Source organism: Phenylobacterium sp. (assembly GCF_037189685.1).
GTDB lineage: Bacteria > Pseudomonadota > Alphaproteobacteria > Caulobacterales > Caulobacteraceae > Phenylobacterium.
Window position 1 is genome coordinate 109,984 of sequence record NZ_JBBCIT010000001.1, and the last position, 56,938, is coordinate 166,921.

Sequence of the window (56,938 nt, forward strand, 5' to 3'; positions counted from 1 at the left end):
TCTCCCCGTCGGAGTTCGAGACCAGCACGCCCTTGCGGCCGGCGTCGATCGGGCCCTTGTAGGCCTCGTAGTGGCTGAAGACGCGGTTCAGCACGCCCGAGCCGCGGGTGTCGGTCAGGAACTCGCCCTGGTAGCCGATCAGCGAGCGCGACGGGCTCATCAGGCTGATCCGGGTCTTGCCGGCGCCCGACGGCCCCATGTCCTTCAGCTCGGCCTTACGCGCCGACAGCTTCTCGATGACGATGCCGGTGAACTCGTCGTCCACGTCGATCATGACGTCCTCGATCGGCTCCATCCGTTCGCCGGTCTCCTCGTCGGCCTGGTAGACCACGCGCGGGCGGCTGATGGAGACCTCGAAGCCTTCGCGGCGCATGCTCTCGATCAGCACGCCGAGCTGCAACTCGCCGCGGCCGGCCACCTCGTAGGCGTCCTTCTCGGACGTCTCGGTGACGCGGATGGCGACGTTGGATTCCGCCTCCTTCTGCAGGCGCGCGGCGATGACCCGGCTCTGCACCTTGTCGCCCTCGCGCCCGGCCAGCGGGCTGTCGTTGACGCTGACCGTCATCGAGATGGTCGGCGGGTCGATGGGCTGGGCCGGCAGGGCCTCGGTGACGTCCAGGGCGCACAGGGTGTCCGCCACGGTCGCCTTCGACAGCCCCGCGATGGCGACGATGTCGCCGGCCTCGGCGCCGCCGTCGATCGGCTGGCGCTTCAGGCCGCGGAACGCCAGCACCTTGGTGATGCGGCCGCGCTCGATCTCCTTGCCGTCGCGCGACAGCGCCTTGATCGGCATGCCGGGCACGGCCTTGCCGGCCTCGATGCGGCCGGTCAGCAGGCGGCCCAGGAATGGGTCGCTCTCGATCAGCACCGACAGGATCTGGAAAGGTTCGTCCTTGCGCGCCTCGGCCTTGGGCGCCGGCACATGGTCGACGATCAGGTCGAACAACGGCGACAGGTCGTCGTTCGGCTTGGCCAGGTCCAGCGTCGCCCAGCCGTTCTTGCCCGAGGCGTAGATGTGCGGGAAGTCGAGCTGCTCGTCCGTCGCGCCCATGGCCGCGAACAGGTCGAAGGCGTCGTTCAGCACCCGGTCGGGATCGGCGTGCGGGCGGTCCACCTTGTTGAGGCAGAGGATCGGGCGCAGGCCCATCTTCAGCGCCTTGCCCAGCACGAACTTGGTCTGGGGCATGACGCCTTCCTCGGCGTCCACCAGCAGGACGCAGCCGTCCACCATGCCCAGGATCCGCTCCACCTCGCCGCCGAAGTCGGCGTGGCCGGGCGTGTCGATGATGTTGATGCGCGTCTCGCCCGCCTTTCCGTTCCATAGCACCGAGGTGCACTTGGCCAGGATGGTGATGCCGCGCTCGCGCTCCTGGTCGTTGGAATCCATCGCGCGCTCGACCGTCGCCTCGTTGGCTCGGAAGACGCCGGACTGGGCCAGAAGCTGGTCGACCAGCGTGGTCTTGCCGTGGTCGACGTGGGCGATGATGGCGATGTTTCGGAGCGACATGGGGCGGCGGGCTTCTTTCGAGGGCGGGCGCTTGTACGGGAAGGCGGCCTCGACCGCCAGAGTGTTGTGCGCCGCATATAACGCAACGTCAGCGTCGCGTAAGGTGATTGACTGAATCTATTGATAAAACCCGTCAGCGGCTGAGGATGCGACAGAATATTTCCGCTTTTCGGCTTGCCGGATTGTGCGCCGCACACTAGATTAAGTCTGTGGGGCGTCGCTGACGCCTCGGCCCTTCATGGGCGTTTCCTCCCTAATGAACTGCCGCGCCGCTGGCGCGGCTTTTTTTTGGGCCTCCGGCCATCGGGCACGTCGCGCCGTCATTCGGACACGAAGATCACGAAGAGCACGAAGACCACCCAGGAAGGGGCCAGCGCGGCGCTGAATCGGTGTGCATCACCACTTCGCCGGACTGCCCGAAATGCGCAGCGTTTAGTGGTGTGTATCCTTGCTTTTGCCTTGATCGCTCAGCATTTCTGGAATGTGCGGACCCAGCGCGTCCGCTCCCAGCGAGAGATTTCGCCCGCCATGCAGCGGCGCTCGCCCTCGGTCGGCGCGACCTGTCCATGGGCAGGTGGCTGCGCGCCGGACGCCGCCTGCTGCGCCACGCCTCCATCGGTGCACTTCTGGAACGTGTGGACCCAGCTGTTCCCGTCCCAGCGGTAGATCTCGCCGGCCATGCAACGACGCTCTTGCCGCGTCGGCGCAGCCGGGGCGTAGGAGCCGCTTTGCCAGGAATAGCCATCGGCGCCGCCATCACCGCCGGATGACCGGGTATCGCCAAGGGCGGCGGCGGGCGGCGGCGCCACGGGCCGGCCGGCGATGATAGTGGCCATTCCCTGGACCATCGCCGCGTTCATTGCCCGCTGGTGGGCGCGCTCCTCGGCCTCCTCGCGCTCGCGCCGCGCGTCGTCAGCGGCCCAGCGCGCCTCGTTCGCGGCGCGCGCTGTAGCCTGCTGTTGCGCCACCTGCTGCTGCGCGTCCTGCGCGGCAGTGCGGACCTGCTCGTCGGCCAGCATCCGCACCGAAGGCTCCCGAAAACCCGCCTCGGTCAGCAACAGTCTGCCGTTCATCATCCGGCAGTATCCTGGGATGTTGCAATCGAGCGTCGACACCGGCCCGCCGTCATCGGGCATCCAGTAGATCGAGCCCTTTTCGACCTTGAACGCGCCGGCGCAGGGCTTCTGCCGGTTCGCGCATTCGTAGCGCCCGGCTCCCGCCCCTTCGAAGGTGTGGTTCCAACCATTCCAATAGAATCGTCCGTCTTCCCTGACGAAGGCCCTGTCGAAATGGGTCTTCCCGTCGAGCGTGCGCAACGACGAACTCAGATGCTCGCCGACCCCGCCGGCCATCAGCCGAAAACGCTGCTGCCGCTCGGCCAGTCTGGCGGTGACGTCCGCACGCCATTGCTGCGCCACCAAAGCGGACAGTCGGGAGTGCGATTGCGTGGTCGACTGTTCCTTGCCGTCGGAGCCCCTGGTCATCGTCGCTTCGACCAGCAGCCCGTCCTTGTCGAGACCTATCGACCAGTTCCGGGAGCGATCCTCGTCCCAATTGACGACCGCGCCGCCTTCGACGCGGTACCTGGCCCTGCCCACCGAGCCGTTCCAATAGCTGCGCGCCACGTCGATCATGCCGTCCGGCGCCAAGGTCCAGCGCGCAATGGTCGACGAGTCAGGGTCAGTGCTCCGCAATACGAGAACTTCGCCGGGCCGCTCCCATTCGAAGCTGTCGACATGGCTTATCGTCCCGTCGCGGCTTGCCGCCCAATGCGAGCCGGCGAGTTGGGCCAGGACTCCCCATTGCGAATAGGTCGATGGCGGCGGGGCGCTGGACACGACGTCCTGCGCCCGAGGTGCGGTGCCGACCAGCGCCATCGCCACGCCAGCCGCGCCGGGCAGCAGCAGTCGCACGGCGAGGCTGACGGACATGGCGAACGTCTTACGAATGCTCACGCTTCACCCCCTTCGCGCGAAGGGAAAAAAGTCGTCGTTGGCGATGCGTGAGTCAAGCGGGCCTGGACGACCGAGGCTCGTCAGGGCGCGGGCGACAGAAGGTAGGGGACACACATTACTTGAGCCGCAGGGTCCACCTGCCCTCAAGCCGCCTTCAGCGCGCTCCAGTCGGCCTCGGCCAGGGCGCGGGTCAGGGCCTCGACGTCGGCCTTCAGCGTCTCGAAGCCCGAGGTGGGCGACAGCGTCGCCTCGTCCAGATAGAGGGCGCGGTTGATCTCGATCTGCAGGGCGTGCGCGCGCCGCCGCGGCTGGCCGTAGTGCTCCGTCGTGTAGCCGCCGGCGTAGGGCGCGTTACGGGCCACGCGGTAGCCGCGCGCCTCCAGTGTCCGCTCGACCCGCGTGGGCAGCACGCCCGCGCAGGCGGCGCCGTAGCGGTCCCCCAGCACGAAGTCGCACGGCCGGTCGCGGCCCGTCGCGCGGGCGGCGGCGGCCGGCATCGAATGCCAGTCGATCAGGATGGCGTAGCCGTGCGCCGCCTGGGCCTCGGCGATCAGGCCGGCCAGCGCCTCGTGGTAAGGCCGGTGGGCCCCATCGATCCGCACGCGCGCCTCGGCGAAGGTCAACTTGCGCCGGTAGATCTCCTGGCCCTCCGAGACCACGCGGGCGATCGCGCCCAGGCCGGCGGCCACCCGCGCGGTGCGGGCGCGGGCGAAGGGCGGCAGCTCGTCGGCGAACATGGCCGGGTCCAGTTCGAACGGCTCGCGGTTCAGGTCGATGTAGGCGCGGGCGTAGCGGGCGGCGATCACCGCCGCGCCCAAGGCCGGCCCGCACGCGATCAGGTCGTCCACGAAGGCGTCCTCGGACCGGCGGATCGACACCGCGTCCAGGGCGGCGGCGGCCATCATGTCGTCGGGATAGTCGCGCCCCGAATGCGGCGAGGCGAACACCAGCGGCGTGGGCGGCGCGTCCGGAGGCCCGGCCCGCCGCAGGGTGAACGCCGGGCCCGACGGCGGGTCTGCGGCCTGCGGCCGGTTCAGCGGGTCCATGGCGTTCATCGCGCGCATAGAAGGCCGCCTCGCCCCCAGCGTCAAAGCCTTATGCCGCACGGCACGGAACGGCAGGGCCGAGCGCGAACCGGCTTGGGGCCTGCACGACGCTTCATGGCGCCTTTACCCTTCGCCCGCTATTATGCCCGATCAAGTTCAGGCCCGACCATGACCCGCATCCTGCTCGCCGAAGACGACGATTCCCTCCGCGGCTTCCTGGCCCGCGCGCTCGAACGCGCCGGCCATGAGGTCACCGCCTGCGCCGACGGCGAGGAGGCGGTGACCTTCCTGGACGAGCCGTGGGACCTCCTCCTCACCGACATCGTCATGCCCGGCCTCGACGGCATCGAGGTGGCCCGCCAGGCCGCCGCCCGGCACCCGGGCCTGAGGATCATGTTCATCACGGGGTTCGCCGCCGTCGCGCTGGCCGCCGGAGAGAAGGCGCCGGCCGGCGCCAAGGTCCTGTCCAAGCCGATCCACCTGCGGGAGATCGTCTCGGAAGTCGAGCGGATGATCGCCGCCTGAGGCCGACCCAGGCGCCGCACGCTGCGGCGCCTTGCTAAGGCCATGTGGCCTCTGTATATCCCCGCCTTCCCGAAAGGGTCCGCCAATGGCTCGGACGCGTAGCTCAGCGGGAGAGCACTACGTTGACATCGTAGGGGTCGCTGGTTCAATCCCAGCCGCGTCCACCATTCCTTCTCTCAGAGATCGCTGAACCTCGCCGATCTTCGGCGGGACGCAACGGCATTGCGTTCGCCAGTGCGGCGAAGGACCCGGGCGGCCTCAGTCCGGCAGCACAGGCAGGCGGATCCGGAAGGTGCTCCCGACCCCGGGGTCGCTGCAGGCGAGCGAAATGGTCCCCGAATGCAGCTCCACGAGCTGCTTGCCGAGCGCGAGGCCGATGCCGAGGCCTTCCTGCGCCCTCTCGGTCGGGCTCTTCACCTGGGCGAACAGCTCGAAGATCTTCGACTGCATCTCGGGCGGGATCCCGATGCCCGTGTCCGAGACGTCGATTTCCGCGAAGCCGTCGGCGATCCGGGCCTCGAGCACGATGCGGCCGCCGGCTGGCGTATAGCGCGCGGCGTTGTTGAGCAGATTGCTGACCACCTGCGCCAGGCGGGTGGGATCGGCGTGCAGACGCACCGCTTCGACCGGGATATCGGCCGAGAACGTGTGCCCCGCAGCGTCGATCTGGGGCTTGCTGGCCTCGATCGCGAACTGGAGCACGGTCCCGAGGGTGACGCGTTCCTTGGCCAGCGAGATCTTGCCCTGATCGATCCGCGAGATGTCGAGCATGTCGTCGACCAGCCGGGTCAGGTGGGCGACCTGGCGCTCCATCTGACCGTGGATCTCCTCGGTCGTCTGCGGATCCTTGCGCCGACGCAGGAAATGCAGGCCCGCGCCCAGCGCCATGACGGGATTGCGGATCTCGTGGCCGAGCACCGCCAGGAATTCGTTCTTGTGGCGATCGACCGTCTTCAGCGCCTCGGCCAGGACTTCGAGCTCGTCGCGCTGGACCATGATCTGCCGGCGCTGCTGGTACAGGTCGAAGAACACATTGGCCTTGCTGCGCAGGATGTCGGCCTCGATCGGCTTCTGGAGGAAGTCGACGGCGCCGGCCTCATAGCCGCGGAAGCGGCGCTGGCGGTCCGCCGTGCCGGCGGTCAGGAAGATGATGGGGACGTGGCGCGAGACCTCGGCCCCCCGCATGAACTCGGCGAGTTGAAAACCGTCCATGCCGGGCATCTGGACGTCCAGCAGCGCCAGGGCCACATCGTGCGCCAGGAGCAGTTCGAGCGCCTCGTCGCCGGACCGCGCCTTCAGGCATTCCAGCCCCTCGCGCTGAAGCAGCGCCTCCAACGCCAGGAGGTTTTCCTGCAGGTCGTCCACCAGGAGAAATCGGATCGGTTCCTTGAGACGCTTCATGCCGCCTCCAGGCGCGCCAGGTATGCGGCGATCGAATCCAGGGACATGATCGTGGCCTCGGGGCAGGCCTCGATGGCGGCGGCCGGCATGGCGGCCGCATAGGCGCCGGCCGGATCCTGCACGAGCGCAACGCCGCCCGCGGCCGCCACGGCCTTCAGGCCCTGGGCGCCGTCGTGGTTGGCGCCGGTCAGCACGATGCACGTCAGCGACGGACCGAAGGCGTCGGCCGCAGCCTCGAACAGGACGTCGATCGAGGGTCTTGAATGGTTCACAAGCTCATCGGACGATAGCGACAGCGTTCCGTCCGCCTCGACCAGCAGATGGTAGTCGGACGGCGCGAAGTAGGCCACGCCCGGCGTCGCCGGCTCCTTGTCCTCGGCCTCCTTGACGGCAAGTCGACATTTGCCCTGGAAGAGCGGGACGAGCGCATTCTCCCGGTCCGGGGGGACGTGGACCACGATGAGGACGGGCGCCGGAAAATCGGCCGACAGGGTCGGCAGGAGGCGCAACAGGGCCTGCACCGCGCCCGCGGACCCCCCGATGGCGATCGCTCCGGTCGAGGCGTCGGTCATGCGTCCTGCCTCTGGTAGATCTTGTCCTCACGGGAGAATTCGAGGAACGCGGCGGCGTGGGCGGAGAAGCGGAGGCTCTCCTTCGAGCCCAGCCCCAGGAAACCCTTGCGCGCCAGCGAGTCCCGAAGGAGCCCGATGGCGCGATCCTGCAAGGCGCGGTCGAAATAGATCAGGACGTTGCGGCACGAGATGAGGTGCATCTCCCCGAACACGGCGTCCGTCACCAGGCTGTGATCCGAGAACACCACGCGGCTGCGCAGCGACTTGTCGAAGATCGCCCGCCCGTAGTCCGCCGTATAGTAGTCGGACAACGATGACCGGCCGCCGGACTTCTGGTGGTTCGCCGTGAATTTCTTGACCTGATCGAGCGGATAGACGCCCGCCTCCGCGGCCTGCAACGCTGCGGGGTTGATGTCGGTGGCGTAGAAGATGGTCCGCTCCTCCAACCCCTCCTCCCGGAAGAGGATGGCGAGCGAATAGAGCTCCTCCCCATGGCTGCACCCCGCGACCCAGACCTTGAGCGAGGGATAGGTCCGAAGGTGGGGCAGCACCTTCTCGCGCAGGGCGCGGAAGTACGAGGGGTCTCGGAACATCTCACTGACCTGGACGGTCAGGTAGCCGAGGAGCCGCCCCAGGGTCGTCGGCTCGTGCAGGAGGCTGTCCTGCAGGGCCGATATGCTGGAGAAACCCAGCTGGTCGCGCGCCTGCACCAGGCGGCGCTTGATCGAGGCGCGCGCATAGCTGCGGAAGTCGTAGTGGTAGCGCCGGAAGAGCGCCTCCAGAAGCAGGCCGATCTCGAGGTCCTCGACCCCGTCCCGCATGATCGCGCTCATCGGGGCATCCAGACGCGTACGAGCGACAGCAGCCGGTCGACGTCGATCGGCTTGGCCATGTAGTCGTTTGCCCCGGCCTCGAGGCAGCGCTCCTGGTCGTCGGGCATCGCCTTCGCGGTCAGCATGATGATGGGGAGGTCGGTCCAGCGGGAGTCGGCGCGAATCCGGCGGGTCGCCTCCAGCCCGTCCATCACCGGCATCATCACGTCCATGAGCACGAGGTCGACGGCCGCCGAGCCGCCGTCGGCCGACTGGGCCAGCGCCACGATCGCCTCCTGGCCATTGCGCGCGATCTGCACCGACGCGCCCCGAGGTTCAAGCACGCTGGTCAGGGAGTAGACGTTCCGCACGTCGTCCTCGACCACGAGGATGCGACGCCCCTCGAGCACGGCGTCCCGGTTCCGCGCCTTGCGGATCATCCGCTGCTGCTCCGGCGGAAGATCGGCGACCACCTGGTGCAGGAACAGCGAGACCTCGTCGAGCAGCCGCTCGGGCGACTTGGCCCCCTTGATGATGATCGAGTGCGAATATCGGCGGAGGCGCTGCTCGTCGTCGGCCGAGAGGTCGTGGCCCGTATAGACGATCACCGGCGGGAAGGCGTGGTCGCCCTGGCTCAGGCTCTCCAGGAGCGAGAACCCCGAAGCGTCGGGAAGGGAAAGGTCCAGGACCATGCAGTCGAACGTCTGCGACCTGAGCGCCTCGAGGCACTCGGCGGCCGTCCCGACGCCGACCGTCTCCACGTCGCCCGAGGCCAGCAGGCGGCTCACCGCGTCCCGCTGGACGTCGTCGTCCTCGACGATCAGCACCCTGCGCATGGTGCGGGTGAGCTGCGACTCGAGATTCTGCAGCACCTCGGAGAGCTGCTCGCGCTGCACCGGCTTGATGAGATAGCCCACCGCACCCAGCGACAGCGCGGTCTGGCTGTGATCGGTTCCCGAGACCACGTGGATCGGGATGTGCCGGGTGGCGTCGTCGCGCTTCAGCCGGTCCAGCACCGTGAGGCCGGACTGGTCCGGCAATCCGACATCCAGGACGATGGCGTGGGGCCTGTACTGTGCGGCGAGGCTGAGGGCCTCCTCGGCGGTGCCGGCCACCAGGCACTGGAAGCCCAGCTCGCGGGAAAGATCGCAGACGATGCCCGCAAATCCGGGGTCGTCCTCGATCACGAGGAGCAAGCGACGCGTGTCGGTCAACGTGTCGCGGTCATCCTCCACCCTTGCGACCGAGGCCTTCCGGCGGACCCGGGGCGGTGCGGGGACCTTCGTCTCGTCGGAAGGCGCCGGCGGCGCCTCGCGGGGGTTGATGTCGCCGGGCGCGTAGACGAACGGGATCGTCACGGTGAAGGTGCTGCCCTCGCCGGGCGTGCTCTCGAGGGCGATGACGCCGCCCAGCAGTCGCGCCAGCTCCCGCGAGATCGAGAGTCCGAGTCCCGTACCGCCATAGCGGCGACTGATCGTGCCGTCCGCCTGGCGGAAGGCCTCGAAGACGCCCTGCTGCTGCTCGGGCGAAATCCCGATGCCGGTGTCGCTGACGGCCAGCGCGAGCCGGCCGGCGCCGGCCGGCGCGACCGCGAGCCGCACGACGCCCCGCTCGGTGAACTTGAAGGCGTTCGAAAGCAGGTTCTTGAGGATCTGCTCCAGCCGCTGGCGATCGGTCTCGATCACGGCGGGCGCGTCCTTGGCGATCACGATCTCGAAGGTCAGGCCGCGCTCGTCGGCGACCGGCTGGAACAGCGAGCGGAGATCGTTCGAGAGCCGCGTCAGGGCCACGTTCTCGGGCCGGATCTGCAGCTGGCCGGCCTCGATCTTCGACAGGTCCAGGATATCGTTGATCAGGGTGAGAAGATCGTCGCCCGACGAGTGAATGGTCCGGGCGTACTTGACCTGATCGTCCGAGAGGTTGCCGTCGGGATTGTCGCTCAACAGCTTCGACAGGATCAGCAGCGAGTTGAGCGGCGTGCGCAGCTCATGGGACATGTTGGCGAGGAAGTCGGACTTGTACTGGCTGGCCTGTTCCAGTTCGCGGGCCTTCAGCTCGATCGCGGCGGCGGTCCGCTCCAGTTCGTCGCGCTGGGTTTCGAGGGTCTGCGCCTGTTCCTCGAGCTGGCTGTTGGTCTGCTCCAGCTCGACCTGCTGCTGTTCCAGGCGGACCTGGGACTCCTTCAGCGCGCGGCCCTGCTCCTCGAGTTCCTCGTTGGAGACCCGGAGCTCCTCAGCCTGCACCTGCAGCTCCTCCGACTGCCGCTGGGTTTCCTCGAGCGCATCCTGCAACTGGGTGCGGTAGCGGGCGGAGCGCAGCGCGACGCCCATGGCCGCCTCGCCCTGCCGCAGCAGTTCGAGCACCTGCTCGTCGACGGGCCGGAGGAAGCCCAGTTCGATCACGGCGTTGACGAATCCATCCGCCGTCGTCGGAACGATCACCAGATGTCGGGGCTTGTCTCGGCCGAACGCGGACCCGAGGGTGAGATAGCCTTCGGGGACGTCGTCGATGACGATCACCCGGCCCTCGGAGGCCGCCTGGCCGAGCAGGCCCTCCTTGATCCCGAAGCGCAGGGGCAGCTCCGCATCGGCGGGAACCCCCAGCGTCGCGGCCAGCCGGTACTCGGTGGATTCCCCCTTGAACAGTGCGCCCGCGTGACTGCCGACGTACCGGGCGAAGAACCCGAGGATGCCCTCCGCGAGCTGTTCGACCGACTTCTCGCCCATCATGGCCGCCGCCAGTTCCACCTGACCCGCCTGGAGCCACGCCTGCCGCTCCCGCGTACGCGCGTTGTTGCGGATCAGTCCGAAGACGATCAACGTCAGGACCGCTCCGAGGAGGCCGGAAAGCACCCCGCTCAGCACGGCCGTTCGCTGTGCGGCCTTCATCTCGGCGACACGAACTTCGCGGACGCGCTGCTCCTCCTGCCGCATGGCTTGGTGGCGGGCCCGGATGGCGTCCATCTCGGCCTTGCCGCGATCCGTGTTCACGACCGCCAGCGCGGCGTCGGGGCCGTCCCTCGTCCGCAGGTCGATCGTCTCTCTCAACTCGGTCAGCTTGGCGTCGAGACTGCGGCGCAGTTGGGCGATGTTGTTCTGCTGAACAGGATTGTCGCGAGTCAGGGCGGCGACGGAATCCAGACGCGGGGCCGCAGCCGAGACCGCATGCTGATAGGGCTCCAGATAGCGGTCGTTGCCTGTGAGCAGATAACCTCTCTGGCCGGTTTCAGCGTCCTGGATGGCCGACAGGAGATCGTCGAGGGCGACGATCACGGAGTGGGAGTGCCGGATACGGGCGTTGTTCTCCTGCAGCGCGGCGATGTTCAGGTAGGAGATCGCGCCGCTGACGAGGAAGAAGAGCAGGACGGCGGCCAACCCGAGATGGGTCCACACCTCCCTCCGCGACCCGGACCGTGAAGCGACGCTGCGAAGGGGTTTCGGCATGGATATCCTGAACGAGGCGGGCGCCTCTCGCTGGCCTAGCGGGTCCATGCCCCCACGGGCAAGACTTCCGGAGCGCCAAGGTGCGCGCGATCGATTCCCGTGGAGCTCGCGGTCGTCGATACGCCATACGTCAGAATGAATGCGGCCGGGATCCGGCCATACGCCCCGTCAACACAACGGCCCGGCTTCACTATGGTTCCACGTGGGTTTGAGCGCCCGATCCGAGGCGGCCCCCGGTGAGCACCTCGATCACGGGTCAGCCTATGTAGCGGTGCTCGAAGGGAGCTAGCGCCCGCGTAGGGTGAGCGTGACACGGCCAGGCTTTCGCGCGGCGACCACCACCTCCTGGGCCTCGAAGGTCGCCTCGGCATCGCCCGTCACCGAGAGGTGGAAGCCTTCCGGAAACTGGACCGCGGGCGCATAGATCTCGGTCGGGGCCGAGATGGCCGGGTCGGCGTCCCACACGGCCTCGAACACCCGGGTTTCCCGGTCGAAGCGGACCTGTTCGAGCCGCCCCTGCACCGCCCGCGGATAGGGGCGGCAGAATCCCTCGATCGCCCGGCCCCCCGAGTCGGGGCCGGATGCCGCGTCCGCCTGGTCAGCCGAGTAGATCGACAGGTCTTCCTGGTTCCAGCCGTCGCCGATCATGAGATCGTTGCGGTTCGAGGCGGTATAGTTCCACTGGGCCGAGTGGATCTGCAGGGCGTCGATGGCGTCGTACATCAGGCTGAGCGCTGCGACGTGGGCGTCCCACATCGCCGGCTCGCGCCGGCCTTCGGCCCACAGGTCGTAGGCTCGGCCGTCGTCCAGGTCGAACGGGATACCGAATTCGCCCAGCAGCGACGGCGCGCCGCCGCCCGGGAACGTCGCCGCAGGCCGTGTGCTGCGGAACGCGATCTGTCGCGTGAAGCGTTCACGCACCTGGGCGGCCGAGGTGGCTTCCTCACCGGTGGCGAGATCGAACGAGGCGTTCGGGTCAAACGCCTTGAGATAGAGCGTCGCCGAGTCGTACCAGTGGCTGGCGTTGACCGTGCGCTCGGGCAGGCTGGCGGGGAAGGGCCGGCCAGCCGCCGCGCCATAGGGATCGATCTCGGCGAACACCGACCATTCAGGGTTCTCGGCCCGGGTGACGTCGGCCACCTGGCGGAACAGCGGGCCGAAGCCGTCCTCGGAGATGGTGATCCGCCGGCCGCCTCGGGTGCGGAAGAATTCCTCGTCCAGCGCTTCCGCACGGCCACTCGTGACGCGGTAGGCGCCGGCGCGTTCGAACGGGCAGTCCCCCGTCCAGATCCGAACGCCGTCGGGGTTGAGCACTGCCGTCTCGCCCACGTCGCGCGAGCGGCCCGTCCGCGGATCGCGGACCAGGCGCGGGACCTGGACCGTCAGGCCCTGGGCGGCGGCGAGGGAATCCAGCGCCGACAGCGCCGGGCCGGGCGCCGCACGGCCGGGGTTGTCCTCGCTGGGGCCGAGGTGGCGGTAGCTCAGCCGCTCGCCGACCCAGCCGGGGGCCGGCTCGTTCAGGGTGTCGAAGCCCAGAACGTTGGGCAGGCCCTTCACGCGGCGCGCGACCTCGCGCATCGCGCCGAGGTAGGCCTGTTGCAGCACGTCCTGGATGTTGCGGCCGTCGACCTTGAAATCGGGGGTGAAGGTCCGCCCGCCCCAGAACAGGGTCCACATGATGGCCGCGGCCGGCAGGCGGTTGTTCCCGCCCCAGCTCATCTGGGGATAGGCGTCCTGGCGGCCGCCCAGGGCGTAGTCGTACTTGGCCTGCATGACGTGGGCCGCGCCGGCGCGGTGGAACCGGGTGAAGTCCAGGCCGGCCGCCTCGAAGGTCCAGCCGGGGGCGCCGTCGCCGCCGGTCATCCGGCTCCAGGCGTCCTGGTGGAAATCGATGAAGACGTGGAAGCCGTGCTCACCGGCGCGGCATGTCACCTCGGCGAGGTAGTCGAGATAGGCCTCGTCATAGCGGCCCGGCCCCGCATGCTCGACCGCCTCCCAGGTGGTGAGCAGGCGCAGCAGGTTGAACCCCCAGTGGCGCAGCCGGCCCAGGTGCTCGTCGGCCTCTTCCAGCGGGAACGGGCGGCCGATGAACGACACCTCCCGATGGTCCGAGAAGTCGGAGGGGAAGTTCGTGCCACCGCAGGGGAACGGGACCTTGCAGTCACCGCCCAGGTTGACCCCGCGCAGGATCACCTGGCGGCCGGCGGCGTCGAGGAACAGCCGCCCGGACTGGCGAACCGGCGAGATATCCATGCTTCCTCCGCGCGCCGCAGCGACTGGCAATTTATCCATCTAATATTGCCTACTGGACGATTTCAGATCGAAAATCTAGACAAGGCGCATGGAACGGCGAGCTTTCGGATCGACAGGCCTGGACGTCGGCGTCCTCACCTATGGCGCCATGACGATCTCGACCGATCCAGGGCTGAGGGACGGGATCGCCCCCTCGCTGCTGGCCGCGCTCGAGGCGGGGGTGAACCTGGTCGACACGGCGCGGGTCTATCCGGGCTCGGAAGAGATCGTGGGCGCGACGATCCGCGCCTGGAGCGGCCCGGCCCCCCATGTCTCCACCAAGGTGCGGTCGCGGGCGCGGGACGCCTACCGCTTCGCCTGCCCCGTCTCCGAAGCCTATCCGCCCGCAGCCATCCGCGAGTCGGTGGAAGACAGCCTGAAGGCCCTGGGCCGCGACGTGCTGGACATCGTCCACCTGCATCAGTGGCACTACGGCTGGACGCACGACCTGTCGTGGCTGGAGACGCTGCACGCCCTCCGCGACGAGGGGAAGCTGCGGCTCATCGCCGTCAGCGTCCAGGACCACGAGCACGACGCGGCGCTGGAGCTGGTGAGCCGCGGGCTGGTGGACGGCGTGCAGGCCATCGTCCATCTCTTCGAGAGCCGACCGGCCAATGCGCTGCTGCCGCTCTGCGCCGAACGGGGCGTGGGCGCGATCGCCCGCTGCGTGCTGGATTCCGGCGGCCTGACCGGCGGGCTCAGCGCCGAGGACTTCACCGCGCGCACCTTCCTCAAGCACGCGCCCCATGCGGACTATGCGGCCCGGCTGGCGGCGCTGGAGGCCGCCTTCGTCCCGCATGTGGCCGAGAGCCTGCCCGAACTGGCGCTGCGCTTCACGGCCTCGCTGCCGGGCGTCTCGACCCTGACCCTCGGCCTGCCCGAGCGCCGGTTCGTGACGGACGCCGCCCACAGCCTGGCGAAAGGGCCCTTGCCGGACGAGGTGATGACCGCGATCCGGCGCGAGCACGTCTGGAGCCGGAACTTCTACGAGAAGCTCCTGTGAGCCGGTCGGTCAGCTTCTGCTTCGACGACGGCTTCCGCCGGACCGCAGGCGGGGTGCGCGAGGTGTTCGAGGCCCGCGGCGTCCACGCGGCCTTCTGCGTGCTGGCCGCGCCGGAGCAGACGGCCGACCCGTTCATCCGCGCGACCCCCGTCGCGGACTGGGGCTGGTGGCGCGAGACGGCGGCGGCGGGGCATCCGGTAGAGGCGCACGGCTGGGCGCATGAACGCCTCGCCGACCTGCCGCTGCCCGAGGCCCTGGAGGGGCTGGACCGGACCCTGGACGTGTTCCGGCGCGAACTGCCGGGCTTCGAACCGTCGCGGCAGGTGTTCCACCTGGCCTACCTCGCCGCGCCGCAGGCGGTGGTGGACCACCTGGCCCTGAGGTCGCTGGGCGTCCGGCGCGCCCTGGGCGGCGCCGGGCTGAACGCCGCGCCGGGCCGGGACATCGACTGCGTCACCTTCGGCGACCCCGCCGACGAACGGCTGACCGCCCGGATCGACCGCTTCCTCGGCGAGGAGGACGGCTGGCTCGTCCTGGTGCTGCACGGCCTGGACGGCGAGGGCTGGGGGCCGGTCCGCCGGACGACCCTGGAAGCCCAGCTCGACCGCCTGCTGTCGGCCGGCGTGCGCGTGGCGCCGCCCAGCCACATGCTTCCGGCCGGAGGCTGAACGCGCGCCGCCGGGGCTTTGCGGCGAGGCTAGGCGATCGTCGCCACGCCGGCGTTCCCGTCCTCGTCGCCCCAGGCGACGCGCCGGGCGTCGGGGCTCATGGCCAGGGCGGTGATCGCCGCGCCCTTCTCGGCCTTGATCCGCTCGATCCGCTCGCCGGTGACGTCGGCGGCCCAGACCCGGCCGTCATCGAGGCCGGCGGCCAGCCAGGCGGTCTGGGGGGCGGTGGCGATGCGCGTCGTCAGCGCCGCGTCGTCCCAGCCGATCTCGGCGGCCTGCTTGCCCATCGGCCCCGTGGCGCCGGCGAAAGGCCAGCAGACCGCGCCGTTGGCGCCCGAGGTGGCCAGCAGGGCGCCCTTCTGGAGGAAGGCGAGGCTCCTCACCTTCGACGGATAACCGCCCATCCGCATGTTCTTCTCGTCGGCCACGCGCCAGCCGTGGAGCTGGTTCTCCTGCATGCTGCTGACCAGGAACCGGCCGTCGGGGCTCCAGGCGAGGCCGATATGGCTGCCCGCCCATTTCAGGACCACCGGCTTCTGGTCGGCGATCCGGGCGTACCACAGGCAGGCGCCGCCGTAGGTGGCCACGGCCAGGCGGCGGCCCTTGGGATCGAAGGCGACGTCGGCCACCGACGCCTCATGGGTGAAGACCCGCGTGAAGGCCGGGTCCGCAGGATCGCGGACGTGCAGGTCGCGCCCCGCGGCGAAGGCGATCAGCTTCGAGTCCGGCGACGCCGCCAGCGATTCGATCCAGCGGCCCGGAATCCTGGCGATCTCGGCCGCGCCCGCGGGCGTCGTCGACACGACCCGGCCATCGTCGCCGCCCGTGAGAACGCCGTCGCCGGTCGGGGGCAGACAGGCCGAAAGCACCGCGCCGTCGTGGACCTCGACCCCCTCGCCGCCTTCATAGCGAAGGGTCCCGTCCCCCAGGGCGAAGGCGGCGCGGCCGGCGCGATCGAAGAGGGCGGCCGTCACATAGGCGTCAAAAGCGAAGGTCATGGGGCGTCGAAGGCGAAGGTCATGGCGTCGCTCTAGTCTCTGGGGGGCGGCGCGGGCAAGGCGATTGGCGACAGGACCGGCGCCGGACCGCATCCGAACGGCGTTCGGGCGCTTTCGGCTTTACAAGCCCCCGACGGCTTGCCAATGGTCCGGACGACGGGCGCGGACGCGAGCGCTCATGGGAAGGAATTGACGGTATGGGCGCAAAGGTTGGCGGAGGGGGCGGCTCGAAGTTCGACCTCGGCCAGAACGCGGACATGAACGTGACGCCCTTCGTGGACGTCATGCTCGTGCTCCTGATCATCTTCATGGTGTCGATCCCGGCGGCGACGACGTCGATCAAGCTCGACCTTCCGCCCGCGATCCCGCCGCCCCCCGGGACGGTGGTGAAGGAACCCACCCTGATCAACATCCAGCGCGGCCAGGCCGTGTTCATCGGCGAGCAGGCGACGTCGCTCGAGCGCCTGATCCCGGATCTGTCGGCGCGCCTGTCGACGGACGATCCGACGATCCCGCCGACCGAACAGCGCGTCTACATCCGCGCCGACCGCGACGTGGTCTACGGCGACTTCATGGCCGTGATGAACACGCTGCAGGGCAACGGCTTCTATCAGGTCGCCCTGATCAACGAAGAAATCTAGGCGCTCTTCGCAGCTTCGAGTTCCGAAGGCCCGTCGGGAAACCGGCGGGCCTTTTTCGTTGCCCGCAGTTTGGGCGCCCCCAATTTGGCGCCCCGAATCGTCGCCCCGAATTTGACGCTCGACGCCACCCGGCGGGATGTCGCTTGTAGGGATTTACTTTTGTAGTATCTTACAAATGTAACCTTACGGAGATCGTCATGGGAGCCGCTCTTTCCGCACGCAACGACACCTGGGGCGTGCCCCAGAACGCAGACATCAACGTCACGCCGTTCGTCGATGTGATGCTGGTGCTCCTGATCATTCTCATGGTGGCGCTGCCGGTCTCGACCGTCTCCGTGAAGGTGGACCTGCCCCAGGCCTCCGCGGCGCCGCTGCCGGCCCCGCCGCCGGTTGTCGTCAGCCTGACGCTGGCGGGTGTTGTCTACGTGGGCGACCGCCCGACGACCCTCGAGGCCCTGCCCGACGATGTCGCCGCCGCCCTGGGGCCACAGGCGGAAACCCAGCGCATCCATCTGCGCGCGGACGAGGCCGTGAGCTACCGCGCCCTGATGGACGTCATGAACCGCCTGCGCGAACGCGGATACGAGCGCATCGGCCTGGTGGGCGAGGAATTCTGAAGGCGCTTCCCCCAGCCGGAACAGCGTGAACGACCCGCCTCCGGAAATGGTGTCGCCCCCGTTCACCCTTAACGGCCGCACAACCCTGTCGGGCTACGGTGGGCCTGAAATGGTGGGGCCAGAACAGCCTCGGACAAGCGCGAAAAGGGCGTAGGCGAACATGTGGCAGACGATCGAGGTCGATGTCGGACCCGACCGTGTCCGGGGCCGCTACCGGCTGGAGGGGCGCCGCCTGGTGCTGGAGTGGCGCGGCGGGCGCAGCTTTGCCTGGTGCGGCCAGGTGAGGCCCGAGATCGTCGCCGTCAGCGCCCTGCGCCGCCTCAGTTCGGCGGGGCCGCTGGCGGCCTGACCCGGCGGGACATGACCCCGGCCGGACACGACGGCCGGCGTCTCCGTGCGAGCGGGAACCCAGGGTTCCGCTTCCATAGCCTTCTGGGACGGGTCGCCGGGACAAGCTCGGCGATAACGATCTCAGGTGGTTCAACGCTGTATCGGGACACCCGTCCCTGACAGCCTCTAAGCCGCCAGGCAGTTCTCGAAGCCGGCGCGCAGGGCGTCGTCGTCGAGGTTGCGGCCGATGAACACCAGGCGGGAATAGCGCTTGTCTCCGTCACGCCACGGCCCCTGGAAGTCGCCCTCCAGGATCATGTGCACGGCCTGGAAGACCAGGCGGCGGTCTTCGCCCTTCACGTCCAGGATGCCCTTCGCCCGCAGGATGTCGGGGCCTTGCGTCTGGAGCACATTGTTGAGCCAGGCTGTGACGCGATTGCCATCCACGGGCCGGTCGGCGGTCAACGACACCGACCGGATACCGCTCTCGGCCACATGATCGTGGATGTGGCCGTGGTCGTGGTGGTCATGGTCGTGGTGGTCGTGGTGGTGGTGATCGTGATCGTGATGATCGTGGCCGCAGTGCTCGTCGTGCACGTGGCCCGCTTCGCCGTGCGGCGGGTTCAGGAAGTCGGGCTGGAGTTCGGTCACCCGCGTCAGGTCGAAGGCGTGGCGGCCCAGGATGGTCTCCAGCGGCACGTTCGACCGCTCGGCCCGCCGGATCGGCGCGATGGGGTTCAGGGTCCGGATCGCCCGCTCCACCTCGCCGAGCTCGGCCTCGGAGACGAGGTCGGTCTTGTTCAGGATGATCTGGTCCGCGAAGGCGATCTGCTCGGCCGCCTCCCGGGAGTCCTTGAGCCGCATCGGAAGGTGCTTGGCGTCGACCACGGTGGTCACGCTGTCCAGTTCGGTCCTGGCGCGGACGTCGTCGTCCACGAAGAAGGTCTGGGCGACGGGGCCGGGATCGGCCAGGCCAGTGGTCTCGACGATGATCGCGTCGAACTTGCCCTTGCGCTTCATCAGGCCGGAAAGGACGCGGATCAGGTCCCCACGAACGGTGCAGCAGACGCAACCGTTGTTCATCTCGAAGACCTCTTCGTCGGCGCCGACGATCAGGTCGTTGTCGATCCCCACCTCGCCGAACTCGTTGACGATCACGGCGTACTTCTTGCCGTGATCCTCGGAGAGGATCCGGTTCAGAAGCGTCGTCTTGCCGGCGCCGAGATAGCCGGTCAGCACGGTGACAGGGGTCTTGGTGGCCGGCGCCTGGGGGGAGAGGGTCTCGCTCATGAGCCGACATGTAGTCGCCCGCGGGCGGCTTATGAAGGCAGGACTTATGGCCGGACGCGTCCTGGGCTAGTGTTATCCGATTGAAGTGTTATAGTATAACATAATGTCCGCCGCCGATCCTCCGCCCGCCGATCTCCGCCCGCTGGACACGTTCCGCGACGACCGAACCTATCAGGGGCGCACCTACCTGGGCGCGGACCATCGGCGCAACGAGCGCCGCACATGGCTCGTCACCGGCATCTGCGCCGCCACGCTGGCGGGACTGGTGGCCGGCGGGCTCCTCACCCAGTCCATGGCGCTCACGGCGGCGGGGCTGCACATGGCGGCCCACGTCGCCGCACTTCTGGTCGCAGCGGCGGCCTACGCCCTGGCGCGGCGTCATGCGGACAACCCCGCCTTCAGCTTCGGGACCGGAAAGCTGGGCTACCTCGCCGGCTTCGCGAACGGCGTGGTCCTGGCGGTGACGGCGGTGCTGATCGGCGCAGAGAGCCTGGACCGGCTGGGCAATCCGCACGAAGTCCACTTCCACGGCGCCCTGCCCTTCGCCTTGGGCGGCCTCGCCCTGACCACCCTCTGCATGCTGCTGCTGCGGCCGACGCGCGAGGCGGCGGCCCGCAACGACCCCCAGGGCGACCTCAATCTCTCGGCCGTCCACCTGCATCTGACCGCGGACGTGGCCGTCGGCGCCCTGGCGGTGGCGGCGATCTTCGCCGGCCGCATGGGATTCGCCGCCGCCGACCCCCTGGCCGGCCTGCTGGCGGCCGGCCTGGTCGCGCATTTCGCCTGGATGCTGCTGCACCGCGCCGGGGCCGCGCTGCTGGACATCAACCCGTCGCCCGAGCTGACGGCCGAAGTCCGCCGACGCCTGTCCGACCAGGGTGAGCAGGTGATCGACCTGCACCTGTGGCGCCTCGGGCCGGGACACCATGCGGTGATCGCCGTGATCGCGGCCGATCATCCGCAGGCCGTGGAGACCTACCGCGCGCGCCTCGACGGCCTTGCCGGCGTATCGCACGTCACCCTCGAGATCCGCGGGCCGGGCGGCGACCCCGGGCACGCGCATGGGCACGCTCACGGCCACGCCCGCTGAACCGCTCGCTGAACCGCCCAGGGGCGCTCAGGGGCGCTGGATGCCTTTGACCACCGTCAGCTTGATCGGTTCGCCCTCCAGGCTCTTGGACGCCCAGACGGCGCCCACGCCGCCGTCGGCCGGAAAGCTGGTGCAGTAGTTGAAGGGAATGGGGATGGGCTTGGCCTGCTTGAGGCACAGGCGCTGCCCGTCCCTCTGCGTCCAGTGGCCTGAAGACCATTTCCCGCGGCGGCCGAAGGCCTCCCAGGTGCCGTCGGCGTTGAACCAGAGCCACTGATACCGCCCATCCGGATACAGCGCCTTCACGGTGTTTCCGAAGGCTGCGGCGACCCCCTTGGGCGGCTCAGCGGCCCAAGCCGGCGCGCCGGCGACGGCGGCGGCGGCGGCGAGAAGGGTGAGGCTGAGCGTCGTTCGGGTCATGGGCCTGTGGACTACGCGGCAGGACTGGCGGGTTCGACCCCTCAGTGGCGAATCTCACCTGAACCGCAGATGACAGGCTTCGGCCGTCGATCTCAACCCCCGCTCAACCTCCCGGCTCAACCCCAGTAGGGGCCGACGCCATAGGGCGAATAGTAGCCGTAGATGGAATCCCGCGCGCTGAGGTCGTTCCAGCCGCTCAATTCGCTCTCGTCGATCGTCGGCGCCTTCTCGAGGGCGTCCTTCGCCACGGGAATCACATAGGCCCGCCGTTCGGTGTCGTAGGTCAGCAGGCGCCAGGGCACCGGGTGGTACTTCGCGCCGATCCCGAAAAGGCCGCCGAACGACAGGATGGCGTAGGCCACCTCGCCCGACACCTTCTCGATCGCGACGTCTTCGATCTTGCCCAGCTTCTCGCCGTCGGGGCTCACCACATCGGTCCCGTTGACGCGGTCGGCGGGGATCAGAGGGCGGACAGGTTCGGTCATGGCGGTTCTCCTTCCCTGGAGGGTTCGCAGGGAGAACGGGCGAGCCCGCCGTCGGTTCAGCGTACGACGACCACGGGACGCGCCTCCAGCGCCGCACGGCCCACCCCGTCCACTTCGTACAGCGCCTCCACAGGGCGACCGGACGCGACACCCAGGGCCGCGGCCGTCCCGGGATCGGCCGCCAGTTCGGCCGTCTGGATCACGCCGATGTCACGGGCGCCGGCGAGGATGAGGAATCGGTTCCCCGCGGCGCCGGTGAAGGCGGCCAGATACCCGTAGTCGCGATTGGGCCGGTCGCCCTGGGCCTTGCCGGCGCCCGAGACGTAGGTTTCGCCCGTTTCGCGATCGACAAGTTCGTCATAGGTGGCGCCGACGGCGAAGCGCGACCGCTCGAACACCGGCGGCTGCAGGACGCGCAGGCCCGAGAGGTAGCCGACATAGACGATGTCGGACGCCTTTAGCATGTCGGGCGTCAGGCGCGAGGCGGTCACGACCCGCACCCGGTCGGCGCGGCCGGCCGCCTGCCGGACCAGGGGCATGATCTCGCTTAGGGCCACGGTGGCGCCCACCGGGGTATAGTAGGTGTCCAGGTCGATGTAGCGGTTCTGGAACCGCGGGTTGTCCCTGAGCCAGGCGTCGAGGTCGGCCGGGCTGTTGACCTCGAACGCGCGGATCATCCGGCGGGGTTCGGCGCCGCCTTCGGTGTCTCCGAAGATGTAGTAGTCGCCCACGACGACCAGGACCGGCCGGTCGCGCCCGATCCCCGCCCAGAGCGGCGACGCGGCGGCGAGCGCAAGCTGACGGGCGGGCGCCGTGCTCCGGACCAACCACGCCCAGGCCGCCACGTTCCCCGCCAGAACCACGGCGCCGGCGGCGAACGCGGAGATCAGCCAGGACGGGCGGCGCGGCGCGGCCGAAGGGCCGGAGGGCGGGATGGAGACCTCTCCGTCCTCCGCCGCCACGAGGTCCAGCCGATATTGGCCGACCGGGATGGTCAGCCGGCAAGGCTGGCCGGCGCCAGGGCCGGCGTAGAACGCCTCGAGCTTGCGGCGCAGGCGGTGGATATAGACCCGAACCGAAGCGTCACCCGAGAGGTCCGGCGTCCGCCCGAAGACGTCCAGGGCGACATCGGCCTCACGGAGCGACCGGCCGCGATTGGCGGGATCGGCCAGGTAGTCGAACAGGCGCTCCAGGCCGTGGCTTCGCCCCAGCACGCGGGCCTTTCGGATCTGGGCGACCTGTTCGGCGATGGCGTCGGCAGCGTCCAAGGCATACCCGGCATTCGAGCGAGAAGGCGTCTGTAACCCCGTGTAACGTCCCTGGAAACCGTAAAGTACGCGCGCGCGAAGGGCCGCCCTTCTAGCGATCCCGCAAAGACGGGCTCACCGCTTGGTGAGATATAAGTGTTATAATATAACACATTTTTTTGGGGGTATGAGATCGATGACCGGCAGATATCTGGCAAGGGCCTTCGCACTGGGCAGCGCGCTCGCCGTTGCGGCAGGCGGCGGCGCGGCGGCCGCGGCGGATGCGACGGTGGACGAGCTGCTGGTCACCGCGCGGCTGGACGAGACCCTGCCGCAGGAGCTGGCGCGCTACGGCAGCGACCTGGAGGTGGTGAGCGCCGAGATCGTGCGCCGCAACGTCTACGTGGACGTCTCCCAGGCGCTGCAGATGCAGGTGCCGGGCCTGTTCCTCTCGCCCCGCAACGGCCCGTTCTCGTACGCCGACATCGCGCTGCAGGGCTCGCGCACCGGCGACGTGCTGTGGCTGGTGGACGGGGTGCGGATCAACAACCGCCTCTACACCGCGACCAGCCCGGCCGACACCCTGCCGGCCAGCATGGTCGAACGCATCGAGGTGCTGAAGGGCGGCCAGAGCCTGTTCTACGGGACCCAGGCGGCGGCCGGCGCCATCAACATCGTCACCCGGCCCTACGCCGACGAACTGACCGGCTCGCTGACCGTGGGCGGCCATACGAACGGGGGCGTTCACGCCGACGCCCTGGTCCGCGGGCCGGCGGGGCCGGCGCGGTTCGTGGCCTGGGTCTCGAAGGACGAGGCCAAGGGCTACGACACCTTTGACGTCTTCCAGCCCAGCGCCACGGCGCGCAAGCGCGGCTACGACGTGGTCAGCTTCGGCGGCAAGCTGGGCCTGGACCTAACCGAGGACCTGACGCTCAACCTCTACTACCAGCACACCGACGCTCACCTGGACTATCCCAACCCGCGGCTGACGCGGCTGTCGTTCAACGACCGGGACGAGGAGATCGGCAGCATCAGCCTGGACTGGACGGCCAGCGACCGGGTCGCGATCTCGGTCAAGGGCTACTACCACGACTGGGACAGCGTCTATTCGACGGTGAACAACGTGCCCGGCAATCCCGCCGCGCCGCCGGTGATCGTCGACGACCTGACCTACTGGGGGTACGAGGACTATGGCGTCGCGGTGCTGGCCAAGCTGAACCTGCACCGCGGGTTCGAGTACCAGCTCGGCTATGACTATCAGAACTTCAACGGCCGCGACGACGTGCTGCTCATCGCCCAGCAGACCGAGAAGGTGCATGCCCTGGTGGCCCAGGTGCGGACCACCGACGACCTCTTCGAGACCGCCCGCTTCGCCGCCGGCGTCCGCTACAACAAGACCAGGGAGAGCGAGAAGACGGTCTGGAACCTGTCGGGCCGCTGGGACGCCACGCCGGCGCTGTTCGTGGAGGGCATGGTCGGGACGTCGTTCATCCTGCCCAGCGCCGAGCAGCTCTTCGGCATCGATCCCTGCTGCGCGGTGGGCGACCCCGCCCTGAAGGCCGAGCAGAGCCTGAACGGCAATCTGTCGGTCGGCGGGCAGGCCGAGCGGTTCGCCTGGCGGCTCACCGGCTTCGCGCGCAAGATCGACGACCTGATCGTGGACGACTACAGCCAGCCCGGCTTCCCGGACGGGATCTATGTCAACGTGGACCGCGAGGTGCGCTCGCGCGGGGTCGAGGGGCAGGCCACGGTGCAGATCGCCGACGGGCTCTCGGCCCGCGGCTCGTTCGCGCTGACCCGGACGCGGACCGAGGGCGCGGGCCGCCAGTTCGACCGCATCCCCAAGGCCCAGGCCAAGGCGAGCCTCAGCTACGACTCGCCCGAGCGGCCGTTCGGCGCCTCGGCCAGCCTGCTGTGGACCGGCGACGTCTACCAGCAGGTCACCGGCTTCGGGCGGGTGAACTACGGCGACTACGCGGTCGTGGACCTGGCGGCCTATGTCTATGTGGACGGCGACGCGCGGCGCCATCGCCTGACGGCGCGGCTGGAAAACGCCTTCGACGAGGATTACGCCACGCGGGTGAACTCGGCCGTGATCGACCTGTCGACCCAGCGCTTCCTCTACGGCTTCCGGGGCGTGCCCCGGACCCTGCACGTGAGCTACGCCTATTCCTTCTGACGCCTCCCTGCGCCCGGCGCGGAAGGCCTGGGCCCCGAGGTGGCTGGTCCTGACCCACCGTTGGGTCGGGATCGTCATGGGGCTCCTGATGCTGCTGTGGTTCCTGAGCGGCGTCGTGATGCTGTTCGTGCGCTGGCCCGAGGTGACGGCGCAGGAACGCGCCGCCGGCCTGCCGCCGATCGCCTGGAGCCAGTGCTGCACGCTGGGCGAGGCGCAGCCGGCCCAGGAGTTGCGTCACGCCACGGTGGAGGACCTGGCCGGCCGCCCCGTGCTGCGGTTCGACGGCGGGGTTCTGGACCTTTCCACCGGCGCGCCGGTCGAGCGGGTGACGGCGGACGAGGCGGCGGCGGTCGCCCGGGCCTACGCCGCCGCGCACGGGATCGCCGGGACGCCCGGCGCGGCCGCAGCGGTGACGCGCGACCAGTGGACGGTGACCGGCTACTTCAACGCGCGGCGGCCGTTCCACCGCTTCCGCTTCGACGACCCGCGCGCCACCGACGTCTACGTCTCGGCCCGGACGGGCGTGGTGGCCCAGGTGACCGACCGGCCGACGCGCATCCTCAACTGGCTGGGGCCGATCCCGCACTGGCTCTATCCCGAGATCCTGCGCGCCAACACGCCGCTGTGGAGCCAGGTGGTGATCTGGACCTCGATCGTGGGGACGTTCCTGACGGTGACGGGGCTCTATCTGGGCGTGGTCGCCTGGCGGCCCCCTTCGCGGTCGGGGCGGGACCGGCGCCTCACGCCCTACCGCGGCTGGATGGCCTGGCACCACCTGACGGGGCTGGCGGCGGGCGTGCTGACGCTGACCTGGGTGGCGAGCGGCCTGGTCTCGATGAACCCCTGGGGCTTCCTGGAGGGCAGCCCGGACAGCCGCGTCGAAGCGCTGACAGGAAGCTTCACCCTGGGCGAGGCGGTCCAGGCAGCCGCGGCGGCGCAGGCAGCCGGCGTCTCGGCGCGGCAGATCGAGACCGCGCCCCTGGCCGGCCGCCTCCACCTGATGGCCGACGGCGTGCGGCTGGACGCCCAGGCGCGCCCGACGCCCCTGGCCGCCCCCGAACTCGCAGCGGCCGCGGCGCGGCTGGGCCCCGCCACATCGGGGGGGCTGATGACACGCGAGGACACCTACTACTTCGGTCACCACACGCCGGTCGTCCTGCCGGTCTACCGGGTGATCCTGGACGACGGCGTCCGGTTCTACCTGGACCCGGCATCGGGCCATGTGATCCGCCGGATCGACGGCGCGCGACGCGGCTATCGCTGGCTTTTCGAAGCGCCGCACCGCCTGGACTTCATCCGCGGATTCGACCGCGGACCCGCCTGGACGGCGGCGATGGTCGTCCTTCTGCTCGCCGCGACGACCGGGGTGGCGACCGGAGTCTGGCTGGGCTGGCGGCGTCTCCAGGCAGACATGGGACGGCTGCTGCGACGGCGGTGAGGCCGAGGGCGCGCCTGTGGGTGGGATCGGACACGACAAAGCCCCCGGCGCCGTGCGCCGGGGGCTCGGTCTGCGTCCGGCCGCAGCTTACCTTGGAGCCGGGTTACCTCGGAGCCGGGGGCGGAACGGTCGCCGGGGCGTCCTTGGCCGCATCGCGGATGGCGTCGGCCTTGCTGTCCGCGGCGTCCTTGACGGCGTCGGCCTGCTTGTCGAGGGCGTCGGCCGTGGCCGGCATGCCGGCCTGATTGGCGGCGTCAGCCTGGTTTTCCAGCTGGGTGGCCGTCACATCGGCCTGGGCCTCGACCGCGTCGGCCTGGGCGTCAGCCGTCTTTTCGGCAGGCGAACCGCACGCGGCCAGGCTGAGGGCGCCGAGGGCGGCCGTAGCCGCGATGATCATACGCATGTCCGTCTCTCCAGAATGAGGTGGCGGGACGAAAACACACGAAGCCGTGATCGGTTCACCGAGCCGGCGGATTTTTCAGCGGACGACGTCCTCCTCAGGACTTCACGAACGGCTGGCTCAACGTGGGCTGGCCTGTGATCGCCAACAGCGCGTTGGCTACCGCAGGCCCGATCACCGGCGTTCCGGGTTCGCCAACGCCCGACGGCGGATTGGCCGACGGCAGGATGTGCGTCTCCACCGTCGGAGCCTCGGAATGGCGCAGGACCCGGTAGGAATCGAAGTTGCCCTGATCCACCGCGCCGTCGGTGAGCGTGATCTCGCCGAACAATGCGCCCGAGAGGCCATAGCAGGTCCCGCCCTCCATCTGGGCCGCCACCTGGTCAGGGGCGATGGCCGTGCCGCAATCGACGGCGGTCACGACGCGGCCGACCCGGGGAACCCCGCCTTCAAGCTTCACCTCGGCCACCTGAGCCACCACCGATCCGAAACATTCGTGGACCGCGACGCCGCGGGTCCAGCCGGCGGGTGGCGGCGCACCCCATCCGGCCTTCTCCGCGGCGAGGTCCAGCACGGCCAGATGCCGGTCGGCGCCGGCCTTCCGATAGAGGACGCGGCGATAGTCGACCGGATCCTGGCCCGCGCGCCGGGCAAGCTGGTCGATGGTGTGCTCCATCACATAGGCCGTGTGGGTGGCGCCCACCGAGCGCCACCACAGCACCGGCACCCCGACGTCTGGGGTGAGGAGCTGGGCGTCCACCACCGGCGTGGCCTTGAGATAGGGGGAATCGACCACGCCCTCCACGGCGGTCATGTCCACGTCGCCGCCGACCGGCGCGCCCGGCGGGGCGTCCTTCAGGATCGACTGGGTGACGATGCGGTGGCGCCAGGCGGCCGGGAAGCCCTGGGCGTTCACGGTCACGCGCACGGTGTGGTGTGTCAGCGGACGGAAGTAGCCGGCCCGCATGTCGTCTTCGCGGGTCCACACCAGCTTCACCGGCCGGCGCTTCATCTTCTTCGCGATCTGGACGCACTCGACCACGTAGTCCGACCCGAAGGTGGTGCGCCGACCGAACGAGCCGCCGGCGAACAGCGTCTCGATCTCGATCGAACCCGGCAGGGCGGGCGTCACCATCGCCACGTTGATCTGGTCCAGCGTCGGGGCCTGGGAGCCGAAGACCAGCCGGGTCGGCCCGTCGCCCACCGTGGCCACGCAGTTCATCGGCTCCATCGCGGCATGCGCCAGGTAGGGGAAGTCGTAGGCCAGTTCCAGAGCGGCCGTACCGCCGGACGGGGCGGCGTCACCGCGGGTGACGAACGGCGCCCATTTGGCCTTCCCGGGCGGCCCGCGCCTGCCTGAGGCGTAGTCGTGGAACTCGCCCAGAATCTGCTCCGAACCCCGTGTTTCGGCCTTGGCCTCGTCCCATTCCACCTTGAGCGCATCGCGGCCCATCCTGGCCGCCCAGGTGGTTTCGGCCACCACGGCGACGCCGCTGGGGATCTGGTGGACCGCCACCACGCCCGGAACCTTCCTGGCCTCCGCCGCGTCGAACGCCTTGACCCTGGCGCCGAACTTCGGCGGGTGGGCGACCATGGCCGTCAACATGCCGGGCAGGCGGACATCCTGGGTATAGCGGGCCGTGCCATCGCTTTTGGCGCGGCTGTCCTTGCGACGCACGCGGTCGCTGCCGATCAGGGTGAAGGCCTTCGGATCCTTCAGCATGGGCTGCGCGGGCGGCGTCACCCTGGCCGCAGCCTCCAGCAGCTCGCCGAAGCCGGCCTGCTTGCCCGACGCATGCGACAGGATACCGTTCCTGACCGCGATCTCGGCCGCCGGCACGGCCCAGGCGGCTGCGGCCGCCTGGACGAACATGGCGCGCGCCGCCGCGCCCGCAGCACGCATCTTCGGCCAGGAATCCGAGAGGGCCGACGATCCGCCCGTCCCCTGGGTTCCGCCCATCAGGCCGTTCCCGTAGAGCCTGGCGTTGGCAGGCGCCTGCTCGACCTTCACCTTCGCCCAGTCGGCGTCGAGCTCCTCAGCGACAATGGCCGCAAGGCCCGCGTGGGCGCCCTGGCCGAACTCGATGTGCTTCGAGACCACCGTGACGCCGCCGTCGGGCGAGATCCGGATGAAGGGCCCGAAGGCGCCGGGCTCGACCCTGGAGCCGGCCGACAGCATGTCGGGCAGCGAGCAGCCCACCAGCAGAGACCCGCCCGCCAGGGTGGCGCCCACCACCAGGACGTCGCGGCGGGAAGGGGCGGAGGGAGGGCGGACCATCCTGTTCACGCCGCGGCTCCTCCGGCGGCCGCCTTGATGGCGGCGTGGATACGCTGATAGGCCCCACAGCGGCAGATATGGCCGTCCATCGCCGCGGAGATGGCTGCATCGTCGGGATTGGGGTCGTTGTTGAGCAGGCCCAGGGCGCCCATGATCTGGCCTGACTGGCAGTAGCCGCACTGTGGAACGTCCAGTTCCACCCACGCCTGCTGGAGGGGATGCTCGCCGCCCAGACCCTCGATGGTGGTAATCTTCGACCCCCCGAGCGCGGAGACCGGGGTGAGGCAGGACCGGATGGGCTGGCCGTCTGCCAGGACCGTACAGGCGCCGCATTGCGCGACACCACAGCCGTATTTCGTGCCAGTCAGCCCCAGTTCATCCCGGAGCACCCAGAGGAGGGGTGTGTCGGGCGGCGAGTTGACGTTCACCTGCCGTCCGTTCACATCCACTGTCGTCGCCATGAGGCCAAGTCCCTGCTTGTTCGCATCGATCCTAACGCTGTTCAGACCGCCGCGTAAATCGAGCCTTGGCCACCCTTGACGCCGCGAGCGTATTGCGTACCGGACTTAGGAAACAGGAGTTGTCATGCTTCGCGCCGTCGTCGTCGCCGCCCTCGCCCTGGCGGCCTCGCCCGCCATCGCCCAGGACGGCGCTCAACTCTTCAACATGCAATGCCGCATGTGCCACAGCGGCTCGCCGATGGGGCCTTCGCTGGCCGGCGTGGCGGGCGGAGAGATCGCGTCGAAGAGCTTCGCCTATTCCCCGGCGCTGAAGGCCAAGGGCGGCGTCTGGACGGACGAGAGTCTCGACGCCTACCTGAAGGCTCCGACGACCTTCGCGCCCGGCACGAAGATGCTGGTGTCGGTGTCCAACCCCACCCAGCGTGCGGCGATCATCGCCTACCTGAAGACGCTGAAATAGGCCGACAGCAGGCCGATGGACGTATTCCCCGCCTTCTTCCCGCTGTCCGGCCGCACGGTGGTCATCGCGGGCGAGGGCGAGGCGGCCGAGGCCAAGGCCCGCCTGTTCGAAGGCTCGCCCGCCGAGGTGGTGCGCCTGACCGGGCCGGACGCGCTGGACCCGCGCGCCTACCTCGGCGCGACCCTGGCGTTCGTGGCGGCCCGCGACGACGACTGGGCCCGCGCCGCCGCCGAGGCCGCGCGGGCGGCCAACGTGCCGGTGAACGTCGTGGACCGCCCCGCGCTCTGCGACTTCACGACGCCCGCGGTGATCGACCGGGGCGAAGTGGTGGCGGCCATCGGCACGGGCGGCGCCTCGCCCATGCTGGCCACGATGCTGCGCCACGACATCGAGGCGCGCCTGCCCGAGGGGACAGGCCAGGTGGCCGCCCTGTTCCGCAGCATGCAGGGTGAGATCCGCGAGACGCTGCCCGAAGCCGCCGCCCGGCGCCGCTTCCTGCGCGCGGCCCTCAACGGGTCGGCCGCCGACGCGGCGCGGAAAGGCGACATGGAGGCCGCGAAGGCGCGGCTCCGCGCCGCCCTGTTCGAGGGCCCGACCCCGCAGGGACAGGTGGGCTATCTCGACGCCCGGGGGCCCGCGGACCTCCTGAGTCTCCGCGCCGTCCGCGCCCTGGCGGCGGCCGACGTGCTGGTGGTGGACGCCGACGTCCACCCCGACGTCCTGGCGCTGGCCCGACGCGACGCCGAGCGGCTGACCCCGCGCAGCGTGGCCGAGCTGGCCAAACTGGCCGCCGAAGGGCTTTCCGTCGTGCGGGTGGTCGCGACGCCGGCGTGGCGCGCGGAACTGGCCGCACTGAACGCCGCCGGCGTGAGCGCCGACGTGCTTCCCATCGCCCGCTGACCCCGCGCCGCTTGACTTCGCCGGGCCGGGCGGATCGCATCGGGACGTACTGCGAGGGGGAGTTCCGATGCGTGCAGTCCTTGCGGCCGGCGTGGCGCTTTCCGTCCTGGCGGGCGCGATCCCGCTTCAGGCGCACGCCCAGGCGATCGATCCGAAGATCGCCGCGCGGGTCGACCGGGTGCTGGCCAGGACGCCGCTGATCGACGGCCACAACGACGTGCCGTGGACGCTGCGGCAGCACGTGGGCGTCCACCCCGAACGGCTGGACTTCGACGCCGACACGTCCGGAATCCGATCGCCCGGCGGCCCCGGCATGATGACCGACATCCCGCGCCTGCGGGCCGGCAAGGTGGGCGGGCAGTTCTGGTCGGTCTACATCCCCTCCAGCATCGACGGGCCGGCGGCGGTGCAGACCACGCTGGAGCAGATCGACATCGTGAAGGGGTTGTCGGCCCGCTATCCCGACGTGTTCGAGATGGCGTATTCGGCCGACGACGTCGTGCGTATCCACAAGGCGGGGAAGATCGCCTCGCTGGTGGGGATCGAAGGCGGCCACCAGATCAACGACAGCCTGCCGGTGCTGCGCCAGATGTACGACGCCGGGGCGCGCTACATGACCCTGACGCACGCGCTCAACACGCGCTGGGCCGACAGCGCCACGGCCAACCCCCAGCACGGCGGGCTGACCGCGTTCGGCCGCGCGGTGATCGCCGAGATGAACCGCCTGGGGATGCTGGTCGACCTCAGCCACGTGTCGGAAGAGACGATGAGGGATACGCTGGAGGTCGCGCAGGCGCCGGTGATCTTCTCGCACTCGGGCGCGTCGGCGGTGGCCGAACACGCGCGCAACGTGCCGGACTCGGTGCTGGCGCTGGTGAAGCAGAACCGCGGCGTGGTGATGGTCAACTTCATGCCCACCTATGTCTCGCGCGAGCGGACGGTGTGGGCGGCCAACCGCTCGGCCGAGCTGGCGCGCTACAATTCCCCGCCGTTCGGCGGCCTCTACATCGGCTACCCCGAGAAGGCCCGCGCCGCGCTGGCGGAGTGGGAGAAGGCCAATCCCCGGCCCCCGGTGACGCTGTCGATGGTGGCCGACCATGTGGAGCACCTGGCCAGGGTGTGCGGCGTGGACTGCGTGGGGATCGGCTCGGACTTCGACGGCATCGGCGACACGCCCGAGGGCCTCGAAGGCGTCGACAAGTTCCCCGCCCTGCTGGCCGAGATGGCCCGCCGCGGCTGGAGCGACGCCGACCTGGCGAAGCTGGCGGGCGGCAATGTCCTGCGGGCCATACGCGAGGCCGACGCCGTCGCCAAGCGGCTCCAGGCCGGGACGCCGGCCTCGTACGCGACGATCGCCGAGACGGACGGGCCGAAGAAATAGGCGCCGTCAGGCCGTCTTCCGGGGGCGGCCGCGACCGGCCTTCCGCACGGGCTTCGCCACCGCCTTGGGCGTGGTCGCCGGCGCCCGGCGCCGCCGGCCGCCGCGCTGGCCCTCGAGCGCCTCTAGCCGCTGGATGACGATGTCGCGCATCGGCTGGGCCCCGGCGAAATAGTGGGTGATCAGGTCGTGCAGCCGCTCGCCGTCACGCGCGATCAGGGCGTCGACGATCTCGCGGTGTTCGGCGTGGTGGTCGCGCTCGCGGTCGGTCTCGAAGTCGGCGTAGAGGTTGAGGTAGCGTTCGGCCCGGTCGCCCAGGTTGGCGAAGATGCGCTCCAGCACCGGCGAACCCGAGCCCGACAGCAGCTCGCGGTGCAGGGCCTTGTAGGCGCGCTGCCACAGCTCGCGCGCCAGCGGGTCGCCGTCGGGCAGGACCTTGCGCACCTTCATGGTGCGGTGGAGCATCACGACCACGCGCTCCTCCCAGGCCTGGTCGCCCCGCTCGACGCTCTTGAACAGCACGAGCTGGTAGACGGCCTTGTAGGCGTCGACCACGTCGATGTAGTCGGCCACCGACACGGGAGCGACGCGATAGCCCTTCTGGTGTTCGTGGACCACGAGTCCGGTGGACGACAGCAGCAGGATCGCTTCGCGGATCGGGCTGTGGCCGACCTTGTAGAACTTGGTGAGCTGCTCGACCTTGAGGCGCTCGTCCGGCTGGAAGACGCCGCGGACGATGTCGCGCTGCAACCAGAACGCGGCCTTGTCGGTGGGACCCGGAAGCTCGGGGGTGAGCGCCTCCAGCTCTGGGCTGGTGAAGGTGGCGACGGAGGGCTGCGAGGTCGGCATTCGATTCCCGGTGGCGGCGATTCTCAGATCCGCGTGCCGGAATCCTAGAGTCTATCGGCTCTGCTTGAAAGCGGACGCGATACCCACAGGTGCACCAGCTTCATCCGAAGCGACCTTGCCGGACGGAATCGATCCATTCCGACGATGATCCGCCCTCCGACGCCTTGAGGAAGATCAAGCGCCCTGGCGGCGGGTCGGCCTGAGGACGCTGCCTGAGTAAGACGGCCCTGAGTAAGACGGCCTGGGCGTCACGTCAGCCGCAGCGTTCCCTTCACCCGGATGTCGCCCGCCGAGCGGCCCACCAGGATGTCGTACGGCCCGGGGTCGACGGGCCAGGACCGCGTCTCCGGATCATAGGGCGCGAAGGCGCGGGGTTCGAGCGTCAGCGTCACCCGCCGCGATTCGCCGGGTTCGAGACGGACCTTGGCGAAAGCCTTCAGCTCCTTCGGCGGCCGCGGCAGGCGCGGCTCGAGTTGGGAGACATAGACCTGGACCACCTCGGCCCCGGCGCGGTCGCCGGTGTTCTCCACGACCACCGACAGCGCCACGGACGCGCCGGCCGCCGCCGTCCCGGCCATCTCGAGGTCGCGGATCTCGAAGCTGGTGTAGGCGAGGCCGTGGCCGAAGGGGAACAGCGGCTTGACGCCCGACTGATCGAAGCCCCGGTAGCCCATCGCCAGGCCCTCGGCATAGTCACAGACGGCCGGGTCCGGATCGGGCGCGTGCGCCGGATGGTCGCCGAAGGCCCGCGGCCAGGTGATCGGCAGCCTGCCGCCGGGGTCGCGGTCGCCGAACAGCACGGCGGCCAGGGCGTCCGGGCCGGTCTCGCCGGGCAGCCACATCTGGAGGACCGCGCGCGCCTCGTCGATCCAGGGCGCCTCGAACGGCGAGCCCCCGTTGAGGACGATCACGGTGTTCGGGTTGATTGCCAGGATGCGGCGGGCGAGGTCGTCCTGTCCGCCGGGCAGGCGCATGTCGGGCCGGTCATAGCCCTCGGCCTCGGTCACGATCCCCGATCCCAGCACCAGCACCACCGCGTCGGCGTCGCGGGCGGCCTCCAGCGCGCGTTCGAGCGGCTCGGGGGGCGGGCGCACGCCCAGGCCGAAGTATTCGTAGCCCGAGGCCTTCGGGACGTAGTCGATCTCCAGGCGATAGCCGCGGCCGGCGGTCAGTTCGGCGGGCGCGAGACGACGCGGCACAGCCTGGCCGATGACGTCGAAGTGGTCCTCAGCCGCCGCCGTCCCGGGCGTGACCAGCGGCCGGCCGTCCAGGGTGAGGCGGGCCACGCCGGTCGCACGCACGCCGAACTCGTAGATCCCGGTCTCGTTCGGCCAGAACCAGCCGCTCCAGCGGTAGGATCCCACCGGCGCGCGGGTGGCGGCGGCCATGTTGGGGCTGGACCAGCGGACGAAGTTGCGTTCCAGCGCCGTCCGCGCCGGCGCGCCCGAGAAGTCGACGGAGTCGAAGTACTCCGCGTGCAGCCCTTCGGCGTCGCGCGCCTCGGTGGGGCTGAACGCCCACGGGTCGGGCCCCACGGGAAAGGGATCGTTGTCGACGCCGCGGGCCTCCAGCACGGCGACGCCCTGACCCAGGAAATCCCGCAGGCCCTCGGCCGGGGTCTTCACGCGGTCGGTGACCACGCGCGAACTGCCGCCGCCCTGAAGCAGGCAGCGCGCGGCGTTGGGGCCGATCAGGGCGACGGACTTCAGTTCGCGCGACAGCGGCAACAGGCCGTCGTTCTTCAGCAGCGTCATGGCCTCGCAGGCCGCATCGAGGGCGATGGCCTTGTGGCGGGCCGTGCGCAGCTCTCCCTTCGGCCGTTCCGCGCCGTCCAGCAATCCGCAGCGGACGATCAGGCGGACCACGCGGGCGGCGTTGTCGTCGATCTGGGCCTCGGGAACGACTCCCGCCCTGACCGCGGCCAGCAGCTTGTCGCCGAACCACTTCGGCGGCCCGGGCATCTCCAGGTCGAGGCCGGCGTTGGCGGCGGGCGCCGTGGAATGGGTGGCGGCCCAGTCCGACACCACCATGCCCCTGTAGCCCCACTCTTCCTTGAGGATGTCGGTCAGCAGCCGGCGGTGCTCGGAGGCGTAGGTCCCGTTCAGCTTGTTGTAGGACGCCATGACCGTCCACGGGTCGGCTTCGGCCACAACCCGCTCGAAGGCGGCGAGGTAGAGTTCGCGCAAGGTCCGCTCGTCGACCCGGGCGTCGACGACGAAGCGCTCCAGCTCCTGGTTGTTGGCGGCGTAGTGCTTGAGCGACGCGCCGATCCCCTCGCCCTGGAGCCCCTGGACATAGGCGGCGCCCATGACGCCGGCCAGGTAGGGGTCCTCGGAATAGGTCTCGAAGTTCCGGCCCCAGGTCGGAATGCGCATCATGTTGATGGTGGGCGCCAGCACGACGTGGTCGCCCAGCGCATGCGCCTCGCGGGCGATCGCCGCAGCGACGGCGCGGGCCGTGTCCGGGTTCCAGGTCGCGGCGACGGCGACGCCCACGGGGAAGACCGTCGCGGGCACGCCGCGGATCGAGCGCACGCCCGTCGGCCCATCGGTCATCTGCAGGGACGGTACGCCCAGACGCTCCACGGGATAGAGGTTGAAGGCGCTGGCGCCTGCCAGCAGCGTGACCTTCTCCTCCAGCGTCAGGCGGGCCATCAGGTCGGCGACGCGGGCGTCGAGGGGGGCCTTGGGGTCGAGGAAGGTCTCTGTCATGAGGACTCCACTAGGCCGTGACGCCGGCATGTAAAAGGCCCGGCGCCCCTCCTGGGAAGGCGCCGGGCCGTCGGGCGGCTGAGGAGGGAACGCCGCCGAACGTCAGTACTTCAGGTCCAGGGACACGCCGACGATCCGGCGCGCCTCGTAGGGATGGTAGTCGGAATAGGCGCCGACACCGGCCACGGTCGGCGTCGAGAACTTGCGGGTGTAGTAGTACTTGTCGGTCAGGTTCCGGCCGAAGACCGAGAGCTTCCAGGCGCCGTCCGTGGGGCCGATCCCGACCGCGCCGTTCACCAGGGCGAAGCCCGGGTGCTGGGTCGCAGGATCGTTGGGCGTGTTGGACGGGTAGTTGGTCCGGTAGTTCACGTTGCCGTCGAGGAAGAGCGTGTAGCCTTCGGCGACTTCGGCCCGGTAGTTGGCGTCCAGGTTGAAGCTCCACTTGGGCGCATAGGGAAGCTGGGCCCCCGAGAGGTCCTGCACGGCGCCGACGCAGCCCTGCGCCGCCGTCTGGCCGCGGTAGCAGGGCGCGCGCAGGAAGCTCTTGTACTTGCCGTCGGTGTAGGCGGCCGAGCCCGACAGCGTCAGGTCCACGTCCGGCATCGGGCGCCAGTAGACCTCGGCCTCGACGCCCTTCGACAGGGCCTCGGCGGCGTTCAGCAGCAGGAACAGGCCGATGTCGCCCGGCTCGCGCGCGGTGACCTGGAGATCCTCCACCTCGAGGCGGAAGGCGGTGACGTTCAGCAGCAGCCGCTGGTCGGGGAACGACGCGCGCAGGCCCACCTCGTAGTTGGTGGGCTTCTCGGGCCGCACGTCGAGCAGAGTTGTCGTGCCGATGCCCACGTCGTAGCCGCCGCCCTTGTAGCCACGGGTCACCGTGGCGAAGACGTTGGAGTTGTCGTTGAGGTCGTACTGGAGGCCGACGCGCCACAGGAACGCGTGGTCGGTCTTGCCGGCCTGACGGCTCTCGGTGGCGTTGTTGATCGGGTCGAAGCGGACCTTCTCGGCCTCGGCCAGTTCCTGCAGGTAGCGCCCGCCGACGATGGCGCGGAAGTCGTCGGTGAAGTTGAGGTTGGCCTGGCCGAAGACGGCCATGTTCTCGCCGTTGGTGTAGTTGTCGACGATCCGGTTCGTGAAACGGGTCGGCGCCGCCAGCGGTTGAAGCTGGGTCGATTCCGAATGGACGTCCGAGTTGAAGTAGAAGAGCCCCACCACATAGTCGAGGAACGGCCCCTTGGGCGAGGTCAGGCGCAGTTCCTGGGTGAACTGCTTCTGGGTGAATTCGGCGAAGTTCACGTTGAACCGGTTGATCGGCGAGCTGTCGGTGTCGAGGCCGTCGATCGTCTCCCAGTAGCGGTACGAGGTGATCGACGTCAGGGTGTGGCCGCTGGCGAAGTCGTAGTCCGCCTGGGCCGAGAGGCCCCACGACTTCACGTCCGAGAAGACGTCGCCATCGATGTTCTGGGTGTCGTTGCCGGGGCGCAGCGCCACGCCCCGGTCGAGGAACGCCTGCTCGGTGACGTTCAGCGGCGTCCCGGGCGACACCAGGGTCCAGATGCAGCAATCGGCGTTGCGCCGCCACCAGTCGCCGATGATCCCGAGCCGGAAGTTGTCGGACGGATCCACCTGGAGCCGGCCGCGGACGCCGTACTCGTTGCGGTCGTTCAGCCTGCGGCCGTCGAACAGGTTCTTCACGAAGCCGTCGCGCTTGGCCAGACGGGCCGACAGCAGGAAGCCGACGTCGTCCGAGATCGGTCCGGAGACATAGGCCTGGGCCTTGCGGTCATCGTGCGGCCACGCCCAGCTCAGCTTGCCGGCGGCCTCGAATTCCTTGGACGGGGTCTTGGTGACCACGCTGATGACGCCGGCCGAAGCATTCTTGCCGAACAACGTGCCCTGCGGGCCGCGCAGGACCTCGATCCGCTCCACGTCCGGAAGGTCGGTGAGAGAGGCGCCCGCCTGGCCCATCACCACCCCGTCGACCACATAGGCCGAGCTGCTTTCGATCGATTCCGAGGCGAACGAGGTGGTGCCGATCCCGCGGATGAAGAAGCCGAAGCTTCGGGGACCGGCGCTGTTCGAGACGCCGAGGTTCGGAACCCGGTAGGCCAGGTCCACGGCCTCGTTGGAGCCGAAGACGTCCAGCGTCTCGGCGCGGACGACGGCCACCGAGACGGGAACGTCCAGCAAGCGCTCCTCGCGCTTCTGGGCCGTGACGACGAGTTCGCCGATCTCGTTGGCGCCGGCGGATTGGGCGCGGGCGGCGCCCGGCGCAAGGACTGCCGTCAGGACGGCGCATGTGGTGAGGCAGCTCGAAAAGCTCAGCCGCGACTTCAAGCCGGACATCGGTTTCCCCCTGTTGCGTTCTTGCCGGCCCCGGTCGGGCTCTCTGCGTTAGGCAAACCCTGATCTAGGTTGCTGTTAGTGTCAATATTTCATCGAAAATTGTTTCAATGTCCTTTTTATGTGTAGAAGTGTAGGAGCGGGCGCGAATCCACAGCCGCGATCGCCACGGGCGCGATCGCGTTTCCGACGTCATCGGGAAGGGAGGCGCCTCAGCGGCCGGGAATGGTGCCCATTGCGCGGTTGCGCAGGAACCGCTCGTCCTGGCTCTCGGGCCAAGGTTCGGGCTCGGGCGCCCGGCCGTCGACCAACGGCCAGACCACCGGCGTCGCGCCGCCGGCGATCCTTGCGCCCTGGGGAATGCGGTCGCGGTCCACCGAGGGATGCGCCCGGTCACCGCCGCGGGTGCAGCCATCCTTGAAGTAGATGGCGGTGTAGACGCGCCGCATGTGGTCCGAGCGGTTGGACTTGGCCATGTGGACCGTGCGGCCCGCATGGAACAGCACGTCGCCTGGCTGCGCGGGACAGAACACCGGCTCGGCCGCCTGGCGGGCCAGCAGCGCCTCGCCCTGCCCTTCGGCGCGGAAGATGTCGACGAATTCGAGATCGGCCTCGTGGGAGCCGGGGACATAGCCCATGCATCCCGTCACTTCGTCGACCGGGATCAGCGGAATCCAGGCCGTGATGGTGTCAGGCTCGGCGATGGGCCAGTAGGCGTGATCCTGGTGGGCCTCGGTCTCGCGGCCGCCCGCTTCCTTGTAGAGCGCCTGGTCGTGCCAGAGACGGACCTTCTCGGCGCCGAGCAACGCGCCCAGGGCTTCGCCCAGTCGCGGGTGGAACGTCAGGCCGCGAACCTCGGGGAAGTCCTCCCAGATGTACTGGCACTGGATGAACGACTGCTCATAGGGTGTCTTCTCGTCGAGGCCGCGCGTGTCGTGTCCCTTGCGCCGCGCCACGGCCATGTCGATCGCCGGCGCCAGCGCCGCGATATCCTCCGGCGGGATCAGGCCCTTGGCGTGGACGAAGCCGTCGCGGCGATAGCGCTCAGCGAGGTCCTTCAACTCCTGCGGCGTCATCGGCGAAACCTCCCTAGCGTCCGCCCTCGAGGATCCTGAACTGCCGGACGGGGTCATTCTGCTCGATGACCTGACCGTCTGGCAGGGTGGTCTTCGCGCCGTCGGGCGCATACTGGAGGATATAGGCCTTCCGCACCGTATCCGGCTTCAGGTTCGGTCCTGTCCGGTGCGGCGCCAGGGACGAGAAGACCACGATGTCGCCCGCCTTCGCCGGCGCGGCCACGGCCTCGTCGGCCTCGGTCAGGCACACCTTGCCGATCTCGGTGATCCAGTGTTCGAAGGTCCCCAGCCTGTGCAGCTTGGGGGCGATCCACGCACAGCCGTTCTCCTCGTCCACGTCCACCAGCGGAATCCAGAGCGTGAGGTACTGCTGCGGCTCGATGTAGGTGTAGCCGTTGTCCTGGTGCCAAGGGAATTCCTGAACCTTTTCCGTCTTCTTGTAGACGGACTGATCCCAGTAGAGCCGCACGTCGGGACCGATCAGGTCGTGGCAGATATCCTTGATCGCCGGATGCTTGGCGAACGCCTGCAGCACCGGCGACTTGCCGACGATGTGGGCGGTGAAGGTGATGGTGCCGGCGTCGGTCAGGCGGAAGCGACCGCCCATGGTCTCCCGCACCCCCTCCTCGTGCGCCTTCTCCAGCGGATCGATCGCGGCGGTGACGGCGGCGATCTCCTCGGGCGTGAAGGCGTTCCGGAAGACGAAGAAGCCGTCCTCGTTGAACTGATCCACCTGCTCGGGCGTCAGCGCGCGCATCCCGGTGCGCGGCGCGTCCTGCCAGGTGAAGTCCCGGTTGAGGGGATGAAGGCGGGGGGCGGCGTTCATGGCGTACCTACTCGTCGATCCTGTCGGGACCATAATTTGATCGAAAACATGAAGTCAATCATATTTAGATATAATAAGCAGATTAGATCGAATTTTGCAGAGCTGAAGATCGGAGCGTCGAAGCAGGCCGGCGGACACGCGGAAAAGGGGCGACGTCGCCCAGGTTGGCCGACCCCGCCCCTGACTCTGGCCCTGGCCGTGGAACCGCCAGGGATCACTCAAGAGCCGCCCGGCGGAACGCCAACGCGGACGCGGCGGGAGCCGGTGGCCGGCGTGCGCTACGCCGCCCTTCGGATGGGGATCCAGCGGTTGACCCGGGCGAGGGTGGCGGCGCTCTCGGGGTTCAGCGCCTTCGTGCCGGCGCGGCCGTAGTGATAGACCATCGCCGAGCGGCGGTAGTCGGCCACGTTGTCGGTCGACATGTGCATCAGATAGCTGTGGAAGAAGAGCACGTCGCCCGGCTCCATCACCGCCGAGGTGCGGCTCGACGTGTCCTGCGAGACGATCTCGAGATAGCCGCGATTGGCCGCCGGCCGCAGGTCGGGCACATGCTCGTAGATCTCCTGGTCGGCGTGGCTGCCCGGCACCACCCAAAGGCAGCCGTTCTCGATGGTCGCGCGGGTCAGCGCCACCCAGACGCCCACCTGGGGCTGTTTGTCGAACTTGAAGTAGTAGCTGTCCTGGTGCCAGGGCTGGCCGATGACGCCGGGGTTCTTGAAGATGAACTGGCTCTGGAAACAATCCACGTCGGGACCCAGCAGGCCCGCCACGCGGTCGGCGATCTGGGGCAGCTCCGACATCCGCCGGGTCGCGCCTTCGGCGTGGCAGTTGAAGACCTTGGAGACCAGGTCCTCGGGGTTCACGGCGCCTGGCGACGGGCCGGTCTCAGGATAAATGAGGTAGTTCTCCCCCGACATGTAGGCGACCTCCCCGGCGTGGCGCCCGGGCGGATCGGCACGGATGCGGGCGACCACCTCGGCCTCGACCTCGGCCGCGAGCCCGGGGTCGACCGCACCCCGCGCGAAAAAATAGCCGTCCCGGTCCCATGCGGCGCGTTCGGCATCGGTGATCATGGCTCGGATCCTCCCTGACTCCTCAGGCCTCTGTTTTGGAGATCATATCCCGGTCGAATTTGCCGAAATCAATCTAAAACTGTCTTTTTTGCCATCTATATCGTTATTTTAGCCAAAATCTGGCTTTTCCGATTGAGAGGCTGGGGAAGGGTCGCCATAGTCCTCCCAGCCGCGCAGAGACGCGGCGGACCGGGGGAGACGATGTTCAAGGCCAAGGCGGGATTCCAGTTGAGCTTCGCCCGCAAGGCCGGCTTCTCCCTGGGCGACTACGCCTGCAACCTCTACTGGCAGAGCGTCAGCCTCTTCCTGATGTTCTACTACACCGACGCCCTGGGGCTGCCCGGGGCGACCGCCGGCCTGATCTACATGATCGCCTCGATCTTCGACGGGATCACCGACCCGATCATGGGCGCCATCGCGGACCGAACCCGCACCCGCTGGGGGCGTTTCCGGCCCTACATCCTGATCGGTGCGATCCCTGTCGGCCTCTCGTTCTGCTTCCTCTACTGGGCGCCCGCGGCCACCGGCCTCGGCCTGACCGCCGTGGTCCTGGCGTCGCATCTCGTGTTCCGGACGGCCTACACGCTGGTGTCGGTGCCCTACAGCTCGCTCACCGCCCGCATGACGCGCAACTCGAGCGAACGCTCGTCGCTGGCCGGCTTCCGCATGGTGGCGGCCACCCTGGCCGGGATGACGGTGTCGTTCCTCACCAAGCCGATGGTCGACCAGTTCGGCGGCGGCGACCTCGCCACCGGCTTCTTCTACGCGGCGGTCGTCCTTGCGCTCGTCGCCACCGCCATCTTCCCGGTCGTATTCCTGGTCACGCGGGAGCCCCCCGAGCCCCCGGGCGAGCCCGTGCGACTCAGCCTCGCCGACTATTGGCGGGCGACGGCGAAGAACAGGGCGTTCTGGATCGTGATGATCGCCATCAGCCTGGGCGCCATGTCGTCGACGGCGCTGTCCAAGTCGCTGCTCTACTACATGAAGTACATCGCCCTCGACGAGGAGGCGGCCCGCTACGCGCTCTCGATCAAGGCCGCGCTGGGCGTCGCGATCATTCCCGCCTGGGTGTTCGTCACGCGGTTCATCGGCAAGCAGATCGCCTGGCTCACGGCCGCAGGCTGGGGGCTGGCCTGCGCCGTGGCGCTGCTCGTCTTCGACGTCCAGACGGCGCTCGCGGTCACGGTCTTCTACATGGTGATCCATGTCGCCTCGCTGGGCGTCTCCACCACCTACTGGTCGATGGTGCCCGACACGGTCGAATACGGCGAGTGGAAGTCGGGCGCGCGCACCGAGTCCTTCGTCTTCGGCCTGGCGATGTTCTTCCAGAAGGTGGCGCTGGGCCTGGCGGCCGCCTTCTTCGGCTGGGCGCTGGACGGCGTGGGCTACGTCCCCAACGTGCAGCAGACCCCCGAGACCCTGCACGGGCTCAAGCTGATCGTCGTGGCGTTCCCGGTGATCGGCCTGGGCGGCTCGGCGATCGCGATGCTGTTCTACCCGCTGCGGCGCGGCGTCCACGAGAAGATCGTGGACGAACTGGCCGCGCGGAATCCCGCTCCCGCATCCTGAAGGAGGTCCGCATGGCCCGCTTGCTCGTCTATCAGGCCATCTGGGGCATGGAGAACCTGCCCGGCGTCGACATGGAGGCCGACATGCCGGGGGTGCTGGCGAAGATCTTCGACGCCGGCTTCGACGGCGTGGGCGTCAGCCTGATGCGCCCCGACCGCGCCGAGGCGGTGGCCCGCGGCGTCCTCGACCGCGGCAAGAGCTTCGAGGCGATCGGGTTCGTCTTCACTGCCGCCGACGTGGCCCGCTACGTCGACCGCGCCCAGGAACTCGGCGCCCACCACCTCAACATCCAGATCATGGCCCGGCCCGACAAGGTGGACGACGCGGTCGCCCTCCTGACCGGATTCGAGGCCGAGGCGGCCAAGGCCTCGATCCCGGTGAACTACGAGACCCACCGCGGCCGGCTGACCAACGACGCCCTGTTCACCTGCCGTATCCTGGACCGGATGCCGGCGCTCAGGCTGACCGGCGACCTGTCGCACTATCCGCTGGTCCACGAGATGCCGCTGCCCGTGCCCGAGGCCGACATGGCGCGGATGCGGAAGGTGCTGAGGCACTGCTGGGCGTTCCACGGCCGCGTGCCGGGCTCGCACCAGATCCAGGTCTCGATCAGGGCGCCGCAGCACCAGGGCTGGGTGGACCAGATGCGCGCCTGGTGGCGTGAGGGCTTCGCCGACTGGCTGACCCGCGCCGGCCCCGACGGCGAGCTGACCTTCATGCCCGAGCTGGGCCCGCCCAACTACGCCATCACGGGCCTCGACGGCCGCGAGCTGAGCGACCGCTGGAAAGAGGCCCTGATGCTCAAGGACATGGCCCACGAGCTGTGGGCCGAGGCGACCCAGCCCGTCGCCGCCTAACCCGAAATCCGGTCCGGCCGGGTGAACACCTCGAAACCGTCGTCGCGGGCGACGGCGACAAGGGTGATCCCGGCGGCCTCCGCCGTTCGGACGGCGAGCACCGTCGGCGCCGAGACCGCGACGACGATCTGGGCGCCCAGGGCGGCGGCCTTCTGGACCATCTCCACCGAGACGCGGCTGGTCAGCGCCAGCAGGCCGTCGCGGGCTGGTGTTCCGGCTCTGGCGAGGGCGCCGGCCAGCTTGTCGAGCGCGTTGTGGCGGCCGACGTCCTCGCGGGCGGCGACCAGGCCGTCGGGGCGCGTCCACCACCCGGCCGCATGCGCCGCGCGCGTGGCCTGGCCCAGGGCCTGGGCCGTCGCCAGCCGGGCCAGGGCGGCGCGGATGTCGGCGGGGCCGGCGACGGCGCCGTCTCCGACGCGGCGCGGCGGCCGGACGGCTTCGGCCAGGCTGTCCACGCCGCAGAGCCCGCAACCCGTCGGCCCGGCCAGGCGCCGGCGGCGCGCGGCGAGCGCGGCCGAGGCGGGCTGCCTCAGCCACATGCGGACCTCGATCCCCAGGTCGCCCGTAGACACCTCCAGGGCGGTGATCTCGTCAGGGGCGGCGACCAGGCCCTCGGTCAGGCTGAAGCCCACGCCGAAGTCCTCCAGGTCGGCGGGCGTCGCCATCATCACCGCCGTCGTCGTCGCGTCATGGACCAGGGCGACGGGCGCTTCCTCGGGCAGGTCGCGCAGACCCGCCTCGCGCCCGGCGGCCGTCCAGCGGGTGCGGGGAATGGCGGCCCGGATCATCGCGCGGGCGCGGCCGCCTCCAGGCGCGCCACCGCCTCCAGCGCCACGGGGCTCAACCCCTCGCCTCCGGCCGCGCGCCAGGCCAGGATCTCGGCGCGCATGTGCGGGTCCCAGAAGCTCTTCAGGTGGCCCGCGACGCCGATGGCCGCGTCGCCCGGCTGGGCGGCGAAGAACGCCGCGATCTGGTTGGCCATGTAGATCAGCCGATCCGGCCGGGTCATTCCGCCGGCTCCGCCTGGGATTCCGGCGCCACGATGCGGCGACTGCGTTCGCTCATCGCCTCGTAGCGCGCCTGCCAGTCGCTGGGGCCGTTGGACGGCGCGACCTGAACCGCCGTCACCTTGTACTCAGGGCAGTTGGTGGCCCAGTCGCTGTAGTCGGTGGTGACGACGTTGGCCTGGGTCCCGGGGTGGTGGAAGGTGGTGTAGACCACGCCCGGCGCCACCCGGTCGGTGATCCGGGCCCGCAGGGTCGTGTCGCCGGCGCGGCTGGCGAGCCGGACCCAGTCGCCCTCGCGCACCCCGCGGTCCTCGGCGTCCTGAGGGTGGATCTCCAGCACGTCCTCCTCGTGCCAGAGGACGTTGTCGGTGCGCCGCGTCTGCGCGCCCACATTGTACTGCGACAGGATCCGGCCGGTGGTCAGCAGCAGGGGGAAGCGCGGTCCCACCTTCTCGTCGGTGGGGACGTAGTCGGTCAGCACGAACTTGCCCGCGCCGCGGACGAACCGCTCCAGGTGCATGACCGGCGTGCCCGTCGGCGCGGCGTCGTTGCAGGGCCACTGGACCGAGCCCTCGCGCTCCAGCAGGTCGTACGACACGCCGGCGAACGTGGGGGTCAGGCGCGCGATCTCGTCCATGATCTGCGAGGGGTGATCGTAGGCCATCGGATAGCCCAGCGCGTTCGAGAGCTTCTGGGTGATCTCCCAGTCCTCCAGGCCGTTGCGCGGGCTCATCACCTTGCGCACCCGCTGGATGCGCCGCTCGGCGTTGGTGAAGGTTCCGTTCTTCTCCAGGAAGGTGGAGCCCGGCAGGAAGACGTGGGCGTAGTTGGCGGTCTCGTTCAGGAAGAGGTCGTGGACGATCACGCACTCCATCGCCGCCAGCCCGGCGGCCACGTGCCGGGTGTTGGGATCGGACTGCAGGATGTCCTCGCCCTGGACGTAGAGGCCCTTGAACCGGCCGGCGACGGCGGCGTCCAGCATGTTGGGGATGCGCAGTCCCGGCTCGGGATCGAGGGAGGCGCCCCAGGCGGCCTCGAACAGCGCCCGCGTCGCGTCGTCCGACACGTGGCGGTAGCCGGCCAGCTCGTGCGGGAACGAGCCCATGTCGCAGGCGCCCTGGACGTTGTTCTGGCCCCGCAGCGGGTTCACGCCCACGCCCGGCCGGCCGACGTTGCCGGTGGCCATGGCCAGGTTGGCGATCGCCATCACCGAGGTCGAGCCCTGGCTGTGCTCGGTCACGCCCAGGCCGTAGTAGATCGCCGCGTTGCCGCCGGTGGCGTAGAGGCGCGCCGCGGCGCGCACCGTCGACGCCGGAACGCCTGTCGTCGCCTCGGTGGCCTCGGGCGAATGCTCCGGCCGCGCCACATGCTCGGCCCAGGCGGCGAAGTCCTCGGGGTCGCAGCGCTCGCGGACGAAGGCCGTGTCGACCAAGCCCTCGGCGACGATCACGTGCGCCAGCGCCGTCAGGACCGCGACGTTCGCGCCCGGCCGCAGGGCCAGATGGTGCGCGGCCTCGACATGCGGCGTCCGGACGAGGTCGATCCGGCGCGGGTCGATGACGATCAGCTTCGCGCCCTTCCTCAGGCGGCGCTTCATGCGCGAGGCGAACACGGGATGGCCGTCCGTGGGATTGGCCCCGATGACGAGGATGACGTCGGCGTGTTCGACCGAGTCGAAGTCCTGGGTGCCCGCCGAGGTCCCGAACGCGGTCTTCAGGCCGTAGCCCGTGGGCGAGTGGCAGACGCGGGCGCAGGTGTCGACGTTGTTCACCCCGAACCGCGCGCGGATCATCTTCTGGACGAGGTAGGTCTCCTCGTTGGTGCAGCGCGACGATGTGATGCCGCCCAGCGCGTACGGGCCGTGCGCCGCCTCGATCCGGGCGAATTCGGAGGCGGCGTAGGCGATCGCCTCGTCCCACGAGACCGTGCGCCACGGCTCGGCGATCGAGGCGCGGATCATCGGCTCCAGGATGCGCTCGCGGTGGGTGGCGTAGCCCCAGGCGAACCGCCCCTTGACGCACGAATGGCCGTGATTGGCCTTGCCGTCCTTCCACGGGACCATGCGCACCAGCTCTTCGCCGCGCATCTCGGCCTTGAACGTGCAGCCGACGCCGCAGTAGGCGCAGGTGGTGACTTCGGCGCGCTCGGGCTGGCCGATCTCGATCACCGCCTTCTCGGTCAGCGCCGCCGTCGGGCAGGCCTGGACGCAGGCGCCGCACGACACGCATTCCGACGACAGGAACAGCTCGCCCTGGCCGGCGGCGATCTTCGAGTCGAAGCCACGGTCCTCGACGCTCAGCGCCAGGGTCCCCTGCACCTCGTCGCAGGCGCGCACGCAGCGCGAGCAGACGATGCACTTGGCCGGGTCGAAGGTGAAATAGGGGTTGGACTCGTCGCAGGGCAGGCCGAGGTGGTTCTCGCCCTCATAGCCGTAGCGCACCTCGCGAAGGCCCACGGCGCCGGCCATGTCCTGCAGCTCGCAGTCGCCGTTGGCGGCGCAGGTGAGGCAGTCCAGCGGATGATCGGAGATGTAGAGCTCCATCACCCCGCGGCGCAGCTTCGCGAGCTTCGGCGTCTGGGTGCGGACCGCCATGCCCTCGGCCACCGGGGTAGTGCAGGACGCCGGCGTCCCGGCGCGGCCGTCGATCTCCACGAGGCACAGCCGGCATGAGCCGAAAGCCTCCAGGCTGTCGGTGGCGCACAGCTTGGGAATCTGCGTCCCCGCCTCGGCCGCCGCGCGCAGGATCGAGGTCCCGGCGGGCACGGTCACGGACCGGCCGTCGACGGTCAGCGTCACCGGGGCGCCCGAGGCCTGGGGCGTGCCGAGGTCGAAGTCGAGGAGCCGAGCCATGAGGATCACTCCGCCGCGGCGCGGGCCGGCGCCCGCGCGAAATCGTCCGGGAAGTGCCGGATCGCGCTCATCACCGGATAAGGTGTGAACCCGCCCAGCGCGCAGAGCGAGCCAAATTTCAGGGTCTCGCAGAGGTCCTCGACCAGCGCGAGGTTGGCCTCGGCGTCGATCCCGGCGGTGATCCTGTCGATGGTCTCGACGCCGCGCTTCGATCCCAGGCGGCAGGGCGTGCACTTGCCGCAGCTCTCGATGCCGCAGAATTCCAGCGCGAAGCGGGCCTGGGCCGCCATGTCGACCGTGTCGTCGAAGACCACGATCCCGCCGTGGCCGATCAGGCCGCCCTGCGCGGCGAAGGCCTCGTAGTCGTAGGGCGTGTCGAACAGGGCCGGCGGGAAGTAGGCGCCCAGCGGGCCGCCGCACTGGACCGCGCGCACCGGGCGTCCGGAGGCGGTCCCGCCGCCGATCTCCTCGACGATCTGGCGCAGCGTCAGACCGAACGGGGTCTCGTACAGGCCCGGCCGCTTCACGTTGCCCGCGAGCTGGATCGGCTTGGTCCCGCGCGAGCGCCCGTGGCCCAGGGCGTCATAGGCCTGGCCGCCGTTCAGGATGATCCACGGGACCGCCGCCAGGGACAGGACGTTGTTGATCGCTGTCGGCCGCCCGAACAGGCCGCTGTGGGCGGGCAGCGGAGGCTTGGGCCGAACCTGTCCCCGCTTGCCCTCCAGGCTCTCCAGCAGCGCCGTCTCCTCGCCGCAGACGTAGGCCCCCGCGCCGATCCGCAGTTGCAGGTCGAAGCCGGGGATGAGGCCTTGCGCACGGGCGACCGCGAGCGCCGCCGCCATCGTCGCGTTGGCGTGCGGATATTCCGAGCGCGAATAGATGAAGCCGCGCGCCGCCCCGACCGCCAGGGCGGCGATGGCCATCCCTTCGATCAGCAGGAACGGGTTGCCCTCCATCAGCATCCGATCGGCGAAGGTGCCGCTGTCGCCCTCGTCGGCGTTGCAGACCAGGTACTTGAGCGCGCCCGGCGCATCACGGACGGTCTTCCACTTCACGCCCACCGGGAAGCCGGCGCCGCCGCGGCCGCGCAGGCCCGACGCCTGGATCGCGGCGATCACGCCATCGGCTCCCAGGTCGCGGGCCCGCGCCAGGGCCTCGAACGCAGGCGGCGCCAGGGGATCGACCACCCCGCAACGCGCGAAGGTCAGGCGGGTCTGACCGGCCAGCCAGGGATGGGCCTCGATGTCCCCCAGCGCCAGGGGGCTGTCGCCGGCGAGGATCGCGGAGACATCGGCCGGCGCCGCGGGCCCGAAGGCGCGGCGCCCCTGCGGGGTCTCCACCTCGACCAGCGGCTCCAGCCAGAAGAGGCCGCGCGATCCCGTGCGCACCACCTCGCACCCGGAGGCGGCGAAGGCGCGGGCCACGGCCTCGGCGCCGACGGCCAGCGCCGCCGAGTCCTTCGGGACGAAGACGCGGGTCATCCAAGCACCGCTTCGGAAAGCCGCGACGCCGTCAGCCGACCGACGGGCTCGCCGTCCACCAGGGCGGCGGGCGCGACCGCGCACAGGCCCAGGCAGTAGACGGCCTCCACGGTGATCCCGCCGTCGGGCGTGGTGTCGCCCCAGTCGGTCTCCAGGTTGGCGAGCAGGGCCGCCGCCACCGCCTCGCCACCCGTGGCCTGGCACGCCTCGGCGCGGCAGATCTTCACCTGACGCCGCCCGGCCGGCGTCTCGCGGAAGTCATGGTAGAAGGTGATCACCCCGTGGACCTCGGCGCGGGTGAGGTTGAGCGCCTCGGCCACGATCGGCGTCGCCGCCGGCGGCACATGCCCGAACTCGGCCTGCAGCGCGTGCAGGACAGGCAGCAGCGGCCCCTCAAGCCCGACGTGCGCGACCGCGATCTCGCGGGCGCGATCGGCGTTCCAGCCGCGGGCTTGAGACGGGTTCATGGCGCTATATTTAATCTAATATGCTAAAGAGGGGCAATATTTCGCAAAAACAGAACCGCTCGCCTTCCTGCTGCGGACGGCCTAGGAAAGGCTGGTCCTGTTGGAGAGTCGAGGAAAGAACGATGAAGACGCGTGCGGCGGTGGCGTTTGATGCGAAAAAGCCGCTGGAGATCATCGAGGTGGATCTTGAGGGACCCCGCGCCGGCGAGGTGCTGGTGGAGATCAAGGCCACGGGCGTGTGCCACACCGACGCCTACACGCTGGACGGCCTCGACTCCGAAGGCATCTTCCCCTCGATCCTGGGCCACGAAGGCGCGGGCGTGGTGGTCGAGGTGGGGCCGGGCGTGACGTCGGTGGCCGTGGGCGACCACGTGATCCCGCTCTACACGCCCGAGTGCCGGCAGTGCAAAAGCTGCCTCAGCCGCAAGACCAACCTGTGCACCGCGATCCGCGCGACCCAGGGCAAGGGCCTGATGCCGGACGGGACCAGCCGGTTCTCCTACAAGGGCCAGCCGATCTTCCACTACATGGGCTGCTCCACCTTCTCCAACTACACGGTCCTGCCCGAGATCGCGGTGGCGAAGATCCGCAAGGACGCGCCGTTCGAGACCGCCTGCTACGTGGGCTGCGGGGTGACCACCGGCGTCGGCGCGGTGGTGAACACCGCCCAGGTGGAGCCGGGGGCCAATTGCGTGGTCTTCGGCCTGGGCGGCATCGGCCTCAACGTGATCCAGGGCCTGAAGCTGGTGGGCGCGAACATGATCGTGGGCGTGGACATCAACCCCGACCGCGAGGACTGGGGCCGCAAGTTCGGCATGACCCACTTCGTGAATCCCAAGGCGATAGACGGCGACATCGTCGCCCACCTGGTGGCGCTCACCGACGGCGGGGCGGACTACACCTTCGACGCCACGGGCAACACCACCGTCATGCGCCAGGCGCTGGAGGCCTGCCACCGGGGCTGGGGCGAGAGCATCATCATCGGGGTGGCCGAGGCCGGGAAGGAGATCGCCACCCGGCCGTTCCAGCTCGTCACCGGCCGGGTCTGGAAGGGCACGGCCTTCGGCGGCGCGCGCGGGCGCACCGACACGCCGAAGATCGTGGACTGGTACATGGAGGGGAAGATCGAGATCGACCCCATGATCACCCACAAGCTGCCGCTGGAGGACATCAACAAGGCCTTCGACCTGATGCACGCCGGCGAGAGCATCCGCTCGGTCGTCGTGTTCTGATGATCGAGACCGTCTCCGAGACCCGCTGCTTCGGCGGAACCCAGGGCGTCTATCGCCACCAGAGCCGCGAGACGAAGACGCCGATGACCTTCAGCGTCTTCACGCCGCCCCAGCCGGGGCCGCGGCCGGTGGTCTGGTATCTCTCGGGCCTGACCTGCACCCACGCCAATGTCACCGAGAAGGGCCAGTTCCAGCGGGTGTGCGCGGAGCTGGGCCTGATCTTCGTCGCGCCTGACACCAGCCCCAGGAACGTCTCGGGGGGAGAGGGCGTGCCCGACGATCCCGAGGGCGCCTACGATTTCGGCCTGGGCGCCGGCTTCTATGTGGACGCCACTCAGGCGCCGTGGGCCGCGAACTACCGGATGGAGAGCTACATCGTCGCCGAACTGCCCGAGGTGGTGGCGGCGAACTTTCCCGTGGACATGGGCCGCCAGGGGCTGACCGGCCACTCCATGGGCGGCCACGGCGCGCTGACGCTGGCGTTGAAGACCCCGGGCCGCTGGAAGAGCGTCTCGGCCTTCGCGCCGATCGCGTCGCCGATGCGATGTCCCTGGGGCGAGAAGGCGCTCTCCGGCTACCTCGGCCCGGATCGGACGGCCTGGCGTCGCTACGACGCCACCGCGCTGCTGGAGGACGGCGCGCGGGTGGAGGCGCTGCTGGTGGACCAGGGAGAAGCCGACGCCTTCCTGGACGGCCAGCTCAAGCCCGAGCTGCTGGAGGCCGCCTGCCGCGACGCGGGCGTGGCGCTGACCCTGCGCCGCCAGCCCGGCTACGACCATAGCTACTACTTCATCGCCAGCTTCATGGAGGATCATCTCCGATGGCACGCGCAAAGGTTGGCCGGATAGGCCTCGCAGCGGCCTCCGTCGTCCTGCTGGCGGCCGCGTCCGCCACCGCCCAGGCGCCGGCGCCCAAGGCCAGGACCCAGGGTGGCGTGGTCGTGGGCGAGGCCGCGCCGGGCCTCTCGATCTTCCGCGGCATACCCTATGCCGCCCCGCCGGTGGGGCCGCTGCGCTGGCGGCCGCCCCAGCCGCATCCCGGATGGAAGGGCGAGCGGCCGGCCCGGACGTTCGGTTTCGACTGCGTCCAGACGCCGTTCCCGGGCGACAGCACGCCCTCGATACACACCCAGTCCGAGGACTGCCTGACGCTGAACGTCTGGCGCCCCGACGGCGCGAAGGCCGGCGCGCCGGTGATGGTCTGGATCCACGGCGGCGGCTTCACCAACGGCCTGGGGTCGTCGCCGGTCTTCGACGGCGCCGCCCTGGCGCGGGCCGGCGTGGTGGTGGTGACGCTGAACTACCGGCTGGGCCGCTTCGGCTTCTTCGCCCACCCCGCCCTGACCGCCGACCGCCCGGACGAACCCAAGGGCAACTACGGCTTCATGGACCAGATCGCGGCGCTGCGCTGGGTCCAGGCGAACATCGCCGCGTTCGGCGGCGACCCGGCCCAGGTGACGATCTTCGGCGAGTCGGCCGGCGGCGCCTCGGTGAACATGCTGATGACCTCGCCGATGGCGCGGGGACTGTTCGCGCGGGCGATCGTCCAGTCCGGCGGCCTGGGCGACACCTGGCCCTGCCTGGCCGAGGCCGAGCAGAAGGGCGTGGCGCTGGCCCAGGCGCGCGGACTCTCAGGCGCGGACGCCGCGGCGCTCCGGGCGCTGCCGCTGGAGGTGGTGAAGGGCGACGTCAGCCTGTTCCAGGGCCGGCCTGAGACCTATTCGGGGCCGATGGTGGACGGCAAGGTCGCGCCCCGCTCGCTGCCGGCCATGTTCGCGGCGGGCGAGGCGGCCGCGGTCCCCTATCTGGGCGGCGCCAACACCCAGGAGTTCGGACCGGCGTCGCCGTTCATCGCCGCGCGCACCGAGGCGGCGATGAAGCGCCTTCCCGACGACACCCAGGCGACCCTGCGGGCGGCCTATGGCGACGACCTCGCCGCCAGCCTGGGCGCCGACGCCGCCTTCGTGGCCCCGGCGCGGCTCTTCGCCGGCCAGCAGGCCAGGGCCGCGCCGACATACCTCTATCGCTTCGACGTGGTCCCCGCCGGTCAGCGCAAGCCGGGAGTCGGCGCGCGGCACGCCACCGACCTGCCCTATGTGTTCGGGACCCTGCCGGCGTCGCTCGGCAGGACGGACGAGGCCGACGCCAGGGCCTCCGAGACCATCCGCGCGTACTGGACCAACTTCGCCAAGACCGGCGATCCGAACGGCCCCGGCCTGCCGGCATGGCCCCGCTACGACGCCGGGGACCGGGCGATGACCCTGAGCGCGGACGGCGCGACGGCGGAACCGCACCCCCACGCCGCGCGGCTGGACGCCCTGGCCAGAGCCGTCCGGCCCGCCTGCCCGGCGGAGTAGGCGCTACGGGACCTCGGCCACCGCCTCGGGCGGCACGCGACGGCGGGCGGCCAGTTGCTCGACGATGTCCTCGTGGACGCCCTTCTTCAGCGGATACATCAGCATCGCCAGGCCGCCGAGGACCAGGCCCGTCATGGGCAGCACGACCATGATGGACTTCAGCCCGGCCAGGGTCTCGGGCGTCTGCTCCACGTTCGGGTGGAATCCCACGAGGTCGAGGCTCCAGCCGAAGATGCCGGCCCCCAGGCCCAGCGCCACCTTCAGGAAGAACTGACCCAGGCCGAAGATGAAGGACTCGGCCCGCATCCCGGTCTTCCACTCGCCGTATTCGACCGTATCGGGCAGCATGGACCAGAACGTCATGGCCGCCCCCAGCGAACTGATCTGCATCGCCAGCAGGATCGCCATCATCAGCGGCGGGCTGCGCACGTCCATGAGCGCGAAACCCGTCAGGCAGACGAGGCCCCACAGGACGCAGACGAACCAGGCCGAACGCTTGCTGATGAACTTGCTCGCGAAGATCCACGCCGGGATGATCAGCAGGCCCGAAGCGGCGTTGAGCGAGAGCGCGATCCGGCCGCCCGCCTCGTCGTGCAGGTAGTACTTGAAGTAGTACAGCACCGACTTGCCTATGGCTGTGGAACAGATCACCGCGGTGCAGATCGCCGCCATGACCACCCAGAACGCCCGGTTGCCCCGTACGGCGCCCCAGTACTGGCCCATCCGCATCGTCGGCTCGGCCGCGTCCGGATCTTCCGGCGGCTCCTTCGTGGTCAGATAGACGAACGGGAAGATCACCGTGGCGATCGTGGCGTAGACGGCCGCCGTCAGCGTGTAGCCCCAGGCCGTGTCGCCGCCGCCCAACTGGGCCGCCAGGGGCTGGGTGGTGGAGGCGATGGTCAGGCCGGCGAGCGTGGCGAAGATCATCCGGAAGCCGGCCAGGGTCGAGCGTTCGGCCGAACTGTCGGTGATGCGGGCGTTGAGCGAGGTGTAGGGGATCGACAGCGCGGTGTAGGCCACCCGGAAGATCAGGTGCGCCACCAGGATCCAGGCGACCAGCGCCACCCCTTCCAGCGGCGGTTTGTAGTAGAGCAGCACGAAGGCCAGCCCGAGCGGGACGCCGCCCCACAGCACATACGGCCGATAGCGTCCCTGTTTCGTCCGCGTGCGGTCGGCGATGGCGCCCATCACCGGGTCGATCGCCCCGTCGAAGATCGAGGCGACCATGTAGATCAGGCCTGCGGTCGCCGCCGAGAGCCCGACGACGTCGGTGTAGAAGAACAGCAGGTAGAGCGAGACGCTCTGCCAATAGAGGTTGCAGGCGAAATCGCCCGACGTGAACGAGGCCTTGCGCGCCGGCGAGAGCCGGTGACCGGGCGGCGGCGTGAAGATGAAGCTCACGGGGCCTCCGCGCGTTCCAGGGCGGCGAGGGCGGCCCCGATGGAGTCGTGTACGGGCGTCGTGGTCATGAAGAAGATGTCGAGCAACTGGTGGAGCCGTTCTGCGTCGCGGTCCATGAGCGCATCGACGATGGCGCGGTGTTCGGCGTGATGGTCGCGGTGCCGGTCGCTCTCCAGGTCCGCATAGAGGTTGACGTACCGCTCGAGCCGGGCGCCGACGCTGGCGAACTGATCGATGAGGATCGGCGACCGGCAGCCTTCGAGCAAAGCGCCGTGCAGGCTGATGTAGGCGATCTGCCACATCTCGCGCCGCTCGGGATCACCATCGGGCAGCACCTTGCGCACCCGTTGCGAGCGGTGGAGCTGAACGACCACCTGTTCCTCCCAGGCGTCGTCCCCGCGCTCGAACGCCATGCCCAGGGCCAGGCGATACAGACGCCGATAGATGTCGAGCAGGTCCACGTAGTCGGCCATGGACGTGGGCGCGACACGGTAGCCCTTGAGGTGCTCGTGGACCAGGAGCCCGCTGGTCGAGAGCATGAGGATGGCCTCGCGCACGGGGCTCTGGCCGACGCCGTAGAACTGCGCCAGGTGCTCCACCTTCAGCCGCTCGCGCGGGCGGAACACGCCGCGGATGATGTCGCGCTGCAGCCAGTAGGCCGCGGCCTGGCTGGGATGGCGCGCCGGGTCGGCCGGCGAGGCCACCAGCGGATCGGTGAAGCGCGAAACCGAGACCAGCCGGCCCGAATCGCTCGCCCCGGCCCCGGACGAAGATCGGCGCGGGGCCGAAGCGCCCGCGCCAGTTCGGGGAGGAACCGTCGTCACGTCAGAAGTCGAAGTCCAGGGCCACGCCCACCACCCGCTGGCTCTCGTAGACCTGGAACTGGCTGAGGCTGCGGGCGTGGCCGAACGGGGTGGAGAACATGGCCGCGCGATAGTCCTGATCGAACAGGTTCTTGGCGAACAGCGAGGCCTTCCAGCGGCCGTCCGAGGGGCCGACCCCGACGGCGGCGTCCACCAGCGCATAGCCGTCCTGTTCCGTCCGCGGGTTGTTCGGGAAGGCGATCAGCATCTTCGACCGGTAGCTGGCGTTGGCGTCGAGGGTCAGCCGCCAGTCGGGGGCGACCTCGGTCCCGTAGTGGACGGCGAGGTTGCCCTGCCACATGGGCGAGAACGGCAGGCGGGCGCCGGTCAGGTCCTGTTGCACCCCGCCGATGCAGCCCTCGGCCAGGGTCTGGCCGCCGAAGCACGGCGCGTTGGCGAAATCGCCCCATTCGGCGTCCACATAGGCGCCGCCGGCGGTGACGGTGAAGTCGGCGTCGGCCAGCGGCCGCCACATGACCTCGAACTCCACGCCGCGCGTCTTCGCCTCGCCGTTCGAGATCGGATAGGTGGCCGTGATCGGGTCGCGGCCGGCCGACTGGTAGTCCTTCACCTTCGACCAGAAGACGGTGGCGTTGGCCACCAGGCGCAGGTCGGGCCAGCTCGTCCGCAGGCCCGCCTCGTAGGTGGTCGGCTTCTCGGGCCGTACGTCGCGCAGGGTGCCGACCCCGATGTTGGTGTCGTAGCCGCCGCCCTTGTAGCCGCGGGTGACGGTGGCGAAGGCCATGATGTCGTCGCTGACGTCGTACTGGGCGCCCAGCCGCCAGACCAGGGCGTCGTCGTCCTTGCCGGCGGCGGAGGAGTCGCGCAGGCCGAAGCGGGCGTCCTGCCGGAACTTGTCGGCCTGGACCTTCTCGTTCAGCAGCCGGGCGCCGGCGATCAGGCGCAGGTCGTCCGAGAGGTTGACGTTGGCCTGGCCGAAGACCGCCATGTTGCGCGTCTCGGCGTCGATCACCGCCAGCCGGTAGAAGAACGGCAGCGGCACGGACGGGAAGATCTGGATCGAGGCCGAGTGGACGCCCGTCCGGAAGACGTACAGCCCCGCCACATAGTCGATGAAGCCGCCGGTGGGCGAGGCGATCCGAAGCTCCTGGCTGACCTGGCTCTGCTTGAGGAACGCGAAGTTCACGTCCAGCAGGTTGGCCGGCGAGGAGTCGGAATCGAGGCCGTCCTTGGTGAACCAGCGGCGGTAGGCGCTGATCGACGTCAGGGTGAAGTCGCCCAGCTCGTAGTCGACCTGCAGCGAGGTCCCGTAGGACTTGCCGTTGGCGAAGACGTCGCCGTTGATGTTCTGCTTGAAGTTGCCGGGGCCGGCGACGACGCCCGCCGCGGCGGCGGCCAGCTCGGGCGCGCCGGGGACGGGGCCGACCTCGGCGAAGGTCCACAGGCAGCAGTCGGCCTGGCGGCGGTAGTAGTCGGCCGTGGCCGTCACCAGCAGCCGGTCGTTCGGCTCCCATTCCAGCTTGCCGCGCACGCCGCCGTCGTTGCGGTCGTTGAATTTGCGGCCGTCGAAGACGTTGTCGATGATCCCGTCGCGCTTGTTGCGCCGCCCCGAGAGCGAGAAGGCCAGGGTGTCGGTGATCGGGCCCGAGACGTAGGCGCTGATCTTCCGCTCGTCGTCGGGCCAGGCCCAGCTCCCGCTGGCCCGGAACTCGAACGTCTTCGACGGGCGGCGGGTGACGACGTTGATGACGCCGGCCGAGGCGTTCTTGCCGAATAGCGTCCCCTGCGGCCCGCGCAGCACCTCCAGGCGCTGGATGTCGGGCAGGTCGGTCAGGGCCGAGCCGGCCTGGCCCAGCACCACGCCGTCGAGGACGAAGCCGGTCGAGCCCTCGATGGTCTCGGCGGCGAAGGTCGAGGTGCCGATCCCGCGCACGAAGAAGCCGAAGTTCCGCGGGCCGGCCGAGTTGATGAAGGTCACGCTGGGCGCGACCTTGGTGATGTCGGTGGCCTCGTTGAGCCGCAGCGCCTCCAGGGCCTCGCCCTGCACGACGGCGATCGAGATCGGGACGTCCTGCAGCCTCTCCTCGCGCTTCTGGGCCGTGACCGTGATCTCGGCCACCTCGGCGCCCGTGGAGTTCGCGGCCAAGGCGGGCGCGCCGGCGGTGAGGGCCACCCCCGC

At 69.7% G+C, this 56,938-nt stretch carries 47 protein-coding genes and 1 tRNA gene (2 of these 48 running past the window's edge); 18 read left to right on the forward strand and 30 right to left on the reverse strand.

The window, feature by feature from the left end; genetic code table 11:
* The 3 genes from typA to WG212_RS00570 form a co-directional block, all read right to left on the reverse strand.
* Window positions 1–1,507: the 5' portion of a translational GTPase TypA gene (gene typA, locus WG212_RS00560; RefSeq protein ID WP_337185111.1), read on the reverse strand. 329 nt of this gene lie to the left of the window's left edge; 1,507 of the gene's 1,836 nt are visible here — the first part of the coding sequence; its start codon is at window positions 1,505–1,507; its stop codon lies off the left edge, out of view.
* Window positions 1,508–1,974: 467 nt separating this feature from the next.
* Window positions 1,975–3,462 carry a hypothetical protein gene (locus WG212_RS00565; protein ID WP_337185112.1) on the reverse strand — a complete coding sequence of 496 codons (1,488 nt, stop codon included), beginning with the start codon at window positions 3,460–3,462 and terminating at the stop codon, window positions 1,975–1,977.
* A gap of 143 nt (window positions 3,463–3,605) precedes the next feature.
* On the reverse strand, window positions 3,606–4,517 hold the full coding sequence (locus WG212_RS00570; RefSeq protein WP_337185239.1) for an N-formylglutamate amidohydrolase: 912 nt from the start codon (window positions 4,515–4,517) through the stop codon (window positions 3,606–3,608).
* A 159-nt stretch (window positions 4,518–4,676) separates the two neighbouring features.
* Between WG212_RS00570 and WG212_RS00575 the strand changes: the two genes are divergently transcribed.
* Window positions 4,677–5,033: a response regulator gene (locus WG212_RS00575; protein ID WP_337185113.1), complete on the forward strand. Its 357-nt coding sequence runs from the start codon at window positions 4,677–4,679 to the stop codon at window positions 5,031–5,033.
* Between the two features lie 92 nt (window positions 5,034–5,125).
* A tRNA-Val gene (locus WG212_RS00580) sits at window positions 5,126–5,200 on the forward strand.
* Between the two features lie 91 nt (window positions 5,201–5,291).
* Here the strand turns inward: WG212_RS00580 and WG212_RS00585 are convergent.
* The 5 genes from WG212_RS00585 to WG212_RS00605 all read right to left on the reverse strand — a co-directional run bounded on the left by WG212_RS00585 (window position 5,292) and on the right by WG212_RS00605 (window position 13,514).
* Window positions 5,292–6,434, reverse strand: a complete 1,143-nt coding sequence (locus WG212_RS00585; RefSeq protein ID WP_337185114.1) for a hybrid sensor histidine kinase/response regulator — start codon at window positions 6,432–6,434, stop codon at window positions 5,292–5,294.
* Window positions 6,431–7,006: a chemotaxis protein CheB gene (locus WG212_RS00590; protein WP_337185115.1), complete on the reverse strand. Its 576-nt coding sequence runs from the start codon at window positions 7,004–7,006 to the stop codon at window positions 6,431–6,433. Before WG212_RS00590 ends, WG212_RS00585 begins: the two co-directional genes overlap by 4 nt.
* Window positions 7,003–7,839, reverse strand: a complete 837-nt coding sequence (locus WG212_RS00595) for a CheR family methyltransferase (RefSeq protein ID WP_337185116.1) — start codon at window positions 7,837–7,839, stop codon at window positions 7,003–7,005. Before WG212_RS00595 ends, WG212_RS00590 begins: the two co-directional genes overlap by 4 nt.
* Complete coding sequence (locus WG212_RS00600) at window positions 7,836–11,210, reverse strand: response regulator (RefSeq protein WP_337185117.1); 3,375 nt, start codon at window positions 11,208–11,210, stop codon at window positions 7,836–7,838. Before WG212_RS00600 ends, WG212_RS00595 begins: the two co-directional genes overlap by 4 nt.
* Before the next feature lie 336 nt (window positions 11,211–11,546).
* Complete coding sequence (locus tag WG212_RS00605; protein WP_337185118.1) at window positions 11,547–13,514, reverse strand: cellulase family glycosylhydrolase; 1,968 nt, start codon at window positions 13,512–13,514, stop codon at window positions 11,547–11,549.
* A gap of 88 nt (window positions 13,515–13,602) precedes the next feature.
* Here WG212_RS00605 and WG212_RS00610 point away from each other — a divergent pair, with 88 nt between their 5' ends.
* Both WG212_RS00610 and WG212_RS00615 read left to right on the forward strand, forming a co-directional pair.
* A complete protein-coding gene (locus WG212_RS00610; protein ID WP_337185119.1) occupies window positions 13,603–14,556 on the forward strand; it encodes an aldo/keto reductase in 954 nt (317 codons plus the stop codon).
* Entirely contained in the window at window positions 14,553–15,224 is a 672-nt protein-coding gene (locus WG212_RS00615) for a polysaccharide deacetylase family protein (RefSeq protein ID WP_337185120.1), read from the forward strand. The genes WG212_RS00610 and WG212_RS00615 overlap by 4 nt, the downstream gene beginning before the upstream one ends.
* A gap of 29 nt (window positions 15,225–15,253) precedes the next feature.
* On the opposite strand, the gene WG212_RS00620 is transcribed toward WG212_RS00615, so the two are convergent.
* The gene (locus WG212_RS00620) at window positions 15,254–16,222 is read right to left on the reverse strand and encodes a WD40 repeat domain-containing protein (protein ID WP_337185121.1); all 969 of its coding nucleotides are present in this window, start codon (window positions 16,220–16,222) and stop codon (window positions 15,254–15,256) included.
* A 197-nt stretch (window positions 16,223–16,419) separates the two neighbouring features.
* On the opposite strand from WG212_RS00620, the gene WG212_RS00625 reads away from it, so the two are divergent.
* The 3 genes from WG212_RS00625 (at window position 16,420) to WG212_RS00635 (ending at window position 17,829) form a co-directional block, all read left to right on the forward strand.
* The gene (locus WG212_RS00625) at window positions 16,420–16,863 is read left to right on the forward strand and encodes a biopolymer transporter ExbD (RefSeq protein ID WP_293375580.1); all 444 of its coding nucleotides are present in this window, start codon (window positions 16,420–16,422) and stop codon (window positions 16,861–16,863) included.
* Between the two features lie 197 nt (window positions 16,864–17,060).
* Window positions 17,061–17,480, forward strand: coding sequence for a biopolymer transporter ExbD (locus tag WG212_RS00630; RefSeq protein ID WP_337185122.1), 420 nt, complete (start codon window positions 17,061–17,063; stop codon window positions 17,478–17,480).
* A gap of 160 nt (window positions 17,481–17,640) precedes the next feature.
* Window positions 17,641–17,829 (forward strand): hypothetical protein, encoded by a 189-nt coding sequence (locus WG212_RS00635; protein ID WP_337185123.1) that lies wholly within the window; start codon window positions 17,641–17,643, stop codon window positions 17,827–17,829.
* Window positions 17,830–17,996: 167 nt separating this feature from the next.
* Here WG212_RS00635 and WG212_RS00640 read toward each other — a convergent pair whose 3' ends face one another.
* A complete protein-coding gene (locus WG212_RS00640) occupies window positions 17,997–19,100 on the reverse strand; it encodes a GTP-binding protein (RefSeq protein WP_337185124.1) in 1,104 nt (367 codons plus the stop codon).
* A 103-nt stretch (window positions 19,101–19,203) separates the two neighbouring features.
* Here WG212_RS00640 and WG212_RS00645 point away from each other — a divergent pair, with 103 nt between their 5' ends.
* Complete coding sequence (locus WG212_RS00645; RefSeq protein ID WP_337185125.1) at window positions 19,204–20,190, forward strand: cation diffusion facilitator family transporter; 987 nt, start codon at window positions 19,204–19,206, stop codon at window positions 20,188–20,190.
* A gap of 27 nt (window positions 20,191–20,217) precedes the next feature.
* On the opposite strand, the gene WG212_RS00650 is transcribed toward WG212_RS00645, so the two are convergent.
* From WG212_RS00650 to WG212_RS00660, 3 genes are all read right to left on the reverse strand, one after another.
* Window positions 20,218–20,610, reverse strand: a complete 393-nt coding sequence (locus WG212_RS00650; protein ID WP_337185126.1) for a hypothetical protein — start codon at window positions 20,608–20,610, stop codon at window positions 20,218–20,220.
* A gap of 116 nt (window positions 20,611–20,726) precedes the next feature.
* Entirely contained in the window at window positions 20,727–21,095 is a 369-nt protein-coding gene (locus tag WG212_RS00655) for a PRC-barrel domain-containing protein (protein ID WP_337185127.1), read from the reverse strand.
* A gap of 56 nt (window positions 21,096–21,151) precedes the next feature.
* A complete protein-coding gene (locus tag WG212_RS00660; RefSeq protein WP_337185128.1) occupies window positions 21,152–22,363 on the reverse strand; it encodes a helix-turn-helix domain-containing protein in 1,212 nt (403 codons plus the stop codon).
* Window positions 22,364–22,538: 175 nt separating this feature from the next.
* Between WG212_RS00660 and WG212_RS00665 the strand changes: the two genes are divergently transcribed.
* Both WG212_RS00665 and WG212_RS00670 read left to right on the forward strand, forming a co-directional pair.
* Complete coding sequence (locus WG212_RS00665) at window positions 22,539–24,521, forward strand: TonB-dependent receptor (RefSeq protein ID WP_337185129.1); 1,983 nt, start codon at window positions 22,539–22,541, stop codon at window positions 24,519–24,521.
* A 49-nt stretch (window positions 24,522–24,570) separates the two neighbouring features.
* Complete coding sequence (locus WG212_RS00670; RefSeq protein ID WP_337185240.1) at window positions 24,571–25,959, forward strand: PepSY domain-containing protein; 1,389 nt, start codon at window positions 24,571–24,573, stop codon at window positions 25,957–25,959.
* 103 nt (window positions 25,960–26,062) lie between these two features.
* Here the strand turns inward: WG212_RS00670 and WG212_RS00675 are convergent, their stop codons facing one another.
* The 3 genes from WG212_RS00675 to WG212_RS00685 all read right to left on the reverse strand — a co-directional run bounded on the left by WG212_RS00675 (window position 26,063) and on the right by WG212_RS00685 (window position 29,098).
* Window positions 26,063–26,362 (reverse strand): hypothetical protein, encoded by a 300-nt coding sequence (locus WG212_RS00675; RefSeq protein WP_337185130.1) that lies wholly within the window; start codon window positions 26,360–26,362, stop codon window positions 26,063–26,065.
* Window positions 26,363–26,456: 94 nt separating this feature from the next.
* Window positions 26,457–28,637, reverse strand: coding sequence for a xanthine dehydrogenase family protein molybdopterin-binding subunit (locus WG212_RS00680; RefSeq protein WP_337185241.1), 2,181 nt, complete (start codon window positions 28,635–28,637; stop codon window positions 26,457–26,459).
* 5 nt (window positions 28,638–28,642) lie between these two features.
* Window positions 28,643–29,098, reverse strand: coding sequence for a (2Fe-2S)-binding protein (locus tag WG212_RS00685; RefSeq protein WP_337185131.1), 456 nt, complete (start codon window positions 29,096–29,098; stop codon window positions 28,643–28,645).
* Window positions 29,099–29,222: 124 nt separating this feature from the next.
* Between WG212_RS00685 and WG212_RS00690 the strand changes: the two genes are divergently transcribed.
* The 3 genes from WG212_RS00690 to WG212_RS00700 all read left to right on the forward strand — a co-directional run bounded on the left by WG212_RS00690 (window position 29,223) and on the right by WG212_RS00700 (window position 31,839).
* Window positions 29,223–29,558 carry a c-type cytochrome gene (locus tag WG212_RS00690; RefSeq protein WP_337185132.1) on the forward strand — a complete coding sequence of 112 codons (336 nt, stop codon included), beginning with the start codon at window positions 29,223–29,225 and terminating at the stop codon, window positions 29,556–29,558.
* Between the two features lie 15 nt (window positions 29,559–29,573).
* A complete protein-coding gene (locus tag WG212_RS00695) occupies window positions 29,574–30,458 on the forward strand; it encodes an NAD(P)-dependent oxidoreductase (RefSeq protein ID WP_337185133.1) in 885 nt (294 codons plus the stop codon).
* A gap of 67 nt (window positions 30,459–30,525) precedes the next feature.
* The gene (locus WG212_RS00700) at window positions 30,526–31,839 is read left to right on the forward strand and encodes a dipeptidase (protein WP_337185134.1); all 1,314 of its coding nucleotides are present in this window, start codon (window positions 30,526–30,528) and stop codon (window positions 31,837–31,839) included.
* A gap of 6 nt (window positions 31,840–31,845) precedes the next feature.
* On the opposite strand, the gene WG212_RS00705 is transcribed toward WG212_RS00700, so the two are convergent.
* The 6 genes from WG212_RS00705 to WG212_RS00730 form a co-directional block, all read right to left on the reverse strand.
* A complete protein-coding gene (locus tag WG212_RS00705) occupies window positions 31,846–32,685 on the reverse strand; it encodes an FCD domain-containing protein (protein ID WP_337185135.1) in 840 nt (279 codons plus the stop codon).
* Window positions 32,686–32,933: 248 nt separating this feature from the next.
* On the reverse strand, window positions 32,934–35,396 hold the full coding sequence (locus tag WG212_RS00710; RefSeq protein WP_337185136.1) for a glycoside hydrolase family 3 C-terminal domain-containing protein: 2,463 nt from the start codon (window positions 35,394–35,396) through the stop codon (window positions 32,934–32,936).
* A gap of 102 nt (window positions 35,397–35,498) precedes the next feature.
* Entirely contained in the window at window positions 35,499–37,742 is a 2,244-nt protein-coding gene (locus WG212_RS00715) for a TonB-dependent receptor (RefSeq protein ID WP_337185137.1), read from the reverse strand.
* Between the two features lie 209 nt (window positions 37,743–37,951).
* Complete coding sequence (locus WG212_RS00720; RefSeq protein ID WP_337185138.1) at window positions 37,952–38,815, reverse strand: phytanoyl-CoA dioxygenase family protein; 864 nt, start codon at window positions 38,813–38,815, stop codon at window positions 37,952–37,954.
* A gap of 13 nt (window positions 38,816–38,828) precedes the next feature.
* Window positions 38,829–39,641 (reverse strand): phytanoyl-CoA dioxygenase family protein, encoded by an 813-nt coding sequence (locus WG212_RS00725; RefSeq protein ID WP_337185139.1) that lies wholly within the window; start codon window positions 39,639–39,641, stop codon window positions 38,829–38,831.
* A gap of 278 nt (window positions 39,642–39,919) precedes the next feature.
* The gene (locus WG212_RS00730) at window positions 39,920–40,714 is read right to left on the reverse strand and encodes a phytanoyl-CoA dioxygenase family protein (RefSeq protein ID WP_337185140.1); all 795 of its coding nucleotides are present in this window, start codon (window positions 40,712–40,714) and stop codon (window positions 39,920–39,922) included.
* Window positions 40,715–40,915: 201 nt separating this feature from the next.
* Between WG212_RS00730 and WG212_RS00735 the strand changes: the two genes are divergently transcribed.
* Entirely contained in the window at window positions 40,916–42,283 is a 1,368-nt protein-coding gene (locus tag WG212_RS00735) for a glycoside-pentoside-hexuronide (GPH):cation symporter (RefSeq protein WP_337185141.1), read from the forward strand.
* 11 nt (window positions 42,284–42,294) lie between these two features.
* Complete coding sequence (locus tag WG212_RS00740; protein ID WP_337185142.1) at window positions 42,295–43,140, forward strand: hypothetical protein; 846 nt, start codon at window positions 42,295–42,297, stop codon at window positions 43,138–43,140.
* Here the strand turns inward: WG212_RS00740 and fdhD are convergent.
* The 5 genes from fdhD to WG212_RS00765 are packed head-to-tail and all read right to left on the reverse strand — an operon-like array spanning window position 43,137 to window position 48,946.
* Window positions 43,137–43,928, reverse strand: a complete 792-nt coding sequence (gene fdhD, locus WG212_RS00745) for a formate dehydrogenase accessory sulfurtransferase FdhD (protein ID WP_337185143.1) — start codon at window positions 43,926–43,928, stop codon at window positions 43,137–43,139. The genes WG212_RS00740 and fdhD overlap by 4 nt on opposite strands.
* Window positions 43,925–44,149: a formate dehydrogenase subunit delta gene (locus WG212_RS00750; RefSeq protein ID WP_337185144.1), complete on the reverse strand. Its 225-nt coding sequence runs from the start codon at window positions 44,147–44,149 to the stop codon at window positions 43,925–43,927. The genes fdhD and WG212_RS00750 overlap by 4 nt, the downstream gene beginning before the upstream one ends.
* Window positions 44,146–46,998, reverse strand: coding sequence for a formate dehydrogenase subunit alpha (fdhF, locus tag WG212_RS00755; RefSeq protein ID WP_337185145.1), 2,853 nt, complete (start codon window positions 46,996–46,998; stop codon window positions 44,146–44,148). Before fdhF ends, WG212_RS00750 begins: the two co-directional genes overlap by 4 nt.
* Before the next feature lie 5 nt (window positions 46,999–47,003).
* Window positions 47,004–48,479, reverse strand: a complete 1,476-nt coding sequence (locus WG212_RS00760; protein ID WP_337185146.1) for an NADH-ubiquinone oxidoreductase-F iron-sulfur binding region domain-containing protein — start codon at window positions 48,477–48,479, stop codon at window positions 47,004–47,006.
* Window positions 48,476–48,946, reverse strand: a complete 471-nt coding sequence (locus tag WG212_RS00765; RefSeq protein WP_337185147.1) for a formate dehydrogenase subunit gamma — start codon at window positions 48,944–48,946, stop codon at window positions 48,476–48,478. The genes WG212_RS00760 and WG212_RS00765 overlap by 4 nt, the downstream gene beginning before the upstream one ends.
* A 122-nt stretch (window positions 48,947–49,068) precedes the next feature.
* Here WG212_RS00765 and WG212_RS00770 point away from each other — a divergent pair, with 122 nt between their 5' ends.
* From WG212_RS00770 to WG212_RS00780, 3 genes are read left to right on the forward strand one after another with little or no spacing between them, the layout of a single operon-like run.
* Complete coding sequence (locus tag WG212_RS00770) at window positions 49,069–50,178, forward strand: S-(hydroxymethyl)glutathione dehydrogenase/class III alcohol dehydrogenase (RefSeq protein WP_337185148.1); 1,110 nt, start codon at window positions 49,069–49,071, stop codon at window positions 50,176–50,178.
* On the forward strand, window positions 50,175–51,026 hold the full coding sequence (fghA, locus tag WG212_RS00775; protein WP_337185242.1) for an S-formylglutathione hydrolase: 852 nt from the start codon (window positions 50,175–50,177) through the stop codon (window positions 51,024–51,026). The genes WG212_RS00770 and fghA overlap by 4 nt, the downstream gene beginning before the upstream one ends.
* Window positions 50,999–52,534 (forward strand): carboxylesterase family protein, encoded by a 1,536-nt coding sequence (locus tag WG212_RS00780; protein ID WP_337185149.1) that lies wholly within the window; start codon window positions 50,999–51,001, stop codon window positions 52,532–52,534. The genes fghA and WG212_RS00780 overlap by 28 nt, the downstream gene beginning before the upstream one ends.
* A gap of 3 nt (window positions 52,535–52,537) precedes the next feature.
* Here WG212_RS00780 and WG212_RS00785 read toward each other — a convergent pair whose 3' ends face one another.
* The 3 genes in view from WG212_RS00785 to WG212_RS00795 are tightly spaced (at most 1 nt apart) and all read right to left on the reverse strand, a layout consistent with a single transcriptional unit that may run on beyond the window.
* Window positions 52,538–53,935, reverse strand: coding sequence for an MFS transporter (locus tag WG212_RS00785; RefSeq protein ID WP_337185150.1), 1,398 nt, complete (start codon window positions 53,933–53,935; stop codon window positions 52,538–52,540).
* Entirely contained in the window at window positions 53,932–54,759 is an 828-nt protein-coding gene (locus tag WG212_RS00790; RefSeq protein ID WP_337185151.1) for an FCD domain-containing protein, read from the reverse strand. The genes WG212_RS00785 and WG212_RS00790 overlap by 4 nt, the downstream gene beginning before the upstream one ends.
* 1 nt (window position 54,760) lies before the next feature.
* Window positions 54,761–56,938, reverse strand: the 3' portion of a protein-coding gene (locus WG212_RS00795) for a TonB-dependent receptor (protein WP_337185152.1). The gene runs 78 nt beyond the window's last position; only the last 2,178 of its 2,256 coding nucleotides appear in the window; the start codon falls outside the window, past its right edge — the gene reads right to left on this strand; the stop codon is at window positions 54,761–54,763.

Excerpts from the sequence above, each read along its gene's own strand:
- WG212_RS00570 (WP_337185239.1), bottom strand. The coding sequence starts at position 4,517 with ATGAACGCCATGGACCCGCTGAACCGGCCGCAGGCCGCAGACCCGCCG.
- WG212_RS00575 (WP_337185113.1), top strand. The coding sequence starts at position 4,677 with ATGACCCGCATCCTGCTCGCCGAAGACGACGATTCCCTCCGCGGCTTC.
- WG212_RS00585 (WP_337185114.1), bottom strand. The coding sequence starts at position 6,434 with ATGAAGCGTCTCAAGGAACCGATCCGATTTCTCCTGGTGGACGACCTG.
- WG212_RS00590 (WP_337185115.1), bottom strand. The coding sequence starts at position 7,006 with ATGACCGACGCCTCGACCGGAGCGATCGCCATCGGGGGGTCCGCGGGC.
- WG212_RS00595 (WP_337185116.1), bottom strand. The coding sequence starts at position 7,839 with ATGAGCGCGATCATGCGGGACGGGGTCGAGGACCTCGAGATCGGCCTG.
- WG212_RS00605 (WP_337185118.1), bottom strand. The coding sequence starts at position 13,514 with ATGGATATCTCGCCGGTTCGCCAGTCCGGGCGGCTGTTCCTCGACGCC.
- WG212_RS00610 (WP_337185119.1), top strand. The coding sequence starts at position 13,603 with ATGGAACGGCGAGCTTTCGGATCGACAGGCCTGGACGTCGGCGTCCTC.
- WG212_RS00620 (WP_337185121.1), bottom strand. The coding sequence starts at position 16,222 with ATGACCTTCGCTTTTGACGCCTATGTGACGGCCGCCCTCTTCGATCGC.
- WG212_RS00625 (WP_293375580.1), top strand. The coding sequence starts at position 16,420 with ATGGGCGCAAAGGTTGGCGGAGGGGGCGGCTCGAAGTTCGACCTCGGC.
- WG212_RS00630 (WP_337185122.1), top strand. The coding sequence starts at position 17,061 with ATGGGAGCCGCTCTTTCCGCACGCAACGACACCTGGGGCGTGCCCCAG.
- WG212_RS00635 (WP_337185123.1), top strand. The coding sequence starts at position 17,641 with ATGTGGCAGACGATCGAGGTCGATGTCGGACCCGACCGTGTCCGGGGC.
- WG212_RS00640 (WP_337185124.1), bottom strand. The coding sequence starts at position 19,100 with ATGAGCGAGACCCTCTCCCCCCAGGCGCCGGCCACCAAGACCCCTGTC.
- WG212_RS00645 (WP_337185125.1), top strand. The coding sequence starts at position 19,204 with ATGTCCGCCGCCGATCCTCCGCCCGCCGATCTCCGCCCGCTGGACACG.
- WG212_RS00650 (WP_337185126.1), bottom strand. The coding sequence starts at position 20,610 with ATGACCCGAACGACGCTCAGCCTCACCCTTCTCGCCGCCGCCGCCGCC.
- WG212_RS00655 (WP_337185127.1), bottom strand. The coding sequence starts at position 21,095 with ATGACCGAACCTGTCCGCCCTCTGATCCCCGCCGACCGCGTCAACGGG.
- WG212_RS00665 (WP_337185129.1), top strand. The coding sequence starts at position 22,539 with ATGACCGGCAGATATCTGGCAAGGGCCTTCGCACTGGGCAGCGCGCTC.
- WG212_RS00675 (WP_337185130.1), bottom strand. The coding sequence starts at position 26,362 with ATGCGTATGATCATCGCGGCTACGGCCGCCCTCGGCGCCCTCAGCCTG.
- WG212_RS00680 (WP_337185241.1), bottom strand. The coding sequence starts at position 28,637 with ATGGTCCGCCCTCCCTCCGCCCCTTCCCGCCGCGACGTCCTGGTGGTG.
- WG212_RS00685 (WP_337185131.1), bottom strand. The coding sequence starts at position 29,098 with ATGGCGACGACAGTGGATGTGAACGGACGGCAGGTGAACGTCAACTCG.
- WG212_RS00690 (WP_337185132.1), top strand. The coding sequence starts at position 29,223 with ATGCTTCGCGCCGTCGTCGTCGCCGCCCTCGCCCTGGCGGCCTCGCCC.
- WG212_RS00695 (WP_337185133.1), top strand. The coding sequence starts at position 29,574 with ATGGACGTATTCCCCGCCTTCTTCCCGCTGTCCGGCCGCACGGTGGTC.
- WG212_RS00700 (WP_337185134.1), top strand. The coding sequence starts at position 30,526 with ATGCGTGCAGTCCTTGCGGCCGGCGTGGCGCTTTCCGTCCTGGCGGGC.
- WG212_RS00705 (WP_337185135.1), bottom strand. The coding sequence starts at position 32,685 with ATGCCGACCTCGCAGCCCTCCGTCGCCACCTTCACCAGCCCAGAGCTG.
- WG212_RS00710 (WP_337185136.1), bottom strand. The coding sequence starts at position 35,396 with ATGACAGAGACCTTCCTCGACCCCAAGGCCCCCCTCGACGCCCGCGTC.
- WG212_RS00715 (WP_337185137.1), bottom strand. The coding sequence starts at position 37,742 with ATGTCCGGCTTGAAGTCGCGGCTGAGCTTTTCGAGCTGCCTCACCACA.
- WG212_RS00720 (WP_337185138.1), bottom strand. The coding sequence starts at position 38,815 with ATGACGCCGCAGGAGTTGAAGGACCTCGCTGAGCGCTATCGCCGCGAC.
- WG212_RS00725 (WP_337185139.1), bottom strand. The coding sequence starts at position 39,641 with ATGAACGCCGCCCCCCGCCTTCATCCCCTCAACCGGGACTTCACCTGG.
- WG212_RS00730 (WP_337185140.1), bottom strand. The coding sequence starts at position 40,714 with ATGATCACCGATGCCGAACGCGCCGCATGGGACCGGGACGGCTATTTT.
- WG212_RS00735 (WP_337185141.1), top strand. The coding sequence starts at position 40,916 with ATGTTCAAGGCCAAGGCGGGATTCCAGTTGAGCTTCGCCCGCAAGGCC.
- WG212_RS00740 (WP_337185142.1), top strand. The coding sequence starts at position 42,295 with ATGGCCCGCTTGCTCGTCTATCAGGCCATCTGGGGCATGGAGAACCTG.
- fdhD (WP_337185143.1), bottom strand. The coding sequence starts at position 43,928 with ATGATCCGGGCCGCCATTCCCCGCACCCGCTGGACGGCCGCCGGGCGC.
- WG212_RS00750 (WP_337185144.1), bottom strand. The coding sequence starts at position 44,149 with ATGACCCGGCCGGATCGGCTGATCTACATGGCCAACCAGATCGCGGCG.
- fdhF (WP_337185145.1), bottom strand. The coding sequence starts at position 46,998 with ATGGCTCGGCTCCTCGACTTCGACCTCGGCACGCCCCAGGCCTCGGGC.
- WG212_RS00760 (WP_337185146.1), bottom strand. The coding sequence starts at position 48,479 with ATGACCCGCGTCTTCGTCCCGAAGGACTCGGCGGCGCTGGCCGTCGGC.
- WG212_RS00765 (WP_337185147.1), bottom strand. The coding sequence starts at position 48,946 with ATGAACCCGTCTCAAGCCCGCGGCTGGAACGCCGATCGCGCCCGCGAG.
- WG212_RS00770 (WP_337185148.1), top strand. The coding sequence starts at position 49,069 with ATGAAGACGCGTGCGGCGGTGGCGTTTGATGCGAAAAAGCCGCTGGAG.
- WG212_RS00780 (WP_337185149.1), top strand. The coding sequence starts at position 50,999 with ATGGCACGCGCAAAGGTTGGCCGGATAGGCCTCGCAGCGGCCTCCGTC.